We start from the raw sequence: 57,671 nt of genomic DNA, 5'->3' as shown, positions 1-57,671 counted from the left end.
ACCTTGGGCGAGGACCCGGCCGCCTCCGGAAAGTCCGACGACGACGGCACTCCCGTCACGCGCGTGGATTCGGAGAACCTGGCCCAGCGCGTTATCGCCGTCCCCGTGCCCCAAGGCAACTACTCAGAACTGGCGGCGGCCGAGGGTGCCCTTCTGTGGCTTGACACTGAGCTGTCCGGAGTGACCGGCGAAGGCAAAGGCACACTGCAGGACAAGAAGGTTGCCCCGTCCCTGGTGCGCTACGACCTTGCCAAGCGCACGCAGAGCGTCCTGGTGAAGGCCCTTGACCGTTACCGTTTGTCCGCGGACCTCAAGCGGGTTGTCTACGTCTTGGAGCAGCAGGTCACCTCGGTGCCCTCCGACACGAAGGTCGACGAGGAATCCGGAGAGTTGGTCAAGGTGGAACTGAACAGGATCCGCGTGGTCCTGGACCCGGTTGCCGCATGGGGCCAGGCGTTTGAGGAAGCATGGAGGTTGCAGCGCGACTTCTTCTGGGCCTCGGACATGGCCGGGCAGGACTGGCAGTCGGTCTACAACCGTTACCGACCCGTCGTTGACCGCCTCGGATCGCACGACGACCTGGTGGACCTGCTCTGGGAGATCCACGGCGAACTGGGTACTTCGCATGCCTACGTCCGTCCGGCCCCCGTCAACGAACCCGGGAGGAACGGCCAGGGCCGGTTGGGAGCAGAGTTCCACCTCGGTGAAAAGGGCTGGGAGATCTCTGCCATCCTTGCAGGCGAGTCGTCCGATCCGCTCGCGACGTCGCCGTTGACGCGTCCAGGGGCGGACGCCAAGGCGGGCGATGTCCTGTTGGCGATTGACGGCGTCGAACTTTCCGCGGCGCTGACGCCTGCTATGCAGTTGGTGGGCGCGGCTGGCCGGACAGTGGAATTGACCCTGCTCAACGGCGACGGCCACGGGGAATCCGCTGGAGCGCAACGCAGGGTTGCCGTGGTGCCCATCCGTGACGAGGAACGGCTCCGCTACCAGGACTGGGTACGGGCAAACCGCCGCACGGTCCGCGAGGCATCCGGTGGTACTTTCGGTTATCTCCACATTCCGGACATGATGGCCAACGGCTGGGCGCAACTCCACCGCGATCTGGATACCGAAACTGCATTGGACGGGTTGATCGTGGACGTACGCCGCAACCGTGGTGGCCACACGTCACAGCTCGTGGCTGAGCTCATCGGCCGCAAAGTCACCGGCTGGAGCATGCCCCGTGGCGAAAAGCCGAGGACGTACCCACACCACGCGCCGCGAGGACCGGTGGTCATCCTGGCCGACGAGTTTGCAGGTTCCGATGGCGACATCATCACGCAGGTCTCCAAGCTCAGGGGCATTGGCCCGGTCATCGGGACCAGGACCTGGGGCGGCGTAGTAGGCATTGACAACCGATTTGCCCTGGCTGATGGAACGGGTGTGACCCAACCCCGCTACGCCACGTGGTTCGGCGGCGGGATCGGCTGGGATGTCGAAAACAGAGGCGTAGATCCGGACATCGAAGTGCTGTTCCCCCCGCACGCCTACGCTGCCGCCACGGATCCCCAGCTTGAGTACGGCATCGGTGCGCTCAAGGAAATGGTCCAGGAACTCCCTACCGACCGACCACCTCTTCGCGAAGGCTACCGCAGCGTGCGTCCCGGACCCCTGCCTTCACGCCCGCAGACTGCCTGAACCCGGGCCCAGGAGGCTGGCGCAGAAAGGCCCCGCACCATGACTGAAACCAGTCTGGTGCGGGGCCTTTCCCGTAGGGGCCCGCAGCGTTGCGGCTATGCCTGAAGCGTTGCGTCGAGGGTGATGTCGATGCTGGCGAGGGCGCCCGAAACGGGGCAACCGGTCTTGGCTTCTTCGGAAATCCGGCGGAAGTCCTCTTCCGAGATACCCGGGATCTTGGCACTAAGAGTCAGGTGGCTGCCCGTGATGCCCGTGCCGGGGACGAAGGTAACGTCAGCCTTGGTGTTGACTTCTTCCGGGGTGAAGCCGGCCTGCGCCAAGGCGTGGCTGAACGCCATGGAGAAGCACGCGGAGTGTGCAGCAGCGATCAGTTCCTCGGGGCTGGTCTTGCCGCCGGCCTGCTCCGTGCGGGCCTTCCACGTGACATCGAAGGTGCCGAGGCCTGAGCTGTCCAGTGTCGTGTTACCGGAACCCTCGATCAGGTTGCCGTTCCAAACCGTGTGTGCGGTGCGTACTGCTGCCATGTCCACTCCTTGGGGTAGTTGTCTATCGGCGACCGGCGCGGGCCGGCTGCCACCGTGTCAATCCTAGGGACTCGCCGTCAGCCGTGCACGGCCATTCTGCTGTTAGTGGATTGTGACACTTAGACTGGCGGCATGGACAATGAGGAGCGCTCCACGGACGCACTACAGGGGCCCAGAATTGCGTCGGTTACCATCAACGCCAAAGACGCCGACGGCCTCGCCGGATTCTGGTCGGAGCTGATGGGCTTGCCGGTATCCGCCCAGTACGAAGGATTTATCTGGCTGCAGCCTGCCGGCCCTGGTATGCCGCAGCTGGCCTTCCAACAGGTGGACCACCCCACAGAGGGGCGGAGGCGCCTGCATCTGGACCTTCACGACGACGACGCAGCTTCCTTGCGTGCCAAGGCCGAACGGCTAGGGGCCGTCTTCGTGGAGGGCCATGACATTGGAGACTTCCACTGGGACGTCATGCAGGACCCCGAAGGCAACGAGTTCTGCATAGCAAAGGACTGACCGGCACTGATGGAAAAGCCGCCCGCGCAGACGCGGGCGGCTTTTCTTTTGGCGTGGGGGAGCGGAATCAGTTCCAGAGTGTGGCGATGGCGATGTTGACCAAGGCCAGGCCACCCACACCGTGGGCAAGGCCGGTCGAAACAGGCTCGCCCTTCTTGACTTTGCGGGAGCCGATCACGGCAAGGACCGCGACGGCAACGGCAATAGCGAACTTGATGCCGAGCTTGAAATAGTTGGCGTGCATGTTCAGCTCAGGAACCGTGATCAGGCCCATCATGGCAATTCCAGTGAGCAACTGCAGGAAGGCGCCGTCCCGCTGGCGCGGATGCACCGTGGGCTCCTTGATGGTGGCGATCCAGTAGCCCACAATCATGGCTGCGCCGACGATGTGCAAGAACACCAGGATGCTGAAGAGAATACTCATGGACACAGCTTATCCAGTACTTTCTACGTCTCGTAGCAAAGGCGCGCTCCCACAACGAAAGAGGCGGGGAGGGATTCCGGGAATTTCCCGAATCCTTCCCCGCCTCCCATATCAGCAGAGCTGGAATTGAAAGGGCTTAGAGGCCCAAGTCCGCCTCGAAGGCGCCTTCTTCAAGGCGGGCCTTGAGCGTCTGCAGGAAGCGGCCGGCGTCCGCACCGTCCACCAGGCGGTGGTCGTACGTCAGCGAGAGGTACATCATGGAGCGGATGGCGATCGAGTCGTCACCGTTCTCGTCGGCAACAACTACGGCGCGCTTGACGATTGCGCCGGTGCCCAGGATACCCACCTGCGGCTGGTTGATGATCGGGGTATCGAACAGGGCGCCAACGGATCCGATGTTGGTGATGCTGAACGTGCCGCCGGAGAGCTCGTCAGGGCCGATCTTGCCATCGCGTGTGCGGCCTGCGACATCGGCGATCTTGCCGGCAAGGCCCGCCAGGTTGAGGTTTCCGGCGTCGGAGATGACCGGAACCAGCAGGCCCTTGTCAGTGTCCACAGCAATCGCCAGGTGTTCGGCGTTGTGGTAGGTGATTTCCTGCTTGGACTCGTCGTAGGCAGCGTTGAGCTTGGGGTGCTGCTTGAGGGCCTCAGCAACAGCCTTGGCGATGAACGGCAGGAACGTCAGCTTGACGCCGTTCTGGGCCTGGAAGTTGTTCTTGGCCTTCAGGCGAAGCTTGGCAATCTTGGTCATGTCCACTTCGTGCACCTGCGTGAGCTGCGTGGAGACCTCAAGCGACTCGCGCATGCGGCGGGCGATGACCTGACGGATGCGCGGCGCCTTTTCCGTAGTTCCGCGGAGCGAGGAAGCAACGACGGGTGCGGCAGCCTTGGCAGCAGGGGCAGCTGCGGGAGCCGAAGCCGGGGCTGCGGCGGCCGACTTGGCCTCGGCTGCAGCCAAGACGTCCTGCTTGCGGATGCGGCCGCCAACGCCGGTGCCGGACACAGCGGAGATATCCACGCCGTGCTGGTTGGCCAGCTTGCGGACCAGGGGAGTGACGTAGCCGGACTCGGAAGATCCACCGGTTTCTGCGGGCGCTGCCGTGGCAGCGGCCGGTGCAGGTGCAGGTGCTGCGGGAGCTGCCGAAGCGGGTGCTGCAGCCGGTGCTGGTGCTGCGGGAGCGGGGGCTTCAGCGGCGGGTGCAGGTGCTGCGGCCGGTGCCGGTGCTGCGGGTGCCGGTGCGGCGGCGGGCGCGGCTGCACCCGAACCGATGACGGCAAGAACCGATCCAACTTCGGCGGTCTCGTCCTCGTTGACCCGGATTTCCTGGAGGGTACCGGCAACGGGCGAGGGGATTTCGGTGTCGACCTTGTCGGTGGAGACCTCGAGCAGCGGCTCGTCAATCTCCACGGTGTCGCCGATGGCCTTGAGCCAGCGGGTGACGGTGCCCTCGGTTACGCTCTCGCCCAGTGCAGGCAGGGTTACCTCGTGGCCTTCGCCTCCGGAGGCGGCAGGAGCCTCGGCAGCGGGTGCTTCCTGGGCGGCAGGGGCAGCGGGCGCCTCCTGGGCCGGGGCAGCCTGCTCGGCGGGAGCCTCGGCGGCGGGGGCCGGAGCTTCCTCGGCGGCGGGTGCCGAGCCGGAGCCGTCACCGATGCGAACCAGGGGAGCGCCAACCTCAGCGGTCTCGTCTTCGGCGACGAGGATCTCTTCGATGACGCCTGCGATCGGAGAAGGGATTTCGGTGTCTACTTTGTCGGTGGAAACCTCGAGCAACGGCTCGTCGATCTCTACCCGGTCACCAACCTGCTTGAGCCAGCGGGTGACGGTTCCTTCGGTGACACTCTCACCGAGGGCGGGCAAGTTAACGGATTCAGACATGTCGTCCCCGTTCTCCTTATTGATCTTTTTGTGCGGATGAATTCTGCTGGTCCGGGCAGGTGCACGCTGCAGATCCTGCCGCGTGCACCCGGCCCGTTTGTCTTGGGTAAAGACTTAGCCGTGGAGCGGCTTGCCCGCGAGGGCGAGGTGGGCTTCGCCCAGGGCTTCGTTCTGCGTCGGGTGGGCGTGGACCAGCTGGGCCACGTCTTCCGGGTACGCTTCCCAGTTCACGATGAGCTGGGCTTCGCCGATCTGCTCACCGATGCGGGAGCCGATCATGTGGATGCCAACCACGGGGCCGTCCTTCTGGCGGACCAGTTTGACGATGCCGCCCGTGCCAAGGATGGAGCTCTTGCCGTTGCCGGCCAGGTTGTACTCCTGGGTCTGCACCTGGTCTTCGCCGAACTTTTCCTTGGCGAGCTTCTCGGTGTAGCCCACGGTTGCGATTTCCGGTTCGCAGTAGGTGACCTTGGGGATGTTGATGTCTTCGACAATCGCGGGGTTGAGGCCTGCGATTTCTTCGGCGACGAAGATGCCCTGCTGGTAACCGCGGTGGGCAAGCTGGACGCCGGGAACGATGTCGCCTACCGCGTAGATGTTGCCCACGCCGGTGTGGAGGCGCTCGTTGGTGATGACGAAGCCACGGTCGATGGTGATTCCGGCTTCTTCGTAGCCAAGGTTGGCGGTAACGGGGCCACGGCCAACAGCGACCAAAAGGAGGTCGGCTTCGAACGTCTGACCGTCAACCAAGGTGACCTTGACGCCGTTCTCGTCCTGCTCCACGCCCTGGAAGAAGATGCCGGTGCTGAACTTGATGCCGCGCTTCTTGAAAGCACGCTCAAGGTTCTTGACGATCGCGGCGTCCTCGTTGGGTACCAGGGAGGGGAGGCCTTCGATGATGGTGACGTCCACGCCGAAGGACTTCCACACGGAAGCGAACTCGACGCCGATGACGCCGCCGCCGAGCACGATGGCGCTCTTCGGGATGTAGTCCATGGTGAGGGCCTGGTCCGAGGTGATGACCTTGCCGCCGATTTCCAGGCCCGGAAGCGAACGCGAGTAGGAGCCGGTGGCCAGGACAATGTTCTTGCCGGTGTAGGCCGTGCCGTTCACGACGACGGTGTTGTTGCCCTGGAGCTTGCCTTCACCCTCGATGACGGTGATGCCCTTGGACTTGATGAGTCCCTGGAGGCCCTTGAACTTGCCGGCGATGATGCCGTCCTTGTAGGCGTTCACGGCCGACATATCGATGCTGTCCAAGGTCACGTTCACGCCGTACTTGGCGGAATCGCGTGCATGGTCGGCCAGTTCGGCCGAGTGCAGGAGTGCCTTGGTGGGGATACAGCCGTTGTGGAGGCAGGTTCCGCCGAGCTTTGCCTTTTCCACAAGGCCAACGGTGAACCCAAGCTGTACGGCCCGCAAGGCCGTGGCGTAGCCGCCGCTGCCGCCACCGAGTACCAGGATGTCGAATTCTTGCGCAGTTGCCTGATCGGCCACTAAAACGCTCCCTCGCGTGAATGATGACACGGGACTGCGTGCCATCGGGTCTTTGGAACTTGTTCTGCCGTGATTATGCCAGCACCTAAGTTCTCTTGCATTTGTGACTATCGAGTTCACCTTAGCGAACCACCTACCCATGCTCCACCCTCTGCGGGCGTTTGTGGAGCGCTTGTGTCGAGACTCACGTTCACTTGTGACACAGCGCTACACGCCGCATAATTCCGGGCTTGTGCGGGCCTTCCGGAGCGATCCCGGAAGGCCCGGCCCAGCCTTGGCGGAGCGGCTGTTACGCCTCGGCGGACGCCGTCAAAAGGTCTTCCGCGTAGGCCACGAGGGTGCGGACCGTGGATCCGGTTCCCTGCTTGGGGGTGTAGCCGTAGGGGCTGCCGTTGTTGAAGGCGGGCCCGGCAATGTCGACGTGGGCCCAGGGGATCTGTTCGCCGTTGCCGTTCTTTCCCACGAACTCGCGCAGGAAGACAGCAGCGGTCATCATGCCGCCGTTGCGGTCGCCGATGTTCGCGATGTCCGCCACCTGTGAGTCCAGGCTGGGACGAAGTTCCTCGGGGAGCGGCATTGGCCACGCCAACTCACCCGCGCGGTCTGCTGCGGACTTGAGTGCGGCCGTGACGGTGTCCGAGCCCATGATGCCTGCTGTGCGCACACCCAGTGCAATCAGCTGCGCGCCCGTCAGTGTTGCCACGTCAATAATGGCGTCGGGGTTTTCCAAGCTGGCAGCGACGATTCCGTCGGCCATCACCAGGCGCCCCTCGGCGTCGGTATTGAGGACCTCGACGGTCTTGCCGCCATAGATTGTGAAGACGTCGGCAGGCCGCGCCGCAGCGCCTGACGGCATGTTTTCCGCGATGCAGAGCCAAGCGGTCGCCTTAATAGGCAAGCCGAGCGAAGCAAGGGCCAAGACAGTGTTAAGAACGACGGCGGCGCCCGCCATATCGCCCTTCATGTCGCCCATGCCGAGGGCCGGCTTGATGGAAATGCCGCCGGTGTCGAAGGTGATGCCCTTGCCGACCAGTGCGATCTTCTTTGCCGCCTTGGCGGGGGCGTACTCGACCTTGACCAGGCGGGGCTGGCGGGTGGAGCCCTTGCCGACGCCGAGGATGCCGCCGAAACCTTCCTTCTCCAGGCGCTTTTCGTCCCAAACCGTGACCTTGACGGGCAGCCCCTTGGCGAGTTCCTTCGCGGAGTCGGCAAACGACTCCGGGAAGAGGTGGCTCGGCGGTTGGTTGACCAAGGTACGGGTCGCATTCACGGCGCGGGCCAGGACGATGGCACGGTCCAGGGCGGGCTGTGCTTCCTTGGCTGCGACCCCGCTGTAGAGGAGGACCTTGCTGACCGGTGCCTTCAGGCCATCCTGGCTGGAGCGGTGCTCAGTGTAGGAGTAGGAGCCCAAGGCAGCGCCTTCGGCGACTGCGGCGATGTCGGTGACCGTCGAGGTGGGGAGCGCGAGTGTTACAGAGGACAGGCCGGCCAGTTGGCGGACAGCCGATCCCGCCGCGCGGCGCAACGACTCTTCCGTGAGGCTGCCGCCGTCGGACTGCTTTCCGACCCCCGCGAGGACGAGGATGTCCGAGCCGGTTTCCGGCAGGCCCGGAAGGCGGTGCACCTGGTCGGCCGCGCCCGTGATTCCCAGGACCTTCAAGGACCCGGAGATCGACTCGGCGGACTTGGCGCTCAAGGGATTGGACAGCAGTACGGGGCCGTCTGTGCCTTGTGCCACACCAATCACGAGGGCGTCGCTGGGGGACTTTTTCAGATCCTTGGCGATCACGCCGAGGATGATGTCAGTAGTCTTGACCACGAGGATGTGTCCTCACTTCTCTCTGCATTGCTTGGCGGGGCTGCATGTTTGGCGCCCCGTCCCGGTACGCGCCCGACGTCCTCTTGCGACGGCGGCCTTGGTCTTCAGGCCCAGCGTCGCAAGAGGACGGCGGCCCGTTCCGATCGTAGTCTCTACGGGGCTGCGAAGGGCAATTAAATGAGATCTGCGGCACACAGGAAGGCAGGAATGCCCGCCGGACGTGCAGCGTTGTACCAATAGCGATCATTAAAGACCGGTCCTTGACGTGCCTGTAGTCCACGGAACCAGGCCCGTCAGGACCCCCTAACCTTGCCACCGCGAAAGGAACATGCCGTGTTTGAACGGATATCCGGCTCCCTCCTGGACCCCGAGGCGCTCTACGCGAGCAACATCGAGATTTTCCACAGTCCTGAACTGCGGGGACTGAACATGGTCATGGGCTTTACGGGCTTTGCTGATGCCGGGCATGTGGTCAGGCAGATCAACGCGGAATTGCTCGACCAGCTCGACGCCGAAGTGGTGGCAATGTTCGACGCAGACCAGTTGATCGATTACCGGTCCCGGCGGCCGCACATCACCTTTGTTGAAGATCACCTGCAGGATTACCAGCCCCCGAAGCTGGGCCTGTACAAACTGAGCGACGGCCTCGGCCAGCCCTTCCTCCTGCTGGCAGGATTTGAGCCGGACCTGCAGTGGGAGCGCTTCTCGCGCGCCGTCGTTGGAATCGTCGAGAAACTCGATGTCAACCTGGTGACCTGGATCCACTCGATTCCCATGCCTGTTCCCCACACGCGCCCCGTAGGGGTTACAGTCCACGGCAACCGTCCCGAGCTTATCGAGGGCATCTCCAGCTGGAAGCCGACGGTGGAGGTGCCGGCAGCGATTGGCCACATCCTGGAGTTGCGGCTCACTGAAGCTGAGCGCAATGTTGCAGGCTATGTTATCCACGTCCCGCACTACTTGTCCGAGGCCGAGTACCCGCAAGCGGCAGTCGCCGGCCTGGAGTACCTGGGCGCGGCCACGTCGCTGATGCTGCCCACCGACCGCCTGCGTGAATCAGGGCGTGAGGTCGGACGCCAAATCGCCGAGCAGATTGAATCGTCAGAGGAAGTGCAGGCGGTGGTTTCCAACCTGGAGGCCCGCTACGACGAGAAGTCCGAAGGCATGGTGCGCCGTTCACTGCTCGCCGACGAGAACGATGAACTTCCCAATGCGGAGGATCTGGGTGCCGCGGTGGAGGCCTACCTTGCCCGTAAGGATGCGCCTCAATAAATCAGCTTTGATCGCATGACAGGCATAATTAAGGAGTGAATTCTCCCCGCGCCTGGCTCATTTGGACAATCGGCGTGTTCGCCTACCTGGTTGCGGTGGCGCAGAGGACCTCGTTTGGAGTCGCCGGCCTGGAGGCCACTGAGCGTTTCCACGCCAGCGCTGCGGCAGTTTCATTCTTCACCGTCCTGCAGTTGCTGGTCTACGCCGGTTTGCAGATACCGGTGGGCGTCCTCGTGGACCGGTTTGGCTCCCGCGTGATGGTTGCCGGCGGCGCGGTCCTGATGGGGCTGGGGCAGTTGCAGTTGGCCTTCGCAGACAGCATCCCCGGCGGTGTGCTGGGCAGGGTTTTGGTTGGCGCGGGGGATGCCATGACTTTCATTTCCGTCATCCGCCTGGTCCCCTTGTGGTTCGCTCCGGCCCGGGTTCCCCTGGTGACGCAGCTGACTGGCATGTGCGGACAATTGGGGCAGTTGTTCAGCGTGGTGCCTTTCGCGCTGTTGCTGCATTCCGCGGGGTGGACGCCCGCGTTCTTGTCGTTGGCCGCAATGTCCGTACTCGCCGTCGTTCTGGTCTTGGTGCTCCTGAGGGATGCTCCTCCGGGCCACCCGCCCAGGGATACTGCCCAGGGGCTCAGGGCAACAGGTGTGTCCTTGTCGCGGGCCTGGAAGCAGCCCGGCACCCGGTTGGGGCTGTGGAGCCACTTCACTGTCCAGTTCAGCGGCAACCTGTTTGCCATGACGTGGGGCTACCCGTTCCTCCTCTCTGCCCAGGGACTGGACGCTGCCACGGTCTCCGCGTTGATGGCTCTGTTCGTTGCGACTGCCATTGTTTCGGGGCCGGGGGTGGGGAGGTTCGTCTCCAAGCACCCCATGAGGCGGTCGGCCATGGTCCTGTTGATCACCCTGGCCACGGCGCTGGTGTGGGCGGCGGTGCTGGTTCTGCCCGACAAGGCGCCGCTGTGGCTGTTGGTTGTCCTGGTTGTGGTGTTGGCCGTCGGTGGCCCGGGCTCGATGATCGGCTTCGATTTCGCGAGGACGTTCAACCCCTCGCACAGGATCGGAACTGCAACGGGAATCGTCAACGTTGGCGGATTCATCGCGGCGCTGGTCGCCATTTACCTCATCGGATTGGTGCTGGACCTCCTTAATGCCAGCGGATTCTCCAACGGGGCCCTCTACGGACTGGCGCCCTTCCGGATTGCGCTGAGCATCCAATTCGTGCTCCTCGCCCTCGGCACGGTGCTGATCCTCTTGACAAGGCGCAAGGTGCGCCGCCAGATGGCGGCGCAGGGCATCCACGTGGCCCCGCTGGTGGCCACGCTGGCGAAGCAGCGCCGGGAGCGGATCGAGCGGCGACGGGCAGCTCGTTCGACGCCCGGGCAGCGCGGAGACAGCTAGACACCGGCGCAGCCTGGCGACAGCAGGCAACAGCGCCACTTGCCTTCCACAGGCGTGCTTTTCCACATACGCCGGTTGGCCCCTGCTTGGTCACCTCGGCGCTGGCAATGCTTGACCCATGACCACCAATGAGACCCTCAGCATCCACCAACCCGAAGACGTCCTGGGCTACATTCCGCATCTGCTTGGCTACTGGCCCGAGGACAGCCTGGTAGCCATCACCATGCAGGAGAAAACTCTCGGGGCAACGCTCCGGGTGGATCTTCCGAGGTCAAACGCACCGCGTGTCCGGGCCGCCTTTGCCGAGTACGTGCGGAACCACCTCCTCGCCGACGAACAGGCCAACGGAGTGGTACTTGCTCTTTACGACGGTGACGGGTGGGAGGACGGCTCGGTGGCCAGTCGTGCCATGCCGTTGCTTGTTGCCTTACAGCAAGCACTGGAGACGGTTGGCCTCCCCGTTCGGGATGCGTGGCTCGTAGGCGATGAATATTGGCGCAGTGCCTTCTGCACAAACCCCGATTGCTGTCCTGTGCCCGGGTTACCGGTGGAGCAGATCCGAAACAGCAGGAGCAACGCCGAAATGGTGTACCGCGGAAGCAGCGTGGGCTCTTCACCCCGGAGCCAGGTGGACCCGCCCAGGCTCGCGTTGCCGGGGAAACCAGGCGAGGGCGTGCTTCAGGCGGAGTTGGGATTCCAAGGTCAGTTCATCGGCGCGTGGCGCAGTCAGCTTTGCCTGGACGGCGTGATGGACGCATGGAGGCAGGTCCTGGACCGGCCGTGGACCCACGGTGGCTCCGTGCCGGACCAAGGGGGAACGGTGCAAGGGTTTGACGGGCCAACCGCTGAAGGTTTGGTGGGCTTCCTGCGCGCAAGCCTGACTGTGCCGCCCTGGCGGGACGCCGTCATGGTCATGGCCGCGGCCGGGGTGCGTTCTGCCAAAGCCGGGGCGGAATCATTCGACCTTTTTGACGAAGATGTGTCCTCAACGCTGCCGTTCAATCTGCTCGAACTTGGGTTGCAGGCCGGTCCTGAGGGGTGGGGGCGGCCGGACGCCAACGCGTTCAGGACGCCGGGATCACCGGGAAAGCCAGTACAGCAAGGGCCTCCCGTCATGGATGGGCTCTTTTCCTACGGTGAAGTGCTCCTGGGTGTGCAGCCCCGGATTCCCGACTGGCGGCTCCTCGATGCCCTCCAACGGGTCCTGTCCTTCCTCTGCTTCGAAGACGAAGAGGGCGAAGCGGCGGCCGCTGCATTGACACTGCAAGGATGGATCGCCTGGTGCAAGGGAAGCGGTTCATTCGCCCATGCGTGCCTGGACCGCGCCCTGGCTGCCAAACCCGGTTACCGGCTGGCGGAACTGCTGGATGAGATCCTGGGACAGGGAACGGTCAACGGATGGGCACGGCGTCCGGACTCGGCGTGGGGGACCTACGTAGCGGACAGGGAATAGGCCTTGCTACGTCCATTACGCGTGGGATTCGCAAAATCGTGAGACAATGGACTCCGAGACCCGGTTGGGTCCGCGTTTGAATGCCCATGGGCCCCGTTTCGGGGAACAATATGGCGGCGTCGGCAGTTGTACCTAGAGACCCTGCGGACGGCGATTGCATTTGAAAATAATCGCGGACTTGACAGGGTCATAGTGGTGTTGCCCACATGGTGATTCCACAGACCGCCGCTAGAAAGGTTTTCTGTGACCCCGTCTTCCGTCGAGAAGGAACCCGCCGCCCAGGCCGAACTGTCCGCTGAGGAAAAGAAGGCGGCTTCGGCAAGGAGCGCGGCGACACGTGCTGCCAACAAGGCCTCAGAGGGCAGCCCTGACAAGCCGGCGCCCAAGAAGCGCGGACCCAAGCCCGGTGCCAAGGCCGCGGCCGAGGCTGCCAACAAGTCTTCAAACACCGAAGATGACTCAGACGAAGCGGAAGTCGAGGACGAAGAATTCGATCCCTCCGCAGCTGAGGAAGTCGAAGTCGGAGACGACGACGTTGAAGAGGAGGGTACTCCTGCCGCCAAGGACAAGCCTGCACCCACGGGCTCCGGCTTTGTCTATTCCGATGCTGATGATGACGACGCCCCCGTCCAGCAGGTGATGTCTGCCGGTGCAACCGCAGACCCCGTGAAGGACTACCTCAAGCAAATCGGCAAGGTAGCCCTGCTGAACGCAGAGCAGGAAGTCGACCTCGCGCTCCGGATCGAGGCGGGTCTCTTCGCCGAGGAGAAGATCGCCGCCGATGACGGATCCATGGATCCGAAGCTCAAGCGTGAGCTGGAGTTTGTCATCCACGACGGCAAGCGCGCCAAGAACCACCTGCTGGAGGCGAACCTGCGTCTGGTGGTTTCCCTGGCAAAGCGTTACACCGGCCGCGGCATGCTGTTCCTGGACCTGATCCAGGAAGGCAACCTTGGCCTTATCCGCGCCGTGGAAAAGTTCGACTACACCAAGGGCTTCAAGTTCTCCACGTACGCCACGTGGTGGATCCGCCAGGCCATTACCCGTGCCATGGCCGACCAGGCCCGCACCATCCGTATCCCGGTGCACATGGTCGAAGTCATCAACAAGCTGGCCCGCGTACAGCGCCAGATGCTGCAGGACCTGGGACGCGAACCCACGCCGGAAGAGCTTGCCCTGGAACTGGACATGACGCCCGAGAAGGTTGTGGAAGTCCAGAAGTATGGCCGCGAACCGATTTCCCTGCACACCCCGCTGGGTGAGGACGGGGACTCGGAATTCGGAGACCTGATTGAGGACTCCGAGGCTGTTGTCCCGGCTGACGCCGTGAGCTTCACGCTTCTCCAGGAGCAACTGCACTCGGTGCTGGATACGCTCTCCGAGCGTGAGGCCGGTGTGGTGGCCATGCGATTTGGGTTGACCGATGGCCAGCCGAAGACTTTAGACGAAATCGGCAAGGTCTACGGCGTTACGCGTGAACGTATCCGCCAGATCGAATCCAAAACCATGTCCAAGCTGCGGCACCCATCCCGCTCGCAGGTACTGCGGGACTACCTGGACTAAGAACCATCTGCATGGCAACAGCAGCCCGGCCGGGTCCACCGGCCGGGCTGCTGTGTTTCCATGGTTCCCTCCGTTGCCGCTGTGCGGGTTGTAGTGGCCCATGCGGGAACTGTGCTTCACTCGCGGCGATCGATCCCGAGGTTAACAAGCGCAGGGCCCCTCCCGATGGGAGAGGCCCTGCTGCGTCTTGTCCTGCCTAGTCGACCGGAACGGGTGCCTTCTCGTTGAGGCGTTCGGTCTCATCGTGCCAGTCGGAAGTCAGTGGCCGGAGCGTGGCCTCAACTGCGCGGGCGTGGTGGCCGCAGAAAAGCAGCTCACCTCCGGAGGACTCGAGTACAACGCGGACATATGCTTGAGCCCCGCAACGATCGCATCGGTCAGCTGCGTTTAGCGTGCGGTCTGCAACTGCTGTTGTCATGTCGGCCTCCTTAGTAGTTCTGTACATCCATATAACCAGTATTCGAAGCAGAACCATGGCAAGGATGGATCACTTTCGCTGTCCGCGTATCACATGTGCGTAACGTAACGACGTCGCCCTGCCGCCGCCGGGAGTGGCGAACCGTTCCGCAGGGCACCGGCGGCTACCCTAGTATGGGCAGAGTTTGCCCGGATTTTTGGCGGACATGAAGGCTGCTGGAAACACCCTGAGCTATACCCCGAAGGAGCGCACCGCGAGTGGCACCGAGTTCTGAATACAACGCCCGGCATCTATCCGTCCTTGAGGGCTTGGAAGCTGTCCGCAAGCGCCCGGGCATGTACATCGGTTCCACGGACTCCCGTGGCCTCATGCACTGCCTGTGGGAAATCATCGACAACGCGGTGGATGAGGCGCTGGCAGGATTCGGCCATGACATCAAGGTGATCCTGCACGCGGACAATTCGGTCGAAATCCATGACGACGGCCGCGGCATCCCTGTGGACGTCGAACCCAAAACGGGCCTCTCCGGCGTCGAAGTGGTCTTCACCAAGCTGCACGCCGGCGGTAAGTTCGGCGGCGGTTCCTACACCGCGTCGGGCGGCTTGCACGGCGTCGGCGCGTCCGTGGTCAATGCACTGTCCAGTCGCCTGGATGTCCAGGTGGACCGTGGAAGCAAGACTTACCAAATGTCGTTCCGTCGCGGGGAGCCGGGGCGCTTCCAGGATCCAGGGTCCAAAGTGGGTCCGGACTCACCGTTCGAGCCCTTCGTTGAGGGTTCGGTGCTGGACGTTGTCGGTAAGGCGAAAAGGGGTGTCACCGGCACCCGCGTCCGCTATTGGGCGGACCGTCAGATTTTCACGCCGGATGCGAAGTTCTCCTACGACGACCTCGTGGCACGGGCGCGCCAGACCTCCTTCTTGGTACCGGGCCTGAAAATCACCGTCCGCGACGAACGGAAATTGCCAGGTACGCCGGGCGAGGCAGGCCCGCACGAGGAAGTCTTCCACCACGATGGCGGCATCTCCGAGTTCGTCGATTTCCTTGCCGCCGATTCCGGAGTGACGGATGTGTGGCGGCTGCACGGCTCCGGGAAGTTCAAGGAAACCGTGCCCGTCCTTGACGAGAACGGGCACAGCAAGATTGCCGAAGTCGAGCGCGACTGCGAAGTGGACATCGCCCTGCGCTGGGGCATTGGCTACGACACCACCATGCGGAGTTTCGTCAACATCATCGCCACCCCCAAGGGTGGAACCCACCAGGCAGGGTTCGAGGCTGCCCTCCTCAAGACGTTCCGCAAGGCGGTGGAGACCAACGCCAGGAAGCTCAAGGCCGGCAACGACAAAATCGAAAAGGACGATGTCCTGGCCGGCCTGACCGCAGTGCTCACCGTGCGCCTTGCCGAACCCCAGTTCGAAGGCCAGACCAAGGAGATCCTCGGCACCTCCGCTGTACGGGCCATCGTTGCGCGCGTGGTGGAGAAGGAAATCTCCGCCAAGCTGACATCGGCCAACCGCAATGACAAGGCCCAGTCCTCGCTCTTGCTGGAAAAGGTGGTCAGCGAGATGAAGTCGCGCATTTCCGCGCGGGTTCACAAGGAAACCCAGCGCCGGAAGAATGCGCTGGAGACATCCTCCATGCCCACCAAGCTTGCTGACTGCCGGACCGATGACGTTGCCCGCTCGGAGCTGTTCATCGTGGAGGGTGACTCGGCGTTGGGCACTGCCAAGCTGGCACGATCCTCCGATTTCCAGGCGTTGCTGCCGATCCGCGGCAAGATCCTCAATGTCCAGAAGGCTTCCGTCGGAGACATGCTCTCCAACGCCGAGTGCGCAGCCCTGATCCAAGTGGTTGGCGCTGGGTCCGGACGCAGCTTCGATATCGATGCCGCACGCTACGGAAAGGTCATTCTGATGACCGACGCAGACGTTGACGGCGCGCACATCCGGACGCTGCTGCTGACGCTCTTCTTCCGCTACATGCGCCCCATGGTCGAAGCGGGCAGGGTTTTCGCTGCGGTTCCCCCTCTGCACCGGGTTGAAGTCATCAATCCCGGACAGAAGGCCAACGAGATGATCTACACCTACTCCGAGGCGGAACTCCACGTCCTGCTGTCCAACCTTGCCAAGGAGGGGAAGCGCTACAAGGAACCGATTCAGCGCTACAAGGGCCTGGGCGAGATGGATGCCCAGCAGCTTGCCGAGACCACCATGGATCCACGCCACCGCACGCTGCGGAAGGTGGGTATCGACAGTGCCCAGCGTGCCGAAGAGGTTTTCGACCTGCTGATGGGTTCCGATGTGGCGCCGCGCAAGGAGTTCATCATCGCTGGTGCGTCCACTCTGGACCGGGAACGCATCGACGCCTAAGGCTGTGCCGCTGGGTTTCGCGCAGGGGCTTCCTTCGTTGACGGCGCGGCCAGGGATGCGACCGCCGCAACCGCGGCCAAGGCTCCCAGGCCCCACGGAAGCCCGGCGGCCACGGCGACACCACCGACCAAAAGTGGGCCTCCGGCGTCGCCAAGTTCCCTGCCGAGCTCCGCTGAACCCATGGTGCGGCCCAACCGCTCGGCAGGTGTCGAGTCGGCGAGATGCGCGAACGCCAACGGCGTTGCCACGCCAATGCCGGCGCCGATGGTCAGGGCTGCGACGTATATGGCGCCCCCGCCTGGCACCAAGGCTGCGGTGAGCGTCCCGGCCGCGATCGCGAGGAGGCCGAGCACCATACCCGGCCGGTCCTTCAGGACGCCGCGATCCCGGAGCTTTCCAATCCGCGGCTGTATGAGCGCCGAGGCAACGGCCAGGACGCTGACGACGGCGATGCTCCCCGTGGTGCCGAGTCCTTCCCTCGCGGCCAAGGCGGGAAGAAAGCCGACGGCTGCGCCCAATGCCCCTGTGCCGGCGGCCAAGACGGTGGTTGGGCCCAGGAATGATCGTTCCGTGCTCTGCTGCCATACGTCCAGGAGGGTGTGCCGGGGCCTCGGGAGCGGTTGGATCCGCGGTACGGAAATGGCAGCCCACGCCGCGGTCAGCAGGCCGACGATCGCCAAGACGCCGAACAGCAGGCTGAAGTCTCCAGCGATGATGGCGAATGCACCGAGCAACGGGCCGATGGCGTAACCAAGGCCCTTCCAGGAGCCATAGCGGCCAAAGTAGTGGCCTGTTCGGGTGCCTGCCAGCCGGGCAACGCTGGCCGACGATGCGGGCGAGAACGCCGAAGCTGCCATTCCTTGTCCCAGCCTCGCAGCGGCGAGCATGAGCGGCTGGTCGGCCCACAATCCAATCAGTGAGGCGACGGCAAAAGCGACGAGGCCTCCAACGATGACTGGTTTAGGCCCGATCCTGTCGCTCAAGGAGCCGAACACAGGCTTAAGAAAGACCTCGGCGACGTCGTACAGGGCCAGCAGGACGCCCAAGCCGAGCAGGTTGAGACCGATGTCAGCGCTTTCGGCTCCGAGGCTTGCGGCCACCGCGTGGGCGCCGAACGCCGTGGTAAAGCCGGCGGCATAGAGCGGCCATCGATGTCTGTTGTGGAAGGGCGGCAGATCGGGATTCACACTGCACAATGTAACAGCTGATACATTCTTTGTTGTGATCAACGACGAAACTGCTTGGCTTTTGCTCCTTGTCCAGGTTCCTGCCCAGCCCTCGCGGCACCGCGTGGCCGTGTGGCGCGAACTACGCAAAACAGGAGCTGTGCCGTTGTCTCCTGGAACTTGGGTGTTGCCCGCGCACCCTGCCTTCGAGGAGGGCCTCGGGAGGGTTCAGCAGCTCGTGGACAAGGGCTCGGGCACGTGGACTGTGGTTGACGCGGTTCCGCGCGGCGATGGCGGTGCCATTTTCCGTGATGCCTTCGTCGCTGCACGCGTCGATGAATGGGCCGAATTCATGAGCGATTGCAACAAGTTCGAAGAGGAAATCGCCAAAGAGATTGCGCGCAGGAAGTTCACGCTGGCGGAACTCGAGGAGGAGGAGCAGAGCCTGGAGCGTCTCCGGCGATGGTTCCGGGAGCTGAAGTCGCGGGATGTTTTGCGTTTGCCGCAGGCTGAGCAGGCGGCCGATCATTTGGCCCGGTGTTCTGTGGCCTTGGACGGTTTCGCCGAGCTGGTCTATGAGGCCACCCTGGCGTAACTGCGCCACGAAGGAGGGTCAGCCAAGCAGCCCCGGAACAATCAGCAGGGCCGTCGGGACCGCGAGCAACAGGGCTGAGGTCGCCAGCACCAAAGTCCTCAAGCCCTTGGCGAGTGGTGGCTTCGGGGAGAGAAGGCGGCTGACGCGTGACGCCGTCGTGCGTGGGGAGTCGGCGCCGCCGGTGGCGCTGACGGAACCACCCTCGATAATGCCGCCGCCGGCCAGGGAGCCTGCCGACAACGTGCCGGGCGGCGGGGCGGGAGCGGATGAGCCGCTCGAGACGATCGCGATCGCTTTGATGAGCGTGCCCTTGCTTTCGGTCCGGAGGGCGACATCGTCGGCGAGCATTTCGATCAGTGAATTCACCGCTGTCTGCGCCAGCCTGGTAGTGGGAAACCATGGCAAAGCCTGGCGCCATGCCGCAAAGGCCCACAGCAGGAGGTCGTGCCGCTGGGAAAGGTGGGCGTTTTCATGGATGAGGACGGCGCGGAGTTCTGCCGGTTCGAGGGCGGCCATGAGCCCGTCGGAAAGGACGGTCACCGACCGGGCGCCGCCGGGGAGGCAGTAGGCGACGGGGGAGTCGTGGTTGATGACCACCGTGCCGGGGCCGTCGGCGGAGGGAGAGGCGAGCAGGGCGAGCAGTTCACGGTGCCGGCGTCGCTGCCGTTCGATCTTGTAATAGGTCAGCAGCAGGGTGAAGACCAGGTGGGCCGTCAGCAGGGCCGCGGCCGAGAGTGCGAAGAGGTGCCAGAACCCAAGTGCCGTGGTTGGCGCGTTGTTGAAGACCATCCCCGCAAGGCCCTTGAGGCCTGCGATCAAATTGTCGCCGATGGGCTCCAGTCCGTAGACCAGCATGGCGCCGATCATCGAAAGGCCACCGGCGAGTGCGATGGCCTGCCACAGCACCATGGCGGTGAACGGGGAACGCGCCGGCCATTGTGCCCGCGAGAGAAGGACGGGCACGGGCCATGCCAGAATCAATGCCAGGACCGCCAGGAGATATGAGGTCCAGAACATAGTGGCTAATTGTAGCCGAGCAATTTGCGCAGGGTTGCGGCTTCACTTTCTGAGACGGAGCCAATGAAGCGGGCAAGGACAGCTTCGCGGTCGGGTGCCGAGCCGAGGACCTCGTGCATGAGTTCGGCGGTGTGGTCCGCGCGGCTCGAAACAGCCTGGTAGCGGTGGGGGCGGGTGCCGCGTTCGCGCTCCACGAGTCCCTTCTTTTCCAGGCGGGAAAGCACCGTGAGGACCGTTGTTACGGCAAGGTCCTTGCCTTGGTGTCCGGCAGAGCCATCGCCGGCGTCGGAGTCCTGGGCCAGCAAGTCACGCAATGTGTTGGCGGTTGCGGCCTCTTGTCCCGCCCAGAGCAGGTCCATCACTGCCCGTTCCAGTTCCCCAAGACTCGCCATCTGTACGTCCCTACCTTCCGCGCCACGCCATGCCTCTGCCGGGTGCGACGATCCAACATTCCACGATAAATCTACCGCGTTTCAGTCCTCCATTCTACGTGAAGTAGAACTATCGGCGCGCCGCGGCCCGAAGCGGTCATTCCATGGGGCGCCGCTTGCCCCTTGCGGGTGTGTAACGCCACTTGAAGAATTGGACTGAGCCAGCCGTATTTGTTCTACACTGTGTAGAAGATTAGTTTTCTACGCTTCGTAGAACTAAGCCACCCACTCTGGGCCGCCGGACAAAGGACAGCCATGGACGCCTTGGAAATTGCACGTTGGCAATTCGGTATCACCACCGTCTACCACTTCATGATGGTGCCCCTCACCATCGGCCTTGGTCTGGTGGTGGCGATCATCCAGACGCTCTGGTACCGCACGGGGAAGGCCGAGTACCTGCGGATGACCAAGTTCTGGGGCAAGCTCTTCCTCATCAACTTCATCATGGGCGTGGCCACGGGCATCGTCCAGGAGTTCCAGTTCGGCATGGCTTGGAGCGAGTACAGCCGCTTCGTCGGGGATGTCTTCGGCGCACCGCTCGCCCTGGAAGCACTGCTGGCCTTCTTTGTGGAGTCCACGTTCCTGGGCCTGTGGATCTTCGGCTGGAAGCAGCTCAAACGGGGTGTGCACCTGGCGTGCCTGTGGATCGCCGTGATCGGCTCGCTCTTCTCCGCGTACTTCATCATCGTCGCCAACTCCTGGATGCAGCACCCCGTCGGCGTGGAAATGGTGGATGGGAGGCCTGTGATGACAGACGCTTGGGCGGTCTTCACCAACAACACCGCACTGGTGGCCGTTCCCCACACGCTGTTCGGAGCGCTGGCCGTAGCCGGTGCGTTCCTGCTCGGCATCGCCTGGTACCACTTGTGGCGCAGGCGGCACGACGGCATCGACGTTGTGGGCAAGGACGGCAGGCTGGTTCCGGGCGAAGCTGCCATTCCTGGCCGCGACAAAACCGACTACACCGTTTGGATGCGCTCCCTCCGGATTGGTGCCGTGGTAGCCATGATCTCGTTTGCCGGCACCGCCATCACCGGCGACCTGCAGGGCAAGCTGATGTTCGAGCAGCAGCCCATGAAGATGGCCGCGGCCGAAGCGGCTTGCCACGACGGAACCGGCTTCTCTGTGCTGAGCGTGGGCAACCTCGGAGCCAAGAACTGCGATGACATTGTTGCCGTGATCGAGGTTCCCGGAATCTTGTCCTTCCTCGCCAAGGGCGACTTCACCACCGAGGTCAAGGGCGTCAACAGCCTCCTGGGCGAATACAAGGAGAAGTACGGCACCCACCTCCCGGACAACCCGCTCTATGGTGACCGCGCCGGCCAAGAGATCCAGTACGTGCCGGTGATGGAAGTGACCTACTGGGGCTTCCGGATGATGATCGGTTTCGGCGGCATCGCCGCGCTGGCGGCTCTCCTCGCCCTGTGGGTGACGCGCAAGGGTGTGGTTCCGGAATCCAAGTGGCTCATGCGGTTGGCGGTCTTCGGCATCCTTGCCCCCTTCGGTGCCAACGCTGCCGGATGGATCTTCACGGAAATGGGTCGCCAGCCGTTCGTCGTGGCACCCAACCCGGACATGAACGGCATCGACCAGGTATTCATGTTCACGGCCGCCGCCGTGTCACCTGGCGTCAGCGCCGGCGAAATCATGGGTTCGCTGGTGGTCTTGACTGCCATTTACGCAGTGCTGCTGGTGGTGGAGGTCAAGCTCCTGGTCAAGTACGTCCGCGGTGGCGTCGCCTCGGCCATGCCCGAACTGTCCCATGCCAAGGACGACGGCGACCACCACGGCGCTCCCGGCCCGGACAAGGCCGACGACGTCCTGGCGTTCGCCTACTAGAGACAGAGGAAACCACCAATGGAACTGTTGCCAACAATCTGGTTCGTGGCCATCGCTGTGCTGTGGACCGGCTATCTCTTCCTCGAGGGCTTCGACTTGGGCGTGGGAATGCTGATGAAGCTGTTCGCACGCAACAACACGGACCGGCGCGTGCTGCTGAACACCATCGGGCCTGTGTGGGACGGAAACGAAGTCTGGTTGCTCACGGCGGCCGGAGCAACCTTTGCAGCCTTCCCGCTCTGGTACGCGTCCTTGTTCTCAACGCTTTACCTGCCCCTGCTCTTGGTCCTGGTGGCCCTCATCTTCCGGGCCGTGGCTTTTGAATACCGCGGCAAGGTGGACTCTGAGCGGTGGCGCAACGGGTGGGACTGGGCCATTGCCCTGGGTTCCTTCGTCGCGTCCTTCGGCATCGGCGCCGCCCTGGCGCTGACAACCACCGGCCTGCCCATCGACGCCAACGGCGACCGCAGCGGTGGTCCGATGGCCTGGTTCAGCGGTTACGCCGTGCTGGGCGGCCTCGCGGTGGTGGCCTTCGCCCTGGTCCATGCCCTGGCTTTCCTGGCCTTGAAGACCGACGGCGAGGTGCGGCACCGTGCGAGCCGCTGGTTTGTGCGTTTGGTTCCGGTAGCCTCACTGCCCCTCCTTGCTTGGATGGGGGCCGTGCAGTTCCTCAGCGGAAAGCCTTGGACCTGGGCGATAGTCGTCGCAGGATTGGCAGCCGTGGTCCTCGCGTGGTTGTGGGCCCGGAAGGGTGCCGAAGGTCGGGCCTTCTCGGCCACCGGCGCATTCGTGGTGTGCGCTACGGCCTCGATCTTCGGGGCAGCTTTCCCGGTGGTCCTCCCGTCCACCATCGATCCGGCATTCAGCCTGACCATCTCCAACGCGTCGTCCTCGGATTACACCCTGGGTCTCATGAGCATCGTGGCTGCGGTGGGACTTCCGCTGGTCATCGCTTACCAGGCATGGACGTACTGGGTCTTCCGGCGGCGGGTCAGCTCATCGCACATTCCCGAGGCCCACGGCTTCCTGCCCGCCATTGCCTCAAAGGTGCTGCTGAACGCGGCGCCGCAGCAGGGTCGTCAGCAGCCCGGCAGTACCTCCAGCCCGGGAGCCTAGCCCTCCATGAAACCAGTGTTTCCCTCCGGTCCCGCAACCCGGGCTGCCCTCTACGGAACAGGCATCCTCTCGGCACTCAAGGCACTCGCCCTGGTGCTTATGGCCCAGGCCGTGGCTGGTATGTTGGCTGGTCTGGCCGGAGGAACAACCGACTGGCGCAGCGGCCTGGTGTGGGGTGCTGTGGGTGCTGTGCTCAGGTCCCTCGCCGTGTGGGGCCAGGGTATCGCGTCCCGGCGGGCCGCGTTGGGCGTGAAGGAGGAACTGCGCGCGCAACTCCTGGAAAAGGCACTCTCCGACGGCGGAGCCTCCACGGGCGGCAGGGTCAACGATGGCGGACTGGCCATCCTTGCCACCCGTGGCTTGGACGCCCTGGACGACTACTACACCCAGTACCTCCCGGCCCTGGTGAACTGCGCGACGATACCCCTGCTGGTTGGCGCCAGGATCCTCTGGGCGGACTGGGTCAGCGCCGTGGTGATCGTCCTGACCGTGCCCTTGGTGCCGCTCTTCATGGTCCTCATTGGACGGCACACCGAGGACCGGGTCAGGGACGCCCAGAGCACGCTCCGCACCCTGTCCGGCCACATCCTGGAACTGGCCAAAGGCCTGCCGGTCCTGGTGGGCTTGGGAAGGGCAGCGGACCAGCGTGCGGCCCTGGAGGATATCTCGGAGCAGTACCGGCACCGGACCATGGCCACCTTGCGGACCGCGTTCCTCTCCGCGCTGGCCCTCGAACTCATCGCCACGATCTCCGTGGCAGTGGTGGCAGTGTTCATCGGTGTGCGGCTGGTAGGCGGGGACATGGCCCTCGAGGCAGGACTGCTCGCGCTCATCCTTGCGCCGGATTGCTACCTGCCCCTCCGCGAGCTCGGTACCGCCCACCACGCCAGTGATGACGGACGGGAGGCACTCGAAACCACCAACGCAGTGCTGGCCGCTCCGGCAAGCACCTCTCTCACGGGTGACGGTCCGCGCAATCCCCGGCCGACCGACGTCGTGGTTACCGGTCTGGCGGTGAGCTACGCCGAAAGGCAGGAACCCGCCGTCGGGCCTTTGACCTTTACGGCCCCGGCGGGGCTCGTCACCGCCCTGGACGGACCAAGCGGCGCCGGGAAGACCACTGTGCTGGGCGTGCTGGCCGGCCTGGTGGGCAACGGGGGCGAAGCGTCCGTGTCCGGCACTGTTGCCGGCGCCGCGGCAGTTGCGTGGGTTCCACAGCATCCCGTCATGGCATGCGCCACGGTGGAGGACGAAATCCGACTCTATCTGGGCGAAGGACCACCGGATCCGGCGACCGTCGACCGGTTGCTGGAGAGGGCCGGCGCCGGGCATTTGGCGAGCAAGCATCCGGCAGAACTGAGTCCGGGAGAGTTGCGTCGGGTTGCCCTGGCCCGTGGGCTGGCGCGCCTCGAGTCCGGGGCCACCTTGCTGCTCCTGGATGAGCCAACGGCGCACCTGGACCATCAGTCGGCAGAGGTGGTGCGATCCGTGATTGGTTCCTTGCGGGGCACTGTCACGGTGATCCTGGTGGCCCACGACGCCGCCACGCGGCACCTTGCGGACCTGAACGTCACCCTTGGAAGTCCGGGCGAACCTGGCAGCCCGGCGCATGAACCGCGGGTGGTCTCCAATGGAACCAGCGGCGCAGGGCCGGACATCACGGCAGAGGAGCACAACGGCGCGCCCACGGTTGCGTCGGGCCGGAGGGCAGCGCTGGGACGGCTGGCCGCAGTCCTGGAACCCGTACGCTGGAAATTCGCCGCCGCCGCCGTTGTTGGCGTCCTGGCCGCCCTGTTCGCGGTGGCACTCTCCGGCTTGTCAGGATGGCTGATCATCCGCGCGAGCGAACAACCGCCCATCCTCTACCTGCTGGGCGCCATTGTGGGGGTCCGCTTCTTCGGCATTGGCCGGGCTGTACTCCGTTACACCGAACGGTTGCTGACCCATGACGCCGTGTTCGCGGCGATGACCCGCTTGCGCGGTTCCCTGTGGGCAACATTGAGTCGCCGCGCGCTCTCCCTCCGCAGGCTGCTGCAGGGTGGCAGTGTGCTCGGTTCAGTGGTGGACGAAGTCGATACCCTCCGCGACCTGCTCCCCAGGGTTGTTCTTCCGCCCATGGCGGCTGCGGGCGTGGCTGCCGGTGCCATTGTTGCCACGGCGCTGGTGCTGCCCGCTGCGCTGCCCGCGACGCTCCTTGCATCCCTCCTGGGACTCGTCGCCGCGCCGATCCTGGCATTGTTCGCCGACCGCAACGCCGCCAAGGCCGAACAAGAACTGCACGCCGATGTCCTGCGCGGGGTTGCTGCGGCGTTGGATGCCCGGGCCGAGCTCCAGGCCAACGGTGTGGCCGGGCCCTTGGTGGAGGCACTCAAGGCGAAAGATGCCCTGGCCACCGTCGCCGCCCAAAGGTCGGCATGGGCCGAAGGGCTGGGCCAAGCCGTCATCGTGCTTGCCTGCTCACTTGCGGCACTCTGGGCGGGGGTCCTGGGGTCCGCGCCAACCCTGGAGGGCGCTGTCAGCCCGGCCCTGGTGGCCGTCATCGTCCTTGTGCAGCTTGCCCTCGTGGAGCCCTATGCCGGGGTGGTGCCCGCCATCCGGCAAGCGCCCGCGCTCGCAGCCGTTTTGCGCCGCGTGGCCGGTTCCGGAGCGTTGGACTCGCCGGGTGCGGGGCAGAATGACGACGGCGGCCTTCAGTCGGTGCCCGAGCGGGCCGGGAGCGCAGGGCTCGAGTTGGAGAACGTCTCTGCCGCCTGGCCGGGCGGTCCAGAGATCTTTTCCGGGCTGTCCGCCGAGGCTGTCCCGGGCCGCTGGCTTACCGTGACCGGACGCTCGGGAGCCGGCAAGTCCACGCTACTGTCCGTTCTGCTTGGCTTCCTGCCACCGACCTCCGGAACAGTGCGGCTGACCGGAAGCGCTGCGTGGTGCCCCCAGGAGGCACACCTCTTCGATTCAACCATCCGCGGCAACCTGCTCCTGGCCCGCCCCTCGGGGGACAAGCCCAGCGACGCCGAGATGCGCAAGGCGCTCGCAGACGTTGGGCTGGACGTCCTGGTGGATGCCCTTCCGCAGCAACTCGATACCCGGATCGGCCCTGGGGGCGCCTTCCTCAGCGGCGGAGAACGGCAGCGGCTCGCCATGGCCAGGACGCTCCTGACCGGGGCGCAGGTCCTGCTGCTCGACGAACCCACCGCCCACCTGGATGCCGCCTCAGCCCGGGACATGATGGCTGTGCTTCGACGGGGGTTGAAGGACGTCACGGTTGTCCTGGTAACGCACAACCCCGCGGACATCGACGCCGCTGACGCCCGCTTGGAACTCCGGGGGCGGCTGGAGATTGAATCGGGCCCGGAACTGGTGGCGCGGCCTACTCCTCAGTAGCCTGTTGGCATGCCTTCGGAGACCCCACAACAGTCCTTGCCCGAGAACGCCATCCCGGATGCCGAGGCAACCGGCCTGCGGTGGCAACCCGCCACTGGTGACCAGCTCGGGAACTGGGCTGGACTGATTGCGCGAACCGCCGCCGTCGAACATCCCGCATGGTTCGAAAAGCCCGGCGACCTGCAACACATCCTGGAATCCACCGTCAACGATCCCGGCACGAGCACGCTTCTGGGCCTGGACAGCGACGGCATGGCACGCGCCTACGGGCGGATCGTCAAGAACCCGGATGGCAACAAGGCAACCGGCATGGCGTGCGTCGACCCGGCGTGGCAGCGGCGGGGAATCGGTTCGGCCGTCCTGGCCTGGCAGGAGGCCCAAACGAGGCGGCGTTTCGTTGCCGATGCTGCCGGGGGATACGCAGCTTCGCCGCCCCGGCTCCGCATCAGGACCGAAGAACAGCACCGGCACCAGGCCGCCTTGCTTGAGGCCCGCGGTTACGGCGCAGTTCGTTGGTTCAACGAGATGCACCGGCCGCTGTCGGTTCCCCCGCCGGTGGCGTCGCTGCCGGCAGGACTGGAATTGCGGACCCTGGATACCTCGCTTCATGAACCGGTCCGCCAAGCACATAACGACGCCTTCAGGGACCACTGGGGGAGCGAACCCCGGGACGCGGAATCATGGCGTTTCACCATGGAAGAACCCACCGCCCGGCATGACTGGAGCACCGTCGCGATCGATAGGGTAACGGGCTTGGTTGCCGGATACCACTTGGCGAGCTACGACCCCGATGCCGCTGCCGACCGCGGCTTCAAGGAGGGCTACACGGAGCTCCTCGGCGTCCGCCGGGAATTTCGGGGGCGTGGCATTGCCCAAGCGCTGCTTGCAGATGCCATGCGGAGGTTCGTCGAGGGAGGAATGGACATTGCCTCCCTCGACGTCGATTCCGCGAACCCCACCGGCGCCCTCGGCCTGTACCTGGGCTTGGGCTATGCTCCGGTGAACCGGAGCATTACGTGGGAGAAGCTCCTTTAGCCGCCCGCCCTAGCCGTCAACGTCATGCAAGTGATGTACGACGTCGTGCAGGAAGTACTGGGAGAACGTCAGGACCGTGAAGACGGAACCATTGCTCCGCATTCCGGTCAATTGCCATTCGTCCTGCACCACGCGTGCGAACGACTCCGCCACTTGCTCGCCTTCGGTGACCAGTTCCTCCGCCACCAGGCCCGGGTCGGACGCAGCATATTCGCCGTCAATTGCTGCCTGGTCCTGGTCCCAATTCGCAAAGGTGGCGTTCTCCTGGGTGAGCATGAGGTTCAAGCGCTGGCCGAACAACTCGAACACGTCGCGGACATGGCAGGCGTATTCCAGGACCGACCACGTACGGTCATTGGGCCGGATGGCTGCGTCCTCACGCCGAAGGGCGGCGCGCCACCGGGGAAGCATGCTCAGCACACTCCCGGGAACTGTGGCTGGAGTGACTGTGGAAGCATCAAAACCGCACTCGGGGCATGGTTTGGAGAGCACCCAGGTCCAGTCTTTATCGTCAGGGATGATCGGCATGCGGCCAGTCTATGCGGCTTCCCGGCCGCTACCGCGCAGCCGGGCAAATCTGCCGCCATCAGCCGATTACTTCACGTGGCTGCAGGAGTAGAGTTCGTTCCGGGAGGAGAGCCGGAAAGAGAGAATCATGCTCAAAGATCAGCAAGTGGCTGCCGTTCTGCCGGCACAGGATCTGAAACGGGCCCGCGGTTTCTACAGCGAGAAACTCGGTCTTGAACCCGATAATCCGGACGCGGACGACAACCTGCAATACACGTGCGGGGATGGAACGGCGTTCTTCCTCTACGAAACGCCGAATGCCGGAACTGCCAAGAACACCCAAATTGGCTGGAATGTCGATGACCTCGCCGCCACAGTGGCCGAACTCCGTGGAAAGGGCGTGGTTTTCGAAGACTACGACTTCCCTGGACTTAAGACAGAGGATGGCATCGCCACCATGCCCGACGGCACCGCAGCAGCCTGGTTCCTCGACACCGAGGGAAACATCCTGAGCCTGAACCAGATGGGCCGGAACGGCTAGCGGTCAGCGGGAGGAGCCGGTGGTTGTCGAACCGCCGGCCCCTCTTGTGTCCCGCTTATGCTCCGTCCGGGGTGGATTCGGGCCACGCCATGCTCGGACCGATCGCTTCCACAGGCTGGGACAACGGCACGCCGGACCCGTCCCTGCGGCCGTGTTCGTGCGGGAGGGCCCGGGCGACGCCTGCGCTGGTTGAGGCCTTGGCCGGGCCGTGTCCGGCCCACGCCAGCAGCAGCGTGTCTTCGCCCTTGAGGAAGCGGTGGGCGCGGACACCGCCGGTGGCGCGGCCCTTGGCCGGGTACTCCTCGAATGCGGTCACCTTGGCCGTGCCCGGTGCCGTCCCCGGCAACGCGCCCACCGTTCCGGCAATCGTCACGACGACGGCGGCAGGATCGTTGGGCCGCACGGCACCGAAGTGGATCACTTCGTCGCCCGCCGCCAACTTGATGCCTGCCATGCCGCCTGCGGTCCTGCCCTGTGGCCTGACGTTGGACGCGCTGAAGCGCAGCAATTGTGCCTGCTTCGTCAGGAAGACAAGATCGACGTCCTCCTCGTGCGCCGGTTCCACGGCGAGGACCATGTCCTTGTCCTTGAGCGAGATGATTTCCCAGTCCTCGCGGTTCAAGGGGTAGTCCGGCTGGACGCGCTTTACCACGCCCTGCGCGGTTCCGATGGCAAGGACCTGATCCAACGGGACGAAGGCCACCAACGTTTCACCTTTAAGCAGGGTGATGAATTCCTTGGCGGGCACGCCGCCGGCCAGATTGGGCAAACCGCTCACTGGTGGAAGCACCGGCATGTCCATGACCTGCAGCCGGAGCATCCGGCCGGAGGAAGTCACGGCGCCGATTTCGCCACGCGCGGTGGTCTTCACCACTGATCGGAAAACATCGTGCTTGGCCCGCGGCCCCGACTCCCCAAGGGGCTCCTGGTTCGAGGTTCGCGCGATCTGGCCCGATACGCTGAGCAAGGCCCAGCAGGGGTCGTCCGCAATCTCAAGGGGAAGCGCGGCAGCCTTCCCCTTGGGCCCCGGCGCGGCGGCTGCCAGCGCGGCAGCAACCGTGGGGGAGACGGCCTCGGATTCCAGCAGCACCGTCCGACGCGGAGTTCCGTACTTTTCCGCAATCTCAGCCAACTCCCCGGAAACCAGTTCGCGGAGCAACTGGTCGCTGCCCAGGATGGCCTCGAGAGCCTCGATCTCCTTGCGCAGCTCGTCCTGCTCTTTTTCCAGTTCAATGCGTGAGTACTTGGTGAGCTGGCGAAGGCGGAGCTCCAGAATGTAGTTCGCCTGGATCTCGCTGAGGTCGTAGATGGACATCAGGCGTTCGCGGGCGGCCGACGCTTCATCCGATGAACGGATGATCTGGATGACTTCGTCAATGTCCACAATCGCGATCAGCAGGCCCTCCACCAAGTGGAGGCGATCCTTTTTCTTGCCCAAACGGAACGCAGTCCGGCGTCGGACCACGTTGATGCGGTGGTCAACGTACACCTGGAGGAGCTGGAGCAACCCAAGCGTTTGGGGCTGGCCATCCACAAGGGTCACGTTGTTGATGCCGAAGGAGTCTTCCATGGGCGAGAAGCGGTAGAGCTGCTGGAGGACGGCGTTCGGATTGAAACCGTTCTTCAGTTCGATCACCAGGCGCAGCCCATGATTGCGGTCGGTCAGGTCCACCACGTCGCTGATGCCGGTCAGCTTCTTGGCGTTGACCGCATCCTTGATGCGTTCAATAACCTTTTCGGGTCCCACCATGTAGGGGAGCTCGGTGACCACCAAGCCGGTGCGGCGGGCAGTGAGTTGCTCCACCTCCACCTTGGCCCTGGTCTTGAAGGAACCACGACCGGTGGCGTACGCGTCCCGGATGCCGTCCAGGCCCACGATCCGCCCGCCCGTCGGCAAGTCAGGTCCCGGGACAAACCTCATGATGTCATCCAGGGTGGCATCAGGGTTTGAGATCAAGTGCCGCGCAGCTGCGATGACTTCCACCAGGTTGTGGGGAGCCATGTTCGTGGCCATGCCCACCGCGATGCCCGTGGTCCCGTTCACCAGGAGGTTGGGGAACGCCGCAGGCAGGACTTCCGGCTGTGTCAGCTGGTTGTCGTAGTTCGGAACGAAATCCACCACATCTTCGTCGAGGTGGTCGGTCATGGTCAATGCGGCCGCAGCCAGCCTGGCTTCGGTGTACCTGGGCGCCGCCGGACCGTCGTCGAGCGAGCCGAAGTTGCCGTGGCCGTCGATCAACGGCAGGCGAAGGGAGAAATCCTGCGCCATGCGCACCATGGCGTCGTAGATCGCAGCATCTCCATGGGGGTGGAGCTTGCCCATGACCTCGCCCACCACGCGGGCGCTCTTCACATGGCCGCGGTCGGGGCGGAGGCCCATGTCGGCCATCATGTAGAGGATGCGGCGTTGGACGGGTTTGAGGCCATCACGTGCGTCGGGAAGGGCACGCGAATAGATCACCGAGTAGGCGTACTCCAGGAAGGAGCCCTCCATCTCGGAAGTGACGTCAATGTCGACGATCGTCTCGGTGAAATCGCCGAGGGGCTCGCCTTTGCGTGCGGAAGTTTGGCTGCGGGCCATGGGGTCGGTGGATCCTTAAAAGATGTACTGCGGATGTTTAGCTAGGCTAAGCCTATGGTGGATCAGCCCGGGGTCGGCATTTATCCGGAATATTGGGAGGCCGATGTCGTCTTGCGCGACGGCGGAACCGCCCATCTCAGGCCCATCCGGCCGCAGGACGCAGACGCGCTGCAGGCCTTCCACGCGGGCCAGTCACAGGCATCCATCTATATGCGGTTCTTTTCCTTCAAGGCCAAGCTGTCCGGCAAGGAAGTCCGGCGCTTTACCGAAGTGGACCACGTCAACCGCGTCGCGTTCGTCATCACCATTGGTGGCGAGATCGTGGGTGTGGGGCGTTACGACCGGCTGGACGACCCGGACGAGGCCGAAGTCGCCTTCAACATCTCCGATTCCCATCAAGGCCGCGGCATCGGCTCCATCCTGCTGGAGCACCTGGCCGTCGCTGCCCGGGAAAACGGCATCCGGCGCTTCACAGCGGAAGTCCTGCCCGAGAACCGAAAGATGCTCATGGTGTTCGCCGACGCCGGTTACGATCTCACCCGCCAGTTCGACGACGGCGTCGTAAGCGTCGAATTCAACATCGACCCCACAGAGAAATCGCGCGCCGTCATGGAAGCACGCGAGCACCGCGCGGAGGCGCGCAGCGTACGCGACCTGCTGGCGCCGTCGTCCATTGCCGTCATCGGCGCCAGCCGCAAATGGGGGACGGTGGGCTACCAGCTTCTCGAACACCTCATCGAGGGCGGCTTCAAGGGAGCCGTGTACGCCGTCAACCCGGAGGCCTTTGAACTGGCGGGCATGATGTCCTACGGCAAACTGTCCGACATTCCAGGCCCGGTGCAACTGGCCATCGTCGCTGTTCCCTATGACGAAGTGCCCAAGGTGGTGGACGATTGCGCGGCGGCAGGGGTCAAAGGCCTCGTTGTGGCCACTGCCGGTTTCGCCGACGACGGCGAACGCGGCCTGGCGCGCCAACACGAACTGGTCAGGCGGGCCCGCGCCAACGGCATGCGCGTCATCGGACCGGAATCGCTGGGCATCCTGAATACCCACCCGGACATTTCGCTCAATGCTTCCATGGCCCCGGCCCTGCCGCCCCGGGGAGGACTTGGCCTGTTCAGCCAATCCGCAGCCGTGGGCGTGGCAGTCTACGCGGCCGCAAGCCGGCGTCGTCTCGGGCTGTCGTCCTTCCTCTCGGCGGGTAACCGCGCGGACGTCTCCGGAAACGATGCCATGCAGTACTGGGAGGACGACGCCGATACGTCCGCCGTCGGGCTCTACCTGGAATCCATCGGCAACCCCCGCAAGTTCTCCCGTCTTGCCCGAAGGTTGTCACGCAGCAAGCCCGTCATCGTGGCGAAATCGGACGTGACGGGACTGCGGCTCCCACCCGGTCATGAGGTCCGCACCACCCAGGCGCCGTCGGCTGCGGTGGACGCCATGATGCGGCAAGCGGGCGTCATCCGCGTGGACACGATCGAACAGCTCATGGACATCGCCCAGATCGTCTCCACGCAGGCCCTCCCTGCCGGCCCCGGAGTTGCGGTCTTCTCCAATTCGGTGGCCTTGGCCACGGTGGTTGCTGATGCTGCTGCTCCTGCCGGGCTCGACGTCACGCGAACCGTCACCAACGTGGACCTTGATGCAGGGATGTCGCTTGCGCTGCCGGCCTTCAGGGCAAGCCTCCGGGAGATCCTCGACGACGAATCGGTACATGCCCTCGTGGCAGCGCTCCTGCCGGTGCGTGGCGTGACGGTCGAAGCGCTCGCAGGGGTCCTGGCTGAGTGCGCGGCGGAGGCCGGCAAGCCGGTGGTATCGGCGTTTACGGGCATCCTGGATCCTTCCGTCCAGGTCGAAGGGATGGTGGGGCAGGAAGGCAGGCCGCTCCTTCCCTGCTATTCCAACGCCGGATCCGCAGTAGCCGCGTTGTCCGCGATAGTTGGGTACGCCCAGTGGCGGGACCGCGACCAGGGCCTCTTCGTGGAGCCCGGCGGATGCGACGTGGAGGGCACCCGGGAGACCCTGGCAGCCATGCTGTCCGGGGTGACGGGGGAGAAACTGCGGAAGCTCGACGCCGCTGCTGCCGCGGCGTTGCTTGGCGGTTACGGCATCAAAGTGATGCCCGCGATCGGATTCGGAACCCCGGACGAAGCCGTCGAAGCGGCCACGGGCATTGGATGGCCCGTGGTGTTGAAAACCACGGACCCCGCCCTTCGGCACCGCCTGGACCTTGGCGGGGTGCGTCTGGACATCCAGGATGCCGCGTCGCTCCGCCAGAACATCGATCAGATGCGCCGGGCCTTGGAACCATACGGATCGTCGTCGCTGGAAGTCCAGGCGATGGCTCCCGTGGGCCAAGCGTGCACCTTCCGTGCCATGGAGGACCCCCTGCTCGGTCCGGTGGTTTCATTCGGCTTGGCGGGGGACGCCGTGAACCTCTTGGATGACTGGGCCCACCGCGTGCCGCCGTTGTCCGCGGCCGACCTCCACGACGTGATCCGGTCTCCGCGCGCCTCCCGGAAGTTGTTCGGGTACCAAGGCCTCCCCGCCGTCGACGTCGGCGCTCTGGAGGATATCGCCTCCCGGCTTGCCAAGCTCAAGGACGACCATCCGGGGATCGCCCTGATTGAGTTCAACCCGGTGCTGGCCGGTCCGGCAGGTGCCACGATCCTGGGGGCTGAAGTCTGGATCGGGAATGCTGCCCAGCGCACGGACAGTGCCCGCCGGGCCATGCGCAACTAGTCCCTGACCACCCGCCGCACGGGCTTGGTGGCGCGCGATGCGGTTAGGAAGTCACCAAGCGATCTGTGAAAATGGGGGAATGAGCACCCAGTCTCCGACGCCTCAATCCCGCCCGTCCAACACAGGGCACCACAACGCGCGCAACCACAGCTCCCAAGCCCAGAGCCTGGACCAGGCGCTGCAGCAGGCAGGTTTCTACCCGCGTCTTGTGGCCGACGTCGTTGATGATGCCTTGGATGGCCGTGATTGCTTGTCCCATCTGGTGCACCTGGAAACACACTTCGACCGCGCCGAGGTCCGGCGCCATATCACCGTGCTGGTACTGACTGAGGACATGCTGGTCATCACCCACGTGGATGACCAGCAACTGGATGAGGCAGGCGAGCAGATCGTGGCGCAGATCTCCACGGAGTCGGTTCCCGTGGCCCAAATCCGTTCAGTGGTGCTGAGCTACATGTACTCCCAGCCGCAGGACTACAAACCGTCAGATCCCGTCCGCGAGTTGACGCTCTCCATTGCCTGGTCTGGTGGGCAGCGGCTGGACATGGGCCCGGCCAGTTGCGGCGATCCGCAATGCGAGGCGGACCATGGCTACACGGGAACCATTGCCCAGGAAGACATTGTGCTCCGAATCAGCGCCGAAGCGGATGGACTCCAGGCCGTGCAGGATGCCAAGGTCTTCGCCCGTGCACTCCGTGCCGTGAACACAGGAGTATCTGCACCCGTTCCCCATACGGGCATACCTGCGCCGCGGCCGCGTTCAGGTGTCTTCAGCAACCGCCTGGGCCGCGGACACCAGCGTTGAGGGTGGCAGAGCCGGGCAACACCAATGCCGTGGCAGACCTGCCGGCTCCGCCGCTGTTTGGCAGCAAATCGATTGCCGAGGTCTTTACAAGTGCGGCTGCCAGCCTGGGAATTCCAGGTTTCGCCAACAAGCTGCAGCTTCCGGCAAGCAACCGGGTCTGCGTGGTCCTTGCAGATGGCTTGGGGCGTTCCCTCCTCAAGCAAAAGGCTTCGCACACACCGTTCCTCAGGTCCGTCACGGCCGCCGGACAGGGCAACATCCCCACCTGGATAGACTCGGCCTTCCCCAGCACCACGGCCGCATCACTGGCAAGCCTGGGAACCGGACTGCCCGCGGGCAGCCACGGCATGGTTGGCTACGACGTCCTGGACCCTGCACAGGACAAAGTGGTCAACTTGCTGGGGAACTGGGATGCCCACGTGGAACCTGCCCTCTGGCAACCTCATCCGACCGTTTTTGAGCGCCTGGCCGGCAGCGTCGATGTTGTTACGGTCAGCCTCCCACAGTTCGGCAACTCACCCATGACGCAGGCCGCCCTCCGGGGCAGCCGCTTCGTCGGTGGCACCACGCTCCACGCCAGGACCGCCGCGGCGGCCGAGGCCATGTCTGCCGGCGGACCGTCCCTGATGTACTTCTACGTCAACGAGCTGGACAAGGCCGGGCACCGCCACGGCTGCCAGTCAGAGCGCTGGGAACACCAACTCGAAGAGCTCGATGCCACGGTCAAGCGCTTGTCCACCTCGCTTCCTGCCGGCACCACCGTCCTGGTCACGGGGGACCACGGGATGCTCGATGTTCCGGAGTCCCAGCGCATCGACTACTCCGCCGACCCTTCCCTGGTGGCCGGCGTCCGCCACACCGCCGGGGAACCGCGCATGGTCCACTTGTACCTGGAAGCCGACGCCGGCGCCGACGCGCGCGAGTCGCTCATTGCCGCCTGGCGCAAACGCTTCGGGGAGCGAATCTGGGTCTTTACCCGCGAGCAGGCAACCTCGGCAGGGCTGTTCGGCGAGGTGGAGCCGCAGGTCTCGCCGCGCATCGGCGACATCATGGTGGCGGCACGCGACACCCTGGCCCTTTACGACACCCGCCGGGTCCGCCCCACTTCACTGGAAGTAGTGGGCCAGCACGGTTCACTGACTAAAGCCGAACGCGAAGTGCCGTTCCTCTGCTTTACGGCAACCGGCAAGAAAGGTGCACGTGGCTGAGCTGGTTTTCTTCTCCGGCACCATGGACTGCGGGAAATCCACCCTTGCCCTTCAAATGGACCACAACCACCGGGCACGGGGAAGGGGCGGAGTCCGCTTCAGCTGCAATGACCGCGCCGGCGACTCCACCATTTCCAGCAGGCTGGGGCTCCAAACCGATGCCGTAGAGGTGCACGGCGCCACGGATTTCTGGGACGAGGTGGTGCTCCGGCGCACCAGCGGACTCCGCGTGGACTACCTGATCTGCGACGAAGCCCAGTTCTACTCCGCTGCCCAAGTGGAGCAACTGGCACGCCTTGTGGACGAGATGGAGGTTGATGTCTTCGCCTTCGGAATCACGTCGGACTTCCGTACGCGGCTCTTTCCCGGTTCGCAGCGCTTGATCGAACTCGCGGACAAGGTCCAGGTTCTCCAAGTGGAAGCGCTGTGCTGGTGCGGCCGCCGCGCTACCCAGAATGCCAGGACCTGGGACGGCATCATGGTGGTGGAGGGCGAACAGGTCATGGTGGGCGATGTTACGCCGGGCGATGAGGGTTCCAACGCCGGGCAGCAGCCGCCCGGAGCGGTGGAATACGAGACGCTGTGCCGAAGGCACTACATGCGCCGCGTTACGGCTCACGGCGCCAATCTCATGGCAGGCTCCGACCAAACGTTGCCCTTTGACGTAGAGGCCTGCTTGTGGCCGGGCGCAGGGGAAGTGCGCCGGAGTTAGTCTCCGCGTGCGCCGAAGACGATTTCATCCCAACTGGGGATGCTGGATCGCTTGGGCCGCGAAGGCTGGCGTTCGGCTGGAGCTTCGTCGGCCTTGGGAGCCGGGCGTTCTTTGGGCTCGGCCAGGGAGTCGTCGGTCGGTTCAGGCTTCCGCCGGGATTCTGCCGTGCCGGGACCACCCAGCAATTCGTCGAGGCCTGCGCGGTGAACAGGGCTTTGGCCGGGAACGTCGGCTGCCGGGCCGGGCTCATCGTCCGCAACGGGGGCATCGCCCGCCGTCGGACGATCGGCCAGTGACGTCACCGGCCGCAGGGGACCCGCAACAACGGTAATCTCCCGGGTCTCGGTGCTGACGCCGTCGTGCAGCCGGAGGGAATCGTCGGCGTCGTCCGGCTCGACATGCCGGGGCGCCAGGCTGAGCCGCGCCAGCATGGACGGCCGGCCGTCCATGCGCGCCGGTTCGTGGGCCGGCTGGCTGGCCGGCGGCGTTTCTTCCTCGCCGGATTCACCGGGTTGCGCCTGGTCTTCGTCTCCGGGGCGGGGGTGCGCGGCCGGAACGTTGCTGAGCAGGACGGCCAAGGCGTCGTCGGCGTCTTCGTCCACCCCGAGGCGCTGTCCGCGCCGTGAGCGCAGCATCTCCAGGAGGTTGTCCGATTCCTTCGCGGCGGCCCGTGCCGCAGCACCGGCGTCTGCCTCAAAGTCGAACGGTCGGTCGGAGACGGCCGCCAGCCGCCGCGCCGGAACGGGTCCGTCCAGCGGTTCGAGTTCGCTTAGCTGCTGGGCCCAGCGATTGGCGTTGTGCAGGGATTTCCGCTGTGGACTGAAGGTCCACATGGCCGGCGGTTCTTCTCCAATGGTTCCGTCGGAGCCCGGCACTGTTTCAAAGCGCGCGACGACGGTCCAGGTGCCGTCGGAGCGACGCCACGAATCCCACTCAACCGAGCCTGGATCAATGCCGTGGGCCGACAACCGGTGGACAACCATCTCGCCCAAAGTGGCGGGATTGTCGCCGAAGGCCGAGCGGTGCGCGTCATGGCCCGGGGCGGGAGCAGCGACCTCCACATTGCGGGCTTGTTGTGCCACGTATTCGCGTTCGGCGAGGACCGGACCTTCGTAACGCTGGACATTTGCCAGGGGTATTCCGGACAGCTCGGCCACTTCCGCCGCCGTTGCACCGCTGCGGATCCGGGCCTGGATGTCCCTTGGCGACATGGCTACGGGGGTGATGGAGGCGCGTGCTGCAACCTGGGCGGGGGTCCGGATCGCCGCGGCCCGCAAGGCCTCGTCGATCGGAAGCTGGAACATCGCACCGCCGGGGCCGCTCAAGAGGAGATGCCCGCCGTCGTCGTGGACGCCTACCAGCCGTAGATCCTGCATAACACCCTCCACCACATGGCATAACTGACATTCGAAACTCTGCCACCCAAGGTGCCCTTTTCCTACTAGGAGAAAGGGCGTGCCGTGATATTCCGGCGAAAACAGCGGTTTCCGCCGGAGAACGGGAGCGCCCGCGCGGCTCTGGACAAACAACTCCCCGGGGAGGAAAATCTGGCCGATACCGGGCACAAATCCGGGGCGTCCGATGTTACATCCCTATAGCCGCGGCGGGTTCCGAAACCCGCTGCGGGAATCCAAACCGCATCAAGCATCGAGGATGAAGAAAGACCATGGCCACGGATTACGATGCCCCTCGGAAGACCGAGGAAGACGTCAACGAGGACTCGATCGAGGAACTCAAGACGCGCCAGTCGGGAAAGCAATCCTCGGCTGTGGACGTGGATGAAACGGATCTTGCCGACGGCTTCGAACTGCCGGGAGCCGACCTTTCAGGAGAAGAGCTCCTCATCCAGGTCATGCCGGCCCAGGCCGATGAATTCACGTGTTTCAACTGCTTCCTGGTAAAGCACCGCTCACAGATCGCCGCCCAGCGGAATGGCCATCTGTACTGCACGGAGTGTGAAAGCTAGGACCTTCAGCGCTTGTGCAATGCGGCAACGAGTTCCTGAGGCCTGCGGGAAGAAGCTATCCAGTACGGTGTGCGGTCGGCGGGATCGGTGATCTCGATCTTGACCACGGGATCGATCCAGCCACGGAAGCACATGTAGGCCAGGCCGTTGAGGCGGGGGCCACGCTCAGCCGTTGCTTCGGCCTTGCTGAATGCCTCAACCGATCCAACGAACTTCCTGTCAATGCTGGCCCGCCCCACCCGCAGGGTGTCCTTGGTGACGGAAATCGTGGGGGTCGAGAGCACCAGCAGCGTGGTCATGATCGCCAGCAGTACCAGTGCTGCAATGATGCCGGCAGCCGGGCTGATGGGGGCGAACATCAAGATCCCGGCGCTCGAGAGACCTACGACGACGATCCAGATCCAGATAGTGGGCCACAGCTTTTCCCTGAACAGGAACTCCGCTGAGGCGGAGGGGTTCCGGGCAGGCGTGGGTGCGGACTGGTCAGGCGTAGGCATGGGTCCAGCTTATCCGCCGTCGAGGGGAGGTCGGTCCACGTAGAATGGACCACTGTGAGCAACGAGACCGCAGTATTCACCAATGACTCCCTTTCCCCGGATGCCGAAAGCGGCGCGACGGCCTCCTACGGTGCGCCGACCCTCGAGGTACAGCTGAAAATGCTCGACGAAGGCTTGGAGGCACCCTCCTACGCCCACCCTGGCGATGCCGGAGCCGATCTGCGGGCCCGCGAAGACGTGAGCCTCGCTCCGGGGGAACGGAAACTGGTCCCCACGGGTGTGTCGATCGCCCTTCCGGACGGCTTTGTTGCGCTGATCCATCCCCGGTCCGGATTGGCCACGAAGCACGGACTGACCGTGGTCAATGCCCCCGGAACCGTTGATGCCGGGTACCGCGGCGAAATTGCCGTCACCTTGCTCAACACCGACCAGAGCCAGGCAATCGAACTCAAGCGCGGCGATAGAATTGCCCAAATGGTGATCCAGCGCGTGGAATACGCCCGCTTCGTCGCCGTTGCCGAGTTGTCCGATTCCGTCCGGGGGACCGGCGGCTTCGGTTCCACTGGTGGCTTCAACGCCCCGGTGGCCTGACCATACATACCCAACCAGGCGAGTGCGCCGGCCGATGCCCTGCCGCATTGCCGTACTTCGACATGGGTGCGGTTTACTTGGGGATAGACCACTACTAAGGAGACAACCCAATGGTTTTTGGGCGCGGCAAGAAGTCCAAGGCTGAGCGGCCGGAGGCGGCCGTCATCGACGAGGAAAGCGCAGCCCGGGGCCCGGCACCAGCTGAGCCCGCCAAAGGCGACCTTCGGTTGGCAAAGGGGCCGTGGGACAGCGACGAGATCGAGGACCGCGACGGCTATGTGGATCTCGGCGCCCTGCTGATTTCGCCGGCTGAGGGTCTTCAGCTGCGGCTCGAAGTCGAAGAAGCGACCCAACGGGTTGTGGCTGTGACCATGGATCTCGGTGGCTCAAGCCTCCAATTGCAAGCCTTTGCGGCTCCCCGTTCCGAAGGCCTGTGGGAGGAAATCCGTGAGCAGATCAGCCAATCCGTGGCCAGCCAAGGAGGGGAGACGGAGGAAGTGACCGGAACCTTCGGAACCGAGCTGGTTGCCAAACTTCCGGCCGAAGCTGCCGACGGGAGCCGTGGCTTCCGGGCCGCGCGCTTCATGGGCGTCGACGGCCCGCGATGGTTCCTTCGCGGCGTCCTTGGCGGTGCTGCCGCACTGGAGAAGGAAGCCGCCGCGGGACTGGAAGATTTGTTCCGCCAAGTAGTGGTGGTCCGTGGGGACAACCCCATGCCCCCGCGCGAACTCCTGCAATTGCGGTTGCCAAAGGATGCCACGGCTTCAGGGCAACCGGCCGCGCAGCACAACGGACCCTCCGTCCAGCGGCCGGAGCGGGGTCCGGAGATCACCCAGATTGGCTGAAACCGGGGGACGGCCCGCCCAGGGCGGTCAACGGCAGGACACACCACGCGGCGTGAGGGACCTCCCCGCCCGCGGGCGGGCTGTGTGCACGGGGTTCATCGAATCGGTGACCCACCAGCCCCCCAGCGAGCAGCCGTTTTTCTCGGCAATCGTGGTGGACGCCCTGGAACACAGTTCAGTGACCGCGCTTGGTGGATCCACGAACAAGAAACCCTATGAGCGGCTTCGGATTATCTGGCTTGGCAGAAGCCGGGTCCCCGGCATCGAGGCGGGTGTCCAGCTTCGGCTGAACGGGATGGTCACCGAGGTGGACGGCTTGCCGGCCATGTTCAATCCACGCTACGAAATACTTTCCCGTCAGGAGCACCGATGACCGCCGCTGAAGGACCGGACCCCAAGGACCCCGCCGGTACACACCCTGCGGGCGAACCAGCGCAACGCCAAGGGCCGGAAGCGCAAACCGTGGCTGGCCTTGCCGCAGGATATGCGGAGAAGGCAGGCCTGCACCGCAACAGTTCCGGGCATGTGGACATGCTCAAGTCGGCCGGGGGAGTGCAGGGCATCGCCGAAAGCATACTCCCGGGCTTGGTGTTCCTTGTGGCGTTCACCGCTACGCGCGACCTGACGGTTTCCCTGGTGGCTTCCCTGGCGACCGCTGCGGTTTTCACGGTGGTCAGGCTTATCCAGAGGCGGCCGTTGACCCAAGCCCTGGCCGGAGTGGTGGGCGTCGGAATCTCCGCATGGCTGGCCAATACCACCGGCAAGGCTGAGGACTTCTATGTGCTCGGCTTCTTCACGAATATTGCGTACATCGCGGGCATGGTGCTCTCGATAGTCCTGAAGTGGCCCATCGCGGGACTTTTGTTTGGCTTTGTGCGCAATGAAGGACTGGACTGGCGCAAGGACCCGGAACGGCTCCGCGCTTATCGCCTGGGTACGTGGATTGTGGTTGCGGTGCTGGCTTTGCGGCTCGTTGTCCAGGTTCCGTTGTACTTCATGGGTGAGGCTGGACTGACAGCCCTCGCCACGACCCGCCTGCTGATGGGCGCACCACTCTACATCCTGGGGCTGTGGGTGGCTTGGCTCGTCACCAAGCCCGCGCCTCAGCCGTCGAAGCCGTCGTCGTCCGCTGACTGATCGGCGACTTCCGCCGAACCGTCGCGCGGTCCTTGACCGGCCATCGAGTCCGGTGACAACAGCGCCCTGAGACCATCTTCCGCGGCGATGGTGGTGACGAAGAACAACTCGTCACCACCATCGAGGACGTCGTCCCGGCTGGGCGTGATAGGCGCCTGGTCGCGAAGGATGGCCACGAGCGTCGAGTCCTCGGGCCATTCGATGTCTCCCACGGTGCTGCCGATGACGTGTGAATCGTGCGGAACGGTGAACTCGACGATGGAGGCCACACCGGTTTGCAAGGTCAGCAACCGGACAATATCCCCGATTTCCACCGCTTCCTCCACCAAGGCGGTCATGAGCTGCGGGGTGTTGACAGCTACGTCCACTCCCCAGGAGTCGTTGAACATCCAGTCGTTCTTGGGGTTGTTCACCCGGCCGACCGTTCGGCCCACTCCGAATTCGGTCTTGGCCAGAAGCGAGACCACCAGGTTCACCTTGTCGTCTCCCGTGGCGGAAACCACGACGTCGGCGTCCTCAAGTTTGGCGTCCTGCAGCGTACTCAGCTCACAGGCATCTCCCACCAGCCAGCGCGCACCGCGCAGCCCGCTGCGGCCGATGACTTCGGGTTTGAGGTCGATGAGCAGGATCTGGTGGTTGTGGGCCAGCAGTTCACGGGCGATCGATGAACCGACGCTGCCTGCTCCAACGATGACGACTTTCACTAATTCTCCTTGGCAGGTGCTTTGGCGAGGATGCGGCTGATATCCGACGAACGGTCGAGGCTGAGCATGGCGTGCACCGTATCGCCTTCCTGGTAGGCCGTTCCGGCCTGGGGCAACAGCCCTTCGCCAAAGCGGGTCAGGAAAGCGATGCGGATGCCGGCAGCGGCCTCGATCGAGTTCAGGCTGTGTCCGATCCAATCCTCATGCAGATCGACTTCGGCCAGCACGAGCCGCCCGGAAGGCTCGCGGTAATCACCCGCGAGGTGCTGTTCCGGAAGAATGCGGCGCAGCACTTGGTCGGCGCTCCAACGCACGGCAGCCACGGTGGGAATGCCCAACCGCTGGTAGATTTCAGCCCGGCCGGGGTCGTAGATACGTGCCACCACGTGGGCCACGTGGAAGGTCTCCCGGGCTACCCGGGTAGCGAGGATGTTCGAATTGTCGCCGCTGGAGACGGCGGCGAAGGCGTAGGCTTCTTCGACGCCTGCCTGCTTCAGCGTGTCCCGGTCGAAGCCGACGCCCGTCACTTTGCGTCCTGTGAAGGTGTTGCGCAGCCGGCGGAACGCACGCTCATCCTGGTCGATGATGGCTACGGAGTGCCCTGAATCTTCCAATGTGTGTGCCAGGGTTGCGCCAACACGGCCACAACCCATGATCACGAAGTGAGCCACCGTGTCTCCTTTTTAGTCCTTATCCGTCCCGCTGCGTATGACTTTACCGGTGAGGGGAGCGTAAGGCGGCGACGGTCGTCATGACATCGCCGGGGATTCAGAGTAGCTTTGCGGAGTGCTGACAATACTGAATGCAGTGAAGCGGGTGTTGGTGGGCCGACCCTTCCGGAACGACAGCTTGTCCCACACCCTGTTGCCAAAACGCATCGCCTTGCCGATCTTCGCCTCGGACGCCCTGTCCTCCGTGGCGTACGCACCTGACGAAATCCTGCTGACACTGGCCCTGGCTGGTGTCAGTGCCGTGGCTTTTTCGCCACTGGTCGGCCTGGCAGTGATGGTGGTATTGCTCACGGTAGTAGCCTCCTACCGGCAGAACGTCCATGCCTATCCCTCAGGCGGTGGCGACTACGAGATCGCCAACGTGAACCTCGGAAAGTACGCCGGACTCACCGTGGCATCGGCGCTCCTGGTGGACTACGTCCTGACGGTTGCCGTGTCCATGTCCTCTGCGGCTGCCTACCTCACGACGGCCATTCCTGCACTGCACGGTGAACAGGCCCTCATTGCCACGATCGGCGTGGTTATCCTGGCGCTGGTGAACCTTCGGGGCATCAAGGAAGCAGGGACCGTGTTCGCCGTTCCCACGTACATCTTCATGGCCTCGATCCTGGGTATGACCCTGGTGGGCATCTTCCAGGCACTGACCGGCCAGTTGGGCGAGGCGCCGTCGGCCAACTTCACCATTGTGCCCGAGTCCGGCTTCGATGAGGGCCTGGTGGGCCTGGCTGGTGCTTTCCTGCTGTTGCGGGCATTCTCCTCGGGCGCGGCCGCCCTGACCGGCGTCGAGGCCATCAGCAACGGCGTCCCGAATTTCCAGAAGCCGAAGAGCAAAAATGCGGCAACGACGCTGCTCCTTCTCGGGGCGATTGCGGCAGCCATGCTCGCCGGCATCCTCTACCTGGCCAACGCCACCAAAGTCCACATCGTCCTGGACCCTGCCACGGAGTTCCTGGTGGATGGGAAGCCACTGCCGGAGGGCTACATCCAGAACCCCGCCATCAGCCAGATCGCCGATACGATCTTCGGCGCAGGTTCCATCCCGTTCTACATTGTGGTGGCCGCTACCGGCATCATCCTGGTGTTCGCTTCCAACACGGCCTTCAACGGCTTCCCGGTGCTCGGCTCCATCCTTGCCCAGGACGGCTACCTACCGCGCCAACTCCGGACCCGCGGCGACAGGTTGGCTTACAGCAACGGCGTCCTCGCACTGGCCGCAGGCGCATTGGTACTCATCCTGTCCTTCAACGCCGACGTCACCAAGCTGATCCAGCTGTACATCGTGGGCGTGTTCATTTCCTTCACCGCGAGCCAACTCGGCATGGTCCGGCACTGGGGACGCGAATTGAAACTCGCAAGGGACAAGGCCATCCGGCGCAGGATCATCAAGTCCCGCACCATCAACATGGTGGGCTTCGGCATGACGGCTCTGGTGCTGGTGATCGTCCTGATCACCAAGTTTGAACAGGGCGCCTGGATTGCCCTGCTGGCGATGTTCATCCTGTTCCTCATCATGTGGAGCATCCGGGCGCACTACGACAATGTGGCGAAGGAACTGGCGGTCGATGAAGACTCTTCGCCACGGGCCCTGCCTACCCGCGTCCATGCGGTGCTGCTCGTATCCCACGTACGCAAACCAGTGCTCCGCGCCCTGGCCTACGCCCGCGCATCGCGGCCCTCCCGCCTGGACGCGATCACGGTGGACATCAACGCCGAAGAGACCGAGCACACCGTCCGGGACTGGGAGAAGCTGGAAATTCCCGTACCCTTGACTGTCCTGGCCAGTCCGTACCGTGAGACGGTCACGCCCATCATGGAGTACGTCAAGAACATGCGGCGCGACTCTCCACGCGACCTGATCGTTGTCTACATCCCCGAATATGTGGTGGGCAAATGGTGGGAACAACTGGTCCATAACCAAACCGCACTCAGAATCAAGACGAGGCTCCACTTCGAACCCGGCGTCATGGTCGCCAGCGTTCCATGGCAGCTGAAGTCCTCCGAAGAAGCAAAGGCATTGCAGGATACCCAATGAGTTCCAACAGCGTTTCTCCCCACTCCGCAGACACCGGCACGTACCAGGGGCCCGGCACTGAACTGGTGGTGGAGGTTGGTCCGATCGCCCATGGCGGCCACTTCGTTGCCCGCCACGAAGGACGCGTCATTTTCGTCCGCCATGGCATTCCGGGAGAGAAGGCGCGGATCCGGCTGACGGACTCCGGTGACTCCTCGCGCTTCTGGCGCGCCGACGTCGTCGAGGTCCTGGAGGCGTCCCCGGACCGCGTCCGGCACTTCTGGAAGCCCGCCGACTCGGCCGCTGCGTGGCGCCGCGGCGGCCCGCCCGTGGGCGGCGCCGAACTCGGGCATGTGTCCCTCGCCAGGCAGCGCGCGCTTAAAGCGGAGGTGCTCGCCGAACAGCTCAAGCGGCTGGCCGGCCTTGACCTCCCCACCGAGGTGGAACCGGTGGGAAGTACCAACGACGACGGCGGACTCGGCTGGCGTACGCGCGCCAGTTTTGGCGTCACGGCCAAAGGGCAGTTGGGTATGCACGCCCACCGCTCGGACGTCGTCATCCCCGTCCACGAGATGCCGTTGGCCCACCCCGGCATCAATGACCTCCGGTTGTGGGACCTGGATTTGACCGGAATTGCCCGGGTAGAGGTTGCTGTTCCCGCGAATGGTTCGCGGCCCCTGGTACTCCTGGCACCGGAAGAAGGAACCAGCCCCAAACGGCTGCACAGCATCCTGTCCCGGATGCCGCAGGACATTTCGGTGGCCAGCTTCGACCCCACCAAGGGACAAGTACTGCAGTTGCGCGGCCGGACATGGGTCCAGGAATCGGCGGCAGGGCACGAGTATCGGGTGACCGGAGAAGGCTTCTGGCAGATCCATAAGGACGCCCCGGAGACTCTGGTCAGTGCCGTGACCGGCTACCTCAGCGGGGGTGGATACCTGCAGCCCGGCGCTGCAGTGGCCGACTTGTACGCCGGAGCAGGTTTGTTTACCGCACCCCTGGCCGATGCGGTTGGAGTTACGGGCTCGGTCCTCTCGGTGGAGGGTGCACCCGGAACCAGCCGGGACGCGCGCAAGAACCTCCACGGCGAACCGCACGTGGAAATCGTGCAAGGGCGGGTGGAGCGGGTCCTCCACCAGCGGGCCAGGAGTTTCGATTCACTGGTGCTCGATCCACCGCGGGCCGGTGCGGGAAAGGCCGTGGTAAAGCAGCTTATTGAGACCGGACCCCGTGCGATTGCCTATGTGTCATGCGATCCGGCGTCTTTCGCCCGTGATTTGGGTTACTTCCAGCAGGGTGGTTGGCGGTTGGAGGCCCTGCGTGCCTTCGATCTCTACCCCCACACGCACCACCTCGAGACGGTTGGGCTGCTGGTTCCGGCAAGCTAGGCGGGGAACAGTGCGGCAAAGGGGATACATGCCACTACGATGGGCGTAGTAGCCCCGCTCCGCTGCCGCACCGTGCCCGCGGGCCGGGGTGACCAAGAGAAAGTGCCGCCCGGCTAAGTAAGGTGTGCCTAACTGGCTAGCGGCCAACCACGCGACAAAGATAAAACTGTTGCGAGAGGAGTCCTGCCATGAGCACTGTGGACAGCTTCGGTTCCAAAGGCGTACTGAATGTAGCCGGCACCGATTATGAAATTTTCCGGTTGAACTCCGTAGAGGGCGCAGACAGCCTTCCGTTCAGCCTCAAGGTATTGCTTGAAAACCTCCTGCGGACTGAGGATGGCGCCAATATTACGGCTGACCACGTCCGCGCCCTGGCCGGTTGGGATCCGAATGCGGAGCCCGATACCGAAATCCAGTTCACCCCGGCCCGAGTCATCATGCAGGACTTCACCGGTGTTCCCTGCGTTGTTGACCTTGCCACCATGCGTGAAGCCGTCAAGGAACTCGGCGGCGACCCGAAGCGTGTCAACCCGCTTGCACCCGCAGAAATGGTCATCGACCACTCCGTCCAGATCGACGCCTTCGGCAACGCCGGCGCGCTGGAGCGCAACATGGAGATCGAATACCAGCGCAATGGTGAGCGCTACCAGTTCCTGCGCTGGGGACAGACCGCCTTCGACGATTTCAAGGTTGTTCCTCCGGGAACGGGCATCGTCCACCAGGTCAACATCGAATACCTGGCACGCACCGTCATGACCCGCGAAGTGGACGGCGTCGTCCGCGCCTACCCCGACACCTGTGTGGGCACCGACTCGCACACCACCATGGTCAACGGCCTGGGCATCCTCGGTTGGGGCGTCGGTGGCATCGAAGCCGAAGCAGCGATGCTCGGCCAGCCCGTCTCCATGCTGATTCCCCGCGTTGTCGGCTTCAAGCTCAACGGCAGCATCCCGGCAGGCGCCACCGCTACCGACGTCGTACTCACCATCACCGAAATGCTGCGCAAGCACGGCGTGGTGGGCAAGTTCGTCGAGTTCTACGGCGAAGGCGTCGCAGCAGTGCCGCTGGCAAACCGCGCAACCATCGGCAACATGAGTCCGGAATTCGGTTCCACGGCAGCCATGTTCCCGATCGACGACGTCACGCTCGACTACCTGCGCCTGACCGGCCGGTCCGAAGAGAACGTCGCCCTCGTCGAGGCGTACACCAAGGAACAGGGCCTCTGGCACGATCCTTCCCGCGAACTGCGCTTCTCCGAGTTCCTTGAGCTGGACCTCTCCACCGTGGTTCCCTCCATCTCCGGCCCGAAGCGTCCGCAGGACCGCATCGAGCTCAGCGATGCCAAGGAGCAGTTCCGCAAGGACATCCACAACTACGTCGCCATCGAAGACGGCAGCGTGGACGAGTCCCTCGACGAGTCCTTCCCGGCCTCGGATGCCCCGTCCTTCACGCACGCCGATTCGCACGTTACGGAGACGGCCCGCGTGGCCTCTGCTGCCAACGGTGCGCACGGACGCCCGTCGTCGCCGGTCCACGTCACCACCGCCGACGGCCGCGAATTCGAACTGGACCACGGTGCCGTCTCGATCGCTTCGATCACGTCCTGCACCAACACGTCCAACCCTTCGGTCATGCTGGCAGCAGCCCTCCTGGCCCGCAACGCCGTCAACAAGGGCCTGACTGCCAAGCCGTGGGTCAAGACCTCCGTTGCGCCGGGTTCCAAGGTGGTCACGGACTACTACGAGAAGTCCGGCCTGACCCCGTACCTGGAGAAGCTCGGCTTCTACATTGTTGGCTACGGTTGTGCCACCTGCATCGGCAACTCCGGCCCCTTGGAGCCTGAAATCTCCGAGGCCATCCAGAAGAACGACCTCTCCGTGACGGCCGTCCTCTCGGGCAACCGCAACTTTGAAGGCCGCATCAACCCGGACGTCAAGATGAACTACCTGGCCTCCCCGCCGCTGGTCATCGCCTACGCCCTGGCCGGATCGATGGACTTCGACTTCGACACCGATGCCCTCGGCACCGATTCCGACGGCAACGAGGTCTTCCTCAAGGACATCTGGCCCAACCCCACCGAGGTGCAGGAAGTCATCGACTCCTCCATCGATGAGGCCATGTTCGCCAAGGGCTACGAGGGCGTCTTCGACGGCGACGAGCGCTGGAAGGCACTCGACACGCCCGCCGGTGACACCTTCGCCTGGGCTGAGGATTCCACCTACGTGCGGAAGCCCCCATACTTCGAGGGCATGAAGGCACAGCCGGATCCCGTCAAGGACATCTCGGGCGCCCGCGTTCTCCTGAAGCTTGGCGACTCCGTGACCACGGACCACATCTCTCCGGCAGGCTCCTTCAAGTCGGACACTCCCGCCGGCCAGTACCTCCTGGCCAACGGCGTGGAGCGGAAGGACTTCAACTCCTACGGTTCACGCCGTGGCAACCACGAAGTCATGATCCGCGGTACGTTCGCCAACATCCGTATCAAGAACCAGCTCCTGGATGGCGTTGAAGGTGGCTTCACCCGCGACTTCAGCCAGGAAGGTGCTCCGCAGGCATACGTCTACGATGCCGCCCAGAACTACCAGGCAGCCGGAACGCCGCTGGTGGTCCTGGCAGGCAAGGAGTACGGCTCCGGCTCGTCCCGTGACTGGGCAGCCAAGGGTACGGCCCTCCTGGGCGTCAAGGCGGTTGTTGCTGAAAGCTACGAGCGCATCCACCGCTCCAACCTGATCGGCATGGGCGTCCTTCCGCTGCAGTTCCCGGCAGGCGAGTCCGCAGCTACGCTCGGCCTCAACGGCACGGAGACTTTCGCAGTCGAAGGTGTCACCGAGCTCAACAACGGCACCACGCCCAAGACGCTCAAGGTGACGGCGACGGCCGAGGACGGCTCGTCCAAGTCCTTCGACGCGGTCCTGCGCATCGACACCCCGGGTGAAGCGGACTACTACCGCAACGGTGGCATCCTGCAGTACGTGCTGCGCCAGATCTCGGCATAGGGGAAACGGCTGCACAGCTGATTCCGTGCATGGCAGCCCCGGCTGGTCGCTTGACCAGCCGGGGCTGCCTGCGTTAGCCGGTTGTTCCGGCCTTGCGGAAACGCGCCGTGGCACGAAACACGGGGTCACCGTCAAGGCGCTAAAGTTAACAAGCACGTCATTGACCGTAAGGAGGGCCCTTGGGACTCTTGGAAACCATCAAGGATCCACAGGACCTGGCTGAATTGTCCGGCTCCGAACTGGATCAGCTGGCAGGAGAAATCAGGGACTTCCTGATTACCAACGTGGCCGCAACAGGCGGACACCTGGGGCCCAACCTGGGCGTTGTGGAATTGACCATGGCCGTGCACAGGATTTTCGAGTCGCCGCGGGACAGCATCGTTTTCGACACCGGCCACCAGTCCTACGTGCACAAGCTCCTGACTGGCAGGCAGGACTTCAGCACGCTCCGGCAGCAAGGCGGCCTCTCCGGCTACCCGGACCGCGCGGAATCTGAACACGACATCGTCGAAAGCTCCCACGCGTCGTCGTCCCTGTCCTGGGCGGACGGTATTTCCCGGGCACGCCAGCTGACCGGAGAAGGTGACCGGTTCGTCGTCGCCGTCGTGGGCGATGGTGCCCTTACCGGTGGCATGACTTGGGAAGCCATCAACAACATTGCCGCGGACAAGCGCCGCCGCGTTGTGATCGTAGTCAACGACAACGGCCGTTCCTACGCGCCGACTGTCGGTGGCCTTGCAGACTACCTTGCATCCCTGCGTCCTACCATCGACTCGCTGCGAACGGCTCCGGCCTATGAGCGCATGCTGGACTGGTGGAAGAAGCGGCTCCAGAACGGCGGCCCGGTAGGTCAATTCACGTACAAGAGCCTGCACGCCATGAAAAAAGGCGTTAAGGACTGGTGGGCGCCCCAGGGCATGTTCGAGGACCTCGGCATGAAGTACATCGGTCCGGTGGACGGCCACAACCTCCAGGCCCTGGAGAATGCGCTCAGCACGGCCAAAGCCTACGGCGGCCCGGTGATCGTCCATGCGATGACGGAAAAAGGCCACGGGTACGCCCCGGCCCTCGCGAACGAGGCCGACCAGTTCCACGCAGTGGGCATCATCGATCCCGAAACGGGGGAGCCGGCCGAAACGCCCGGCGCCCGCTCATGGACGTCTGTCTTCGCCGAAGAAATCGCCGACATTGCCGATGAGCGCAAGGACATCGTGGGCATCACCGGTGCCATGCTCATCCCCGTTGGCCTGCACAAGTTTGCCGAGCGGCATCCTGAGCGCGTGATCGACGTCGGCATCGCCGAGCAGCATGCCTTAACGTCCGCTGCCGGAATGGCCTATGGCGGGCTGCACCCGGTGGTGGCCGTGTACGCGACGTTCCTGAACAGGGCCTTTGACCAGTTGCTCATGGACGTGGCCCTCCACAAGGCCGGCGTCACCGTGGTGCTTGACCGCGCGGGCGTGACGGGACCGGACGGCCCCAGCCACCATGGCATGTGGGACATGGCCATGGTCCAGATTGTGCCCGGCCTCCATCTGGCCGCGCCACGGGACGCCACGCGGCTTCGCGAGGAGCTCCGGGAAGCTGTTGCCGTGAACGATGCCCCCACGGTGGTGCGGTTCTCCAAGGGCAGCGTGGGCACCGAAATCGAAGCGATCGAACGCCTCAAGGACGGCGTGGACGTCCTTGCCCGCCGTCCTGAAGGCTCAACGGAAAACGATGTGCTGATCGTCAGCGTCGGCGCCATGTCCGAACTCGCCTTGGACGTAGCCTCGCGCCTGGGCGCCCAAGGCATCAGTTCCACGGTGGTGGACCCGCGCTGGGTCCTTCCTGTCCGGAAGTCGATCATTGCCTTGGCTGCCCGCCATCGGCTGGTGATCTGCATTGAGGACGGTGTCCGTGCGGGCGGCGTAGGTTCGCGGATCAGGCAGGAGATGCGTGCGGCCGGTGTTGACACAGCCCTCAATGAGGTTGGTCTGCCCGTCGAGTTCCTGGTTCACGGTTCCCGCAGCCAGGTCCTGGAACGCGTTGGGCTGACGGCCCAAAAGATAGCGCACGACGTCGTCGCCCAGGTTTTGGGGACAAAGGTTCCGTTTGCGAGGCCCCTCCCGGGTCAGGAACATCCCACCACGGGAAGCCTGCCCACGCTGTGAGTGCCGGACGCGAACCCGGCGCACTGCAGCCGGGCGACCTCGTCGTGGCAAGAAACAGGAAATGGAATGGTACGGCGCACTGGGTGGTCCCCGGCAGCTACTTGGGCGAAGACATCCACGGCTGGTGGATTTTCCAAGAGGCGGGCGAGTTTTGTTCCCGTCCGGGCGCGGCCTTCTACACTGCCTCGGATGCACTCCTCCTCGTCCCGCGAACAGGGGAGTTCGTGGCCACGTTCTACGACGATTCGTATCCTGGCGACTTCCGCATCTACGTTGACCTGGCCACGGCCCACGGTTGGAACCCGATCAGGCCGGGTGTCACTGAGTTCCACATGATCGACATGGACCTGGACGTCATTCGCTCCACCCATCGCGGAGTCTTCGTGGATGACGAGGACGAGTTCGATGATCACAGCTTGGCCATGGGCTATCCAGAACAGACAGTGGCCGCCATGCGGGCAGAATGCGCAACCCTTTTCGCAGCAGTGGACACCATGAAAGCACCATTCGACATCACCGGCCACACCAACACTAGTGCTGAGTGGTTCAGGAAAGGACGAGCATGAGCGGGATCATCCGTACGTACAAGCGGGACGAAGAAGGAGTTCTTCACTTCCGGGAAGCGTGGTACGACGACGAAGACCAGCAGTTCGTGGTCAACCATGGCGTGGTTGGCCACCAGAGCAAGACTGATGAAACAGGAGTGGACGACCACACCACGGTGGACGGGCTGATGGCCGCCTTCGCGGCCCAATGCGAAGAAGATGGATACGCCGAAATTCCCGAGTCCGAGCAGTTTTGGGTGGTTGCACAGCTGGCCCTCAAGACCAAGGACGGCACCGAGCGGGACCGGCACCTTGAACGAAAGGCCAAGGCAGCCCTCACCGGAGAACTGGCGTGGCGGGGCCTCGGCATCGTGGATCGCTCCGAAATTGGCAACGGCCGCCTGAACATCTTCTGCCTTTGCCCGGACGTCAGCAAGGCAGTGAACGCCATCAAGATCTGCGTTCGTGGTGAAGACCTGGACTTCACCAAGCTCACCATCGCAGCAGCACCCCACAGCGATCCCACCGCGTTCAAGGTCAAGCACTCGCCCAAGCAGGGCGTGGGCTTTACTCTCTAAGTAGCACCCATCGCACCAGGAGGGATCTCCATGTCGTCCAAGAGCAATTGGCCCGGACATACGCCGCTGCCCAAGGGGCTGGCTGCGCCGGCAAAGCGGGCACTCGCCCACGAGGGGATCGAGACATTGGAGCAGTTGGCCGAGTTCGGTGAGCTGGAAATGTCGAAGCTCCACGGGATGGGCCCGGCCGCCATAGCCCAACTCGAGGACGCAATGGAAGAGTCTGGAATCTCCTACAGTCCGCGCTAGCGGGGTTGGGGCCCTTTTGTTGCCCAAGGTGACAATCTGCCCGGACGCGGGATATAGGCTGATTTCATGACTGCATATCGACGCCTTGGCCATTCCGGACTCACCGTCTCAGCCGTAGGGCTGGGCTGCAACAATCTGGGCCGTGCCAATACACCCACAGAGTCGCAGGAAGGCACGGACGCTGTTGTCCACGCCGCCGTCGACGCCGGAGTGACCTTTTTCGACGTGGCCGACGTCTACGGACGCGAGCCCGGGCTAAGCGAAACCATGCTGGGCAAGGCGCTGAAAGGGCGCAGGGACGACGTCGTCATAGGCACAAAGTTCGGGCTGGACATGCGTGGCGTCAATGGCAACGACTTCGACGCCCGTGGTTCCCGCCGGTACATCGTGAAGGCCGTGGAAGCATCGCTTCGTCGTTTGGATACGGAGTGGATCGACCTTTACCAGTTCCACACGCCGGACCCGCGCACTCCCATCGAAGAGACGCTGGCCGCCCTGGACGACCTCGTGTCCAGCGGAAAGGTTCGCTACATCGGACATTCGAATTTCGCTGGCTGGCAGATCGCCGAGGCAGAGTACGTGGGCCGGCAAACCGGGGGAGCCCGGTTCATTTCGACGCAGAACCACTACAACCTCCTGGATCGCCGCGCTGAACTCGAAGTACTTCCCGCTGCAGGAGCCTTCTCCTTGGGCGTGCTCCCGTACTTCCCCTTGGCCAACGGCCTCCTGACCGGTAAGTACTCCGCCGGCAAGGCGCCGGAAGGCTCACGGCTGAGCCACACCCGCACCAATCTGGTACACGACGCCGATTGGGAGCAGCTGGGCCGCTTTAGCCAGTTCGCCAAGGAGCGCGGCATCAGCGAGCTGCAGTTGGCATTCTCCTGGCTGGCCGCCCAACCCGGTGTCAGCAGCGTCATTGCCGGCGCGACCCGTCCTGAGCAGATCCGCGAGAACGCCGAAGCAGTGCGTTGGGTGCCGACGCAGGAAGACCGCGAAGAACTCGACGACATCTTCCCTCGCGCTCCCAAGGTGGCCCTTTTCTAGCCCTCTCTCGCGTCCCGCCCACTTTCAGGCGTTCCCCTCTCACCTAAAAGCTATAAAACCGGATCGCTCTCTCACCAGGGTGAGAGAACGATCCGGTTTAGGCCGCGGGATGTGAGAGAGCGTTGAAGTTTAGCGGAGGCTCAGGCCGGTGCGGAGGCAATCCCGGGTGCGAGGAACCGCTTGCCGTTTACCCTTTCCGAGGCGCCCACCCGGTCCAAGTACGGCGTGATCCCGCCAAGGAACATGGGCCAGCCTGCTCCCATGATCATGCAGAGATCGATGTCTTCGGGTCCTGCGACGACGCCCTCGGCAAGCATCAGTCCGATCTCTTCCGCCAAGGCATCCTGGGTCCGCCGCAGGACTTCTTCGCCGGTGGACGGCGTGTTTCCGAAGGAGAGGATGGCCAGCGTCTCTGCCGGGATGGCGGCCTTTCCATCTGGGCCTTCAACCCACAGTGATTTGATGCCGTTGTCGATCAGCTTCTGCAGGTTTTGGGAGACGGGGAAGCGTTCCCCGAAGGCAGCATGGAGTGATTCCTGGACGTGTTGGGCGACCGGCAGGCCCACCATGGCGCTGAGCGTGAACGGCGTCATGGGAAGGCCCATGGGCCGCAAAGCAGTGTCCGCAACATCTGCAGGGGTGCCCTCGTCGAAAGCTGCGATGACTTCGCCCATGAGCCGGAGGAGTATGCGGTTGACGACGAACGCAGCCGCGTCCTTCACCAGCACTGCGGTTTTCCTGAGTCCCTTGGCCAGCTCGAAAGCCGTGGCCAGCACGGCGTCATCGGTTGCCGGGGCCTTCACGATTTCCAGCAGCGGCATGACGGCTACGGGGTTGAAGAAGTGGAATCCCACCAGCCGTTCCGGATGTTGAAGGCCCTCTGCCATGGCTGTGACTGACAGCGACGACGTGTTGGTGGCAAGAATGCACTCCGGCGGGACAATGGCCTCCACCTCGGCGAAGACCTGTTTCTTGACGTTCAGTTCTTCGAACACGGCCTCGATGACGAAATCGGCGTCCCTGAAGGCTTCCTTCGATACGGACCCGGTGACCAAGGCCTTGGTCCGGTTGGCTGCGTCCGGCTTGATGCGCTTCTTGGCGAGCAGTTTGTCCACCTCGGCGTGGACGTAGGCCACGCCTTTGTCCACGCGGGCTTGGTCAATGTCCGTCATGACCACGGGTACTTTCAGCTGCCGTGCGAACAGCAGCGCCAATTGACTTGCCATCAAGCCAGCCCCGACAACGCCAACCTTGGTGACGGGCCGGGCAAGCTTCCGGTCGGGAGCCCCGGCCGGCCGCTTGGACCGCTTCTGAACCAAGTCAAGGAAGGCATACACGGTGGAACGGAACTCGTCCGTTTGCATCAGGTAGGCCAACGTTTCACACTCAAGGGCCGCGGACTCGGGCTGGGTCATGGTGCGGTTGGCCTCCATGATGTCCAGGACCTTGCCCGGCGCCGGGGAGGCGTTGGAGGTCTTGGCCTCCACCAAGGCCCGCCCGCCTGCAATTGCGGCGGCCCAGCGGGCGGCTACGGCTTCGTCGGAAGGGTCGACGGCGTTCTTCCGCACTGGCGTCGTTTCGGCGGAGATGACGCGGGCGGCCCACGCAAGGGACTGCTCGAGGAAATCGGCCGGCTCGAACAACGCATCGGCGATCCCCAGCTCGAATGCTTGCGGACCCGACAAGGTGCGGTTGTTGCTCAGTGGGTTCTCGATCATGACCTTGACGGCGTTCTCCGGGCCGATCAGCCGGGGGAGGATGTAGACGCCGCCCCAGCCTGGCACGAGCCCCAGGAAGGCTTCCGGCAATGCCAAGGCGCCCGCCGCCGTCGATACGGTCCGGTAGGTGGACTGCAGCGCGATCTCCAGCCCGCCGCCCAGGGCCAGGCCGTTGATGAAGGCAAAGCTCGGGACCCCGAGGTTGGCCAGGGTGGCGTACACGTCGTGGCCCAGCTGGGCCATCCAGAGGCCGTGGTCGCGCTCCTTGAGGTTCTTCACCGCGGAGAGATCGGCCCCGGCCACCAGGAAGTAGGGCTTGCCGGTGACGCCCACGCCAACGATCTCGCCGCGGCCTGCGCGGTCACGAAGGGTCTCCAGGACTTCGCCAAGCTCCACCAGGGTGTTGGGGCCGAGCGTGGTGGGCTTGGAGTGGTCGAGGCCGTTGTCCAGGGTGATGAGGGAAAAAGTGCCGGCACCGCCGGGCAATTCGATGTCCTGGACATAGGAGTGCGTTACTACCTCGTCCGGGAACAGGGCGGCAAGTTTCCGGAAATCGTTGGCGCTCATGCGGCGGCTCCTTCTGTGGTGGTTTGCGTGCTCGTTCCGTAGTCCGCGTGGTGCGGGTTTTCCCAAATGACGGTGGCCCCCATGCCGAGTCCGATGCACATGGTGGTGATGCCGTAACGCACCGACGGATCCTCTTCGAATTGGCGTGCCAACTGGTTCATCAGCCGTACGCCCGAGGAGGCGAGAGGGTGTCCGACGGCGATCGCGCCGCCATAGCGGTTGACGCGGGGATCGTCGTCGGCGATGCCGAAGTGGTCCAGGAAGCTCAGAACCTGCACTGCGAAGGCTTCGTTGATTTCGAACAGGCCGATGTCTTCGATGCCGAGCCCTGCGTTCCGCAGGGCCTTCTCCGTAGCCGGCACGGGGCCGATACCCATGACTTCCGGCTCGACTCCGGCGAAGGCGTAGGCCACAAGCCGCATCCTTACCGGCAGGCCGAGTTCTTCGGCAGCGTCGGCGGAAGCAAGGAGGGCAGCCGTGGCGCCGTCATTCAAGCCGGCTGCGTTGCCTGCCGTAACGCGGCCGTGGGCTCGGAACGGTGTCCTCAGATCAGCCAGGTCCTCCACCGTGGTGCCGGGGCGCGGCGGCTCGTCAACCGTGTGCAGGGCCCAACCCTGGCCGGGCTTGAGGGTGGCGACCGGAACAAGGTCTTTCTGGATCTGTCCGTTGCCGTAGGCCGCCGCCAGCTTGGCCTGGGAGGCGGAGGCATAGGCGTCTGTGCGGCCCTTGGTGATGGCCGGGAAGCGATCGTGGAGGTTCTCCGCCGTGTTGCCCATGTTGAGCGCCGCAGGGTCCACCAGGCGCTCGGACATGAAGCGGGGGTTGGGATCGGCGCCCGCCCCCATGGGATGGTTCCCCATGTGTTCCACTCCGCCGGCAATGACGACGTCGTAGGCCCCGAAGCCGATGCCGCTCGCCGTCGTCGTTACCGCGGTCATGGCGCCCGCGCACATGCGGTCGATCGCGAAGCCGGGCACGGTACGGGGGAGCCCCGCGAGGAGGGCGGCGGTCCGGCCAATGGTGAGTCCTTGGTCGCCGGTCTGGGTGGTGGCGGCGATGGCGACCTCGTCAACGCGGTCCGCCGGAAGGGACGGATTGCGGCGGAGCAGTTCGCGGATGCATTTCACCACAAGGTCGTCGGCGCGCGTACCGGCATAGATGCCCTTGTCTCCGGCCTTGCCGAAAGGGGTTCGGATGCCATCCACGAAGACGACGTCGCGGATGTTCCTTGTGGCGGTGCGTGTTGGACTCATGCGGTACTCCTCATCGAGACATGGATCCGGAACCGCTAAACGGTTTCGGGTTGGCATTGCTGCTATGTTACTCGCCGGTAACTTAGCATGCAAGGCTGGTAAAACGCAGGAGGCCCGCTTCCGAACCACCACGGTTGGTGGGGGGGCCCGGGGGGGGGGGTGTGGAGTTGGGGGTGGTGGTTTGGGTGGGTGTGGGGGGGGGGGGGGGGGGGTTGGGGGGGAG

47 protein-coding genes (1 of these 47 running past the window's edge) are annotated in these 57,671 nt (G+C 64.2%); 30 read left to right on the top strand and 17 right to left on the bottom strand.

Annotated elements, in window-relative coordinates:
• Positions 1-1,680, top strand: the 3' portion of a protein-coding gene (locus ACFVSJ_RS18910; RefSeq protein ID WP_387438517.1) for a S41 family peptidase. 1,815 nt of this gene lie to the left of the window's left edge; only the last 1,680 of its 3,495 coding nucleotides appear in the window; the start codon falls outside the window, past its left edge; its stop codon occupies positions 1,678-1,680.
• Positions 1,681-1,775: 95 nt separating this feature from the next.
• Here ACFVSJ_RS18910 and ACFVSJ_RS18905 read toward each other — a convergent pair whose 3' ends face one another.
• On the bottom strand, positions 1,776-2,204 hold the full coding sequence (locus tag ACFVSJ_RS18905; RefSeq protein ID WP_387438516.1) for an OsmC family protein: 429 nt from the start codon (positions 2,202-2,204) through the stop codon (positions 1,776-1,778).
• 132 nt (positions 2,205-2,336) lie between these two features.
• Between ACFVSJ_RS18905 and ACFVSJ_RS18900 the strand changes: the two genes are divergently transcribed.
• Entirely contained in the window at positions 2,337-2,717 is a 381-nt protein-coding gene (locus ACFVSJ_RS18900; RefSeq protein ID WP_387438514.1) for a VOC family protein, read from the top strand.
• A gap of 67 nt (positions 2,718-2,784) precedes the next feature.
• Here ACFVSJ_RS18900 and ACFVSJ_RS18895 read toward each other — a convergent pair whose 3' ends face one another.
• The 4 genes from ACFVSJ_RS18895 to ACFVSJ_RS18880 all read right to left on the bottom strand — a co-directional run bounded on the left by ACFVSJ_RS18895 (position 2,785) and on the right by ACFVSJ_RS18880 (position 8,333).
• Positions 2,785-3,141 (bottom strand): hypothetical protein, encoded by a 357-nt coding sequence (locus ACFVSJ_RS18895; protein WP_387438513.1) that lies wholly within the window; start codon positions 3,139-3,141, stop codon positions 2,785-2,787.
• A gap of 136 nt (positions 3,142-3,277) precedes the next feature.
• Positions 3,278-5,017, bottom strand: coding sequence for a 2-oxoglutarate dehydrogenase, E2 component, dihydrolipoamide succinyltransferase (gene sucB / locus ACFVSJ_RS18890; protein WP_387438512.1), 1,740 nt, complete (start codon positions 5,015-5,017; stop codon positions 3,278-3,280).
• Positions 5,018-5,131: 114 nt separating this feature from the next.
• Positions 5,132-6,514: a dihydrolipoyl dehydrogenase gene (gene lpdA, locus ACFVSJ_RS18885; RefSeq protein ID WP_387438510.1), complete on the bottom strand. Its 1,383-nt coding sequence runs from the start codon at positions 6,512-6,514 to the stop codon at positions 5,132-5,134.
• 289 nt (positions 6,515-6,803) lie between these two features.
• Positions 6,804-8,333, bottom strand: a complete 1,530-nt coding sequence (locus ACFVSJ_RS18880; protein ID WP_387438508.1) for a leucyl aminopeptidase — start codon at positions 8,331-8,333, stop codon at positions 6,804-6,806.
• Positions 8,334-8,666: 333 nt separating this feature from the next.
• Between ACFVSJ_RS18880 and ACFVSJ_RS18875 the strand changes: the two genes are divergently transcribed.
• From ACFVSJ_RS18875 to ACFVSJ_RS18860, 4 genes are all read left to right on the top strand, one after another.
• Entirely contained in the window at positions 8,667-9,605 is a 939-nt protein-coding gene (locus ACFVSJ_RS18875; protein ID WP_387438507.1) for a proteasome assembly chaperone family protein, read from the top strand.
• A gap of 35 nt (positions 9,606-9,640) precedes the next feature.
• The gene (locus ACFVSJ_RS18870; RefSeq protein WP_387438506.1) at positions 9,641-11,002 is read left to right on the top strand and encodes a nitrate/nitrite transporter; all 1,362 of its coding nucleotides are present in this window, start codon (positions 9,641-9,643) and stop codon (positions 11,000-11,002) included.
• 118 nt (positions 11,003-11,120) lie between these two features.
• On the top strand, positions 11,121-12,455 hold the full coding sequence (locus ACFVSJ_RS18865) for a DUF4192 domain-containing protein (protein ID WP_387438505.1): 1,335 nt from the start codon (positions 11,121-11,123) through the stop codon (positions 12,453-12,455).
• A 243-nt stretch (positions 12,456-12,698) separates the two neighbouring features.
• Positions 12,699-14,018, top strand: coding sequence for an RNA polymerase sigma factor (locus ACFVSJ_RS18860; protein ID WP_387438504.1), 1,320 nt, complete (start codon positions 12,699-12,701; stop codon positions 14,016-14,018).
• A 196-nt stretch (positions 14,019-14,214) separates the two neighbouring features.
• Here the strand turns inward: ACFVSJ_RS18860 and ACFVSJ_RS18855 are convergent, their stop codons facing one another.
• Positions 14,215-14,436 carry a hypothetical protein gene (locus ACFVSJ_RS18855; protein WP_021473125.1) on the bottom strand — a complete coding sequence of 74 codons (222 nt, stop codon included), beginning with the start codon at positions 14,434-14,436 and terminating at the stop codon, positions 14,215-14,217.
• A gap of 257 nt (positions 14,437-14,693) precedes the next feature.
• Here ACFVSJ_RS18855 and ACFVSJ_RS18850 point away from each other — a divergent pair, with 257 nt between their 5' ends.
• The gene (locus ACFVSJ_RS18850) at positions 14,694-16,802 is read left to right on the top strand and encodes a type IIA DNA topoisomerase subunit B (protein ID WP_387438503.1); all 2,109 of its coding nucleotides are present in this window, start codon (positions 14,694-14,696) and stop codon (positions 16,800-16,802) included.
• Here the strand turns inward: ACFVSJ_RS18850 and ACFVSJ_RS18845 are convergent.
• Complete coding sequence (locus tag ACFVSJ_RS18845) at positions 16,799-17,989, bottom strand: MFS transporter (protein ID WP_387438502.1); 1,191 nt, start codon at positions 17,987-17,989, stop codon at positions 16,799-16,801. The two genes, ACFVSJ_RS18850 and ACFVSJ_RS18845, sit on opposite strands and share 4 nt — an antisense overlap.
• A gap of 34 nt (positions 17,990-18,023) precedes the next feature.
• Between ACFVSJ_RS18845 and ACFVSJ_RS18840 the strand changes: the two genes are divergently transcribed.
• A complete protein-coding gene (locus ACFVSJ_RS18840) occupies positions 18,024-18,563 on the top strand; it encodes a Chromate resistance protein ChrB (protein WP_387438500.1) in 540 nt (179 codons plus the stop codon).
• 18 nt (positions 18,564-18,581) lie between these two features.
• Here ACFVSJ_RS18840 and ACFVSJ_RS18835 read toward each other — a convergent pair whose 3' ends face one another.
• Both ACFVSJ_RS18835 and ACFVSJ_RS18830 read right to left on the bottom strand, forming a co-directional pair.
• Complete coding sequence (locus ACFVSJ_RS18835) at positions 18,582-19,580, bottom strand: M56 family metallopeptidase (RefSeq protein ID WP_387438499.1); 999 nt, start codon at positions 19,578-19,580, stop codon at positions 18,582-18,584.
• A 5-nt stretch (positions 19,581-19,585) separates the two neighbouring features.
• Positions 19,586-19,972, bottom strand: coding sequence for a BlaI/MecI/CopY family transcriptional regulator (locus ACFVSJ_RS18830; protein WP_387438498.1), 387 nt, complete (start codon positions 19,970-19,972; stop codon positions 19,586-19,588).
• Positions 19,973-20,266: 294 nt separating this feature from the next.
• Here ACFVSJ_RS18830 and ACFVSJ_RS18825 point away from each other — a divergent pair, with 294 nt between their 5' ends.
• From ACFVSJ_RS18825 to ACFVSJ_RS18810, 4 genes are read left to right on the top strand one after another with little or no spacing between them, the layout of a single operon-like run.
• A complete protein-coding gene (locus tag ACFVSJ_RS18825; protein ID WP_387438497.1) occupies positions 20,267-21,850 on the top strand; it encodes a cytochrome ubiquinol oxidase subunit I in 1,584 nt (527 codons plus the stop codon).
• Between the two features lie 18 nt (positions 21,851-21,868).
• Positions 21,869-22,966 carry a cytochrome d ubiquinol oxidase subunit II gene (cydB, locus tag ACFVSJ_RS18820; RefSeq protein ID WP_387438495.1) on the top strand — a complete coding sequence of 366 codons (1,098 nt, stop codon included), beginning with the start codon at positions 21,869-21,871 and terminating at the stop codon, positions 22,964-22,966.
• Positions 22,967-22,972: 6 nt separating this feature from the next.
• Positions 22,973-26,344 (top strand): thiol reductant ABC exporter subunit CydD, encoded by a 3,372-nt coding sequence (gene cydD / locus ACFVSJ_RS18815; protein WP_387438493.1) that lies wholly within the window; start codon positions 22,973-22,975, stop codon positions 26,342-26,344.
• 9 nt (positions 26,345-26,353) lie between these two features.
• Positions 26,354-27,379, top strand: coding sequence for a GNAT family N-acetyltransferase (locus ACFVSJ_RS18810; RefSeq protein ID WP_387438492.1), 1,026 nt, complete (start codon positions 26,354-26,356; stop codon positions 27,377-27,379).
• Positions 27,380-27,388: 9 nt separating this feature from the next.
• Here ACFVSJ_RS18810 and ACFVSJ_RS18805 read toward each other — a convergent pair whose 3' ends face one another.
• Positions 27,389-27,907, bottom strand: coding sequence for a DinB family protein (locus ACFVSJ_RS18805; RefSeq protein ID WP_387438491.1), 519 nt, complete (start codon positions 27,905-27,907; stop codon positions 27,389-27,391).
• 127 nt (positions 27,908-28,034) lie between these two features.
• On the opposite strand from ACFVSJ_RS18805, the gene ACFVSJ_RS18800 reads away from it, so the two are divergent.
• Entirely contained in the window at positions 28,035-28,427 is a 393-nt protein-coding gene (locus ACFVSJ_RS18800; RefSeq protein ID WP_387438489.1) for a VOC family protein, read from the top strand.
• 55 nt (positions 28,428-28,482) lie between these two features.
• On the opposite strand, the gene ACFVSJ_RS18795 is transcribed toward ACFVSJ_RS18800, so the two are convergent.
• Positions 28,483-31,008, bottom strand: a complete 2,526-nt coding sequence (locus ACFVSJ_RS18795; protein WP_387438488.1) for a DNA topoisomerase (ATP-hydrolyzing) subunit A — start codon at positions 31,006-31,008, stop codon at positions 28,483-28,485.
• A 54-nt stretch (positions 31,009-31,062) separates the two neighbouring features.
• Between ACFVSJ_RS18795 and ACFVSJ_RS18790 the strand changes: the two genes are divergently transcribed.
• The 4 genes from ACFVSJ_RS18790 (at position 31,063) to ACFVSJ_RS18775 (ending at position 36,475) form a co-directional block, all read left to right on the top strand.
• Positions 31,063-33,750 carry a GNAT family N-acetyltransferase gene (locus tag ACFVSJ_RS18790; protein ID WP_387438487.1) on the top strand — a complete coding sequence of 896 codons (2,688 nt, stop codon included), beginning with the start codon at positions 31,063-31,065 and terminating at the stop codon, positions 33,748-33,750.
• 79 nt (positions 33,751-33,829) lie between these two features.
• On the top strand, positions 33,830-34,555 hold the full coding sequence (locus tag ACFVSJ_RS18785) for a DUF5998 family protein (protein WP_387438485.1): 726 nt from the start codon (positions 33,830-33,832) through the stop codon (positions 34,553-34,555).
• Positions 34,556-34,584: 29 nt separating this feature from the next.
• On the top strand, positions 34,585-35,763 hold the full coding sequence (locus ACFVSJ_RS18780; RefSeq protein WP_387438484.1) for an alkaline phosphatase family protein: 1,179 nt from the start codon (positions 34,585-34,587) through the stop codon (positions 35,761-35,763).
• Positions 35,756-36,475, top strand: a complete 720-nt coding sequence (locus ACFVSJ_RS18775; RefSeq protein ID WP_387438482.1) for a thymidine kinase — start codon at positions 35,756-35,758, stop codon at positions 36,473-36,475. The genes ACFVSJ_RS18780 and ACFVSJ_RS18775 overlap by 8 nt, the downstream gene beginning before the upstream one ends.
• On the opposite strand, the gene sepH is transcribed toward ACFVSJ_RS18775, so the two are convergent.
• The gene (gene sepH / locus ACFVSJ_RS18770; RefSeq protein ID WP_387438481.1) at positions 36,472-37,851 is read right to left on the bottom strand and encodes a septation protein SepH; all 1,380 of its coding nucleotides are present in this window, start codon (positions 37,849-37,851) and stop codon (positions 36,472-36,474) included. The genes ACFVSJ_RS18775 and sepH overlap by 4 nt on opposite strands.
• A gap of 290 nt (positions 37,852-38,141) precedes the next feature.
• Between sepH and ACFVSJ_RS18765 the strand changes: the two genes are divergently transcribed.
• Positions 38,142-38,441 carry a DUF4193 domain-containing protein gene (locus ACFVSJ_RS18765; RefSeq protein ID WP_387438480.1) on the top strand — a complete coding sequence of 100 codons (300 nt, stop codon included), beginning with the start codon at positions 38,142-38,144 and terminating at the stop codon, positions 38,439-38,441.
• A 5-nt stretch (positions 38,442-38,446) separates the two neighbouring features.
• Here the strand turns inward: ACFVSJ_RS18765 and ACFVSJ_RS18760 are convergent, their stop codons facing one another.
• On the bottom strand, positions 38,447-38,938 hold the full coding sequence (locus ACFVSJ_RS18760) for a DUF3093 domain-containing protein (protein ID WP_387438479.1): 492 nt from the start codon (positions 38,936-38,938) through the stop codon (positions 38,447-38,449).
• Between the two features lie 54 nt (positions 38,939-38,992).
• Here ACFVSJ_RS18760 and dut point away from each other — a divergent pair, with 54 nt between their 5' ends.
• The 4 genes from dut (at position 38,993) to ACFVSJ_RS18740 (ending at position 41,511) form a co-directional block, all read left to right on the top strand.
• Positions 38,993-39,529 carry a dUTP diphosphatase gene (gene dut, locus ACFVSJ_RS18755; protein ID WP_387438478.1) on the top strand — a complete coding sequence of 179 codons (537 nt, stop codon included), beginning with the start codon at positions 38,993-38,995 and terminating at the stop codon, positions 39,527-39,529.
• Between the two features lie 110 nt (positions 39,530-39,639).
• Complete coding sequence (locus ACFVSJ_RS18750; RefSeq protein ID WP_387438476.1) at positions 39,640-40,374, top strand: DUF3710 domain-containing protein; 735 nt, start codon at positions 39,640-39,642, stop codon at positions 40,372-40,374.
• Positions 40,375-40,426: 52 nt separating this feature from the next.
• Entirely contained in the window at positions 40,427-40,747 is a 321-nt protein-coding gene (locus ACFVSJ_RS18745) for a hypothetical protein (RefSeq protein ID WP_387438475.1), read from the top strand.
• Positions 40,744-41,511: a DUF3159 domain-containing protein gene (locus ACFVSJ_RS18740; protein ID WP_387438474.1), complete on the top strand. Its 768-nt coding sequence runs from the start codon at positions 40,744-40,746 to the stop codon at positions 41,509-41,511. The genes ACFVSJ_RS18745 and ACFVSJ_RS18740 overlap by 4 nt, the downstream gene beginning before the upstream one ends.
• Here ACFVSJ_RS18740 and ACFVSJ_RS18735 read toward each other — a convergent pair.
• Both ACFVSJ_RS18735 and ACFVSJ_RS18730 read right to left on the bottom strand, forming a co-directional pair.
• Positions 41,478-42,215: a potassium channel family protein gene (locus ACFVSJ_RS18735; protein WP_387438473.1), complete on the bottom strand. Its 738-nt coding sequence runs from the start codon at positions 42,213-42,215 to the stop codon at positions 41,478-41,480. The genes ACFVSJ_RS18740 and ACFVSJ_RS18735 overlap by 34 nt on opposite strands.
• On the bottom strand, positions 42,215-42,886 hold the full coding sequence (locus ACFVSJ_RS18730; RefSeq protein ID WP_387438472.1) for a potassium channel family protein: 672 nt from the start codon (positions 42,884-42,886) through the stop codon (positions 42,215-42,217). The genes ACFVSJ_RS18735 and ACFVSJ_RS18730 overlap by 1 nt, the downstream gene beginning before the upstream one ends.
• Positions 42,887-43,001: 115 nt before the next feature.
• Between ACFVSJ_RS18730 and ACFVSJ_RS18725 the strand changes: the two genes are divergently transcribed.
• The 8 genes from ACFVSJ_RS18725 (at position 43,002) to ACFVSJ_RS18690 (ending at position 53,910) form a co-directional block, all read left to right on the top strand.
• The gene (locus ACFVSJ_RS18725) at positions 43,002-44,978 is read left to right on the top strand and encodes an APC family permease (protein WP_387438470.1); all 1,977 of its coding nucleotides are present in this window, start codon (positions 43,002-43,004) and stop codon (positions 44,976-44,978) included.
• The gene (locus ACFVSJ_RS18720) at positions 44,975-46,345 is read left to right on the top strand and encodes a class I SAM-dependent RNA methyltransferase (RefSeq protein WP_387438469.1); all 1,371 of its coding nucleotides are present in this window, start codon (positions 44,975-44,977) and stop codon (positions 46,343-46,345) included. The genes ACFVSJ_RS18725 and ACFVSJ_RS18720 overlap by 4 nt, the downstream gene beginning before the upstream one ends.
• Positions 46,346-46,533: 188 nt before the next feature.
• Complete coding sequence (acnA, locus tag ACFVSJ_RS18715; RefSeq protein WP_387438467.1) at positions 46,534-49,341, top strand: aconitate hydratase AcnA; 2,808 nt, start codon at positions 46,534-46,536, stop codon at positions 49,339-49,341.
• 179 nt (positions 49,342-49,520) lie between these two features.
• Entirely contained in the window at positions 49,521-51,494 is a 1,974-nt protein-coding gene (dxs, locus tag ACFVSJ_RS18710) for a 1-deoxy-D-xylulose-5-phosphate synthase (RefSeq protein ID WP_387438466.1), read from the top strand.
• Positions 51,491-52,060 carry a DUF402 domain-containing protein gene (locus ACFVSJ_RS18705; protein WP_387438465.1) on the top strand — a complete coding sequence of 190 codons (570 nt, stop codon included), beginning with the start codon at positions 51,491-51,493 and terminating at the stop codon, positions 52,058-52,060. Before dxs ends, ACFVSJ_RS18705 begins: the two co-directional genes overlap by 4 nt.
• On the top strand, positions 52,057-52,617 hold the full coding sequence (locus ACFVSJ_RS18700) for a hypothetical protein (RefSeq protein WP_387438464.1): 561 nt from the start codon (positions 52,057-52,059) through the stop codon (positions 52,615-52,617). Before ACFVSJ_RS18705 ends, ACFVSJ_RS18700 begins: the two co-directional genes overlap by 4 nt.
• A 30-nt stretch (positions 52,618-52,647) precedes the next feature.
• Positions 52,648-52,866: a hypothetical protein gene (locus ACFVSJ_RS18695; protein WP_387438462.1), complete on the top strand. Its 219-nt coding sequence runs from the start codon at positions 52,648-52,650 to the stop codon at positions 52,864-52,866.
• Positions 52,867-52,932: 66 nt separating this feature from the next.
• Positions 52,933-53,910 (top strand): aldo/keto reductase, encoded by a 978-nt coding sequence (locus ACFVSJ_RS18690; RefSeq protein ID WP_387438460.1) that lies wholly within the window; start codon positions 52,933-52,935, stop codon positions 53,908-53,910.
• Between the two features lie 140 nt (positions 53,911-54,050).
• Here ACFVSJ_RS18690 and ACFVSJ_RS18685 read toward each other — a convergent pair whose 3' ends face one another.
• A complete protein-coding gene (locus ACFVSJ_RS18685; protein ID WP_387438459.1) occupies positions 54,051-56,195 on the bottom strand; it encodes a 3-hydroxyacyl-CoA dehydrogenase NAD-binding domain-containing protein in 2,145 nt (714 codons plus the stop codon).
• Entirely contained in the window at positions 56,192-57,448 is a 1,257-nt protein-coding gene (locus ACFVSJ_RS18680) for a thiolase family protein (RefSeq protein WP_387438458.1), read from the bottom strand. The genes ACFVSJ_RS18685 and ACFVSJ_RS18680 overlap by 4 nt, the downstream gene beginning before the upstream one ends.
• Positions 57,449-57,671: the final 223 nt, after the last annotated feature.

It is taken from the genome of Paenarthrobacter sp. NPDC058040, assembly GCF_042885775.1.
Classification (GTDB): Bacteria; Actinomycetota; Actinomycetes; order Actinomycetales; family Micrococcaceae; genus Arthrobacter.
Note: the sequence above shows the minus strand (reverse complement) of the source record. Positions and strands in the feature narration are given on the sequence as shown.

Coding starts and splice junctions, on each gene's coding strand:
- ACFVSJ_RS18700 (WP_387438464.1), top strand. CDS start 52,057: ATGAGCGGGATCATCCGTACGTACAAGCGGGACGAAGAAGGAGTTCTT.
- ACFVSJ_RS18830 (WP_387438498.1), bottom strand. CDS start 19,972: ATGGCGAGTCTTGGGGAACTGGAACGGGCAGTGATGGACCTGCTCTGG.
- ACFVSJ_RS18740 (WP_387438474.1), top strand. CDS start 40,744: ATGACCGCCGCTGAAGGACCGGACCCCAAGGACCCCGCCGGTACACAC.
- ACFVSJ_RS18695 (WP_387438462.1), top strand. CDS start 52,648: ATGTCGTCCAAGAGCAATTGGCCCGGACATACGCCGCTGCCCAAGGGG.
- ACFVSJ_RS18900 (WP_387438514.1), top strand. CDS start 2,337: ATGGACAATGAGGAGCGCTCCACGGACGCACTACAGGGGCCCAGAATT.
- ACFVSJ_RS18690 (WP_387438460.1), top strand. CDS start 52,933: ATGACTGCATATCGACGCCTTGGCCATTCCGGACTCACCGTCTCAGCC.
- cydB (WP_387438495.1), top strand. CDS start 21,869: ATGGAACTGTTGCCAACAATCTGGTTCGTGGCCATCGCTGTGCTGTGG.
- ACFVSJ_RS18765 (WP_387438480.1), top strand. CDS start 38,142: ATGGCCACGGATTACGATGCCCCTCGGAAGACCGAGGAAGACGTCAAC.
- ACFVSJ_RS18680 (WP_387438458.1), bottom strand. CDS start 57,448: ATGAGTCCAACACGCACCGCCACAAGGAACATCCGCGACGTCGTCTTC.
- ACFVSJ_RS18785 (WP_387438485.1), top strand. CDS start 33,830: ATGAGCACCCAGTCTCCGACGCCTCAATCCCGCCCGTCCAACACAGGG.
- ACFVSJ_RS18790 (WP_387438487.1), top strand. CDS start 31,063: ATGGTGGATCAGCCCGGGGTCGGCATTTATCCGGAATATTGGGAGGCC.
- ACFVSJ_RS18825 (WP_387438497.1), top strand. CDS start 20,267: ATGGACGCCTTGGAAATTGCACGTTGGCAATTCGGTATCACCACCGTC.
- ACFVSJ_RS18720 (WP_387438469.1), top strand. CDS start 44,975: ATGAGTTCCAACAGCGTTTCTCCCCACTCCGCAGACACCGGCACGTAC.
- ACFVSJ_RS18895 (WP_387438513.1), bottom strand. CDS start 3,141: ATGAGTATTCTCTTCAGCATCCTGGTGTTCTTGCACATCGTCGGCGCA.
- ACFVSJ_RS18800 (WP_387438489.1), top strand. CDS start 28,035: ATGCTCAAAGATCAGCAAGTGGCTGCCGTTCTGCCGGCACAGGATCTG.
- cydD (WP_387438493.1), top strand. CDS start 22,973: ATGAAACCAGTGTTTCCCTCCGGTCCCGCAACCCGGGCTGCCCTCTAC.
- acnA (WP_387438467.1), top strand. CDS start 46,534: ATGAGCACTGTGGACAGCTTCGGTTCCAAAGGCGTACTGAATGTAGCC.
- ACFVSJ_RS18810 (WP_387438492.1), top strand. CDS start 26,354: ATGCCTTCGGAGACCCCACAACAGTCCTTGCCCGAGAACGCCATCCCG.
- ACFVSJ_RS18685 (WP_387438459.1), bottom strand. CDS start 56,195: ATGAGCGCCAACGATTTCCGGAAACTTGCCGCCCTGTTCCCGGACGAG.
- ACFVSJ_RS18750 (WP_387438476.1), top strand. CDS start 39,640: ATGGTTTTTGGGCGCGGCAAGAAGTCCAAGGCTGAGCGGCCGGAGGCG.
- ACFVSJ_RS18865 (WP_387438505.1), top strand. CDS start 11,121: ATGACCACCAATGAGACCCTCAGCATCCACCAACCCGAAGACGTCCTG.
- ACFVSJ_RS18805 (WP_387438491.1), bottom strand. CDS start 27,907: ATGCCGATCATCCCTGACGATAAAGACTGGACCTGGGTGCTCTCCAAA.
- ACFVSJ_RS18795 (WP_387438488.1), bottom strand. CDS start 31,008: ATGGCCCGCAGCCAAACTTCCGCACGCAAAGGCGAGCCCCTCGGCGAT.
- ACFVSJ_RS18905 (WP_387438516.1), bottom strand. CDS start 2,204: ATGGCAGCAGTACGCACCGCACACACGGTTTGGAACGGCAACCTGATC.
- ACFVSJ_RS18760 (WP_387438479.1), bottom strand. CDS start 38,938: ATGCCTACGCCTGACCAGTCCGCACCCACGCCTGCCCGGAACCCCTCC.
- sepH (WP_387438481.1), bottom strand. CDS start 37,851: ATGCAGGATCTACGGCTGGTAGGCGTCCACGACGACGGCGGGCATCTC.
- ACFVSJ_RS18855 (WP_021473125.1), bottom strand. CDS start 14,436: ATGACAACAGCAGTTGCAGACCGCACGCTAAACGCAGCTGACCGATGC.
- ACFVSJ_RS18835 (WP_387438499.1), bottom strand. CDS start 19,580: ATGTTCTGGACCTCATATCTCCTGGCGGTCCTGGCATTGATTCTGGCA.
- sucB (WP_387438512.1), bottom strand. CDS start 5,017: ATGTCTGAATCCGTTAACTTGCCCGCCCTCGGTGAGAGTGTCACCGAA.